This is a genomic window from Stutzerimonas kunmingensis (assembly GCF_900114065.1).
In the GTDB taxonomy this organism is placed as follows: domain Bacteria; phylum Pseudomonadota; class Gammaproteobacteria; order Pseudomonadales; family Pseudomonadaceae; genus Stutzerimonas; species Stutzerimonas kunmingensis.
In genome coordinates, this window is record NZ_FORS01000009.1 from 56,864 (window position 1) to 113,538 (window position 56,675).

The 56,675-nt window shown below is 64.9% G+C and carries 49 protein-coding genes and 1 pseudogene (2 of these 50 running past the window's edge); 17 read left to right on the forward strand and 33 right to left on the reverse strand.

From position 1 onward, the window contains the following. A protein-coding gene (locus BM275_RS18370) for an acyltransferase family protein (protein ID WP_046618235.1) crosses the window boundary here: on the forward strand, positions 1 to 406 show its end. 665 nt of this gene lie to the left of the window's left edge; the window shows 406 of its 1,071 coding nt (coding positions 666–1,071); its start codon lies off the left edge, out of view; it ends in the stop codon at positions 404 to 406. A 92-nt stretch (positions 407 to 498) separates the two neighbouring features. On the opposite strand, the gene BM275_RS18375 is transcribed toward BM275_RS18370, so the two are convergent. From BM275_RS18375 to prlC, 3 genes are read right to left on the reverse strand one after another with little or no spacing between them, the layout of a single operon-like run. Continuing rightward, the gene (locus BM275_RS18375) at positions 499 to 1,278 is read right to left on the reverse strand and encodes a DUF1835 domain-containing protein (protein ID WP_090522799.1); all 780 of its coding nucleotides are present in this window, start codon (positions 1,276 to 1,278) and stop codon (positions 499 to 501) included. Positions 1,279 to 1,283: 5 nt separating this feature from the next. Beyond that, positions 1,284 to 1,562, reverse strand: coding sequence for a YheV family putative zinc ribbon protein (locus tag BM275_RS18380; RefSeq protein ID WP_023445743.1), 279 nt, complete (start codon positions 1,560 to 1,562; stop codon positions 1,284 to 1,286). Continuing rightward, complete coding sequence (gene prlC / locus BM275_RS18385; protein WP_090522801.1) at positions 1,559 to 3,610, reverse strand: oligopeptidase A; 2,052 nt, start codon at positions 3,608 to 3,610, stop codon at positions 1,559 to 1,561. The genes BM275_RS18380 and prlC overlap by 4 nt, the downstream gene beginning before the upstream one ends. 257 nt (positions 3,611 to 3,867) lie before the next feature. On the opposite strand from prlC, the gene BM275_RS18390 reads away from it, so the two are divergent. Continuing rightward, positions 3,868 to 4,404: a gamma carbonic anhydrase family protein gene (locus BM275_RS18390; RefSeq protein ID WP_090522804.1), complete on the forward strand. Its 537-nt coding sequence runs from the start codon at positions 3,868 to 3,870 to the stop codon at positions 4,402 to 4,404. A gap of 6 nt (positions 4,405 to 4,410) precedes the next feature. Here the strand turns inward: BM275_RS18390 and BM275_RS18395 are convergent. Then, positions 4,411 to 4,836: pseudogene (locus tag BM275_RS18395) on the reverse strand (VOC family protein). A gap of 96 nt (positions 4,837 to 4,932) precedes the next feature. Between BM275_RS18395 and BM275_RS18400 the strand changes: the two are divergent. Continuing rightward, on the forward strand, positions 4,933 to 5,916 hold the full coding sequence (locus BM275_RS18400; RefSeq protein WP_090522806.1) for a zinc-dependent alcohol dehydrogenase family protein: 984 nt from the start codon (positions 4,933 to 4,935) through the stop codon (positions 5,914 to 5,916). Positions 5,917 to 6,089: 173 nt separating this feature from the next. Here the strand turns inward: BM275_RS18400 and BM275_RS18405 are convergent, their stop codons facing one another. The 3 genes from BM275_RS18405 to BM275_RS18415 form a co-directional block, all read right to left on the reverse strand. Further along, positions 6,090 to 6,860 (reverse strand): MetQ/NlpA family ABC transporter substrate-binding protein, encoded by a 771-nt coding sequence (locus BM275_RS18405; RefSeq protein ID WP_090522807.1) that lies wholly within the window; start codon positions 6,858 to 6,860, stop codon positions 6,090 to 6,092. Positions 6,861 to 7,115: 255 nt separating this feature from the next. After that, a complete protein-coding gene (locus tag BM275_RS18410) occupies positions 7,116 to 7,793 on the reverse strand; it encodes a methionine ABC transporter permease (protein WP_014822197.1) in 678 nt (225 codons plus the stop codon). Then, complete coding sequence (locus tag BM275_RS18415) at positions 7,793 to 8,800, reverse strand: methionine ABC transporter ATP-binding protein (protein ID WP_090522809.1); 1,008 nt, start codon at positions 8,798 to 8,800, stop codon at positions 7,793 to 7,795. The genes BM275_RS18410 and BM275_RS18415 overlap by 1 nt, the downstream gene beginning before the upstream one ends. A 264-nt stretch (positions 8,801 to 9,064) precedes the next feature. Between BM275_RS18415 and katE the strand changes: the two genes are divergently transcribed. Both katE and BM275_RS18425 read left to right on the forward strand, forming a co-directional pair. Continuing rightward, positions 9,065 to 11,200 (forward strand): catalase HPII, encoded by a 2,136-nt coding sequence (katE, locus tag BM275_RS18420; RefSeq protein WP_090522811.1) that lies wholly within the window; start codon positions 9,065 to 9,067, stop codon positions 11,198 to 11,200. 201 nt (positions 11,201 to 11,401) lie between these two features. Beyond that, positions 11,402 to 12,889, forward strand: coding sequence for a DASS family sodium-coupled anion symporter (locus BM275_RS18425; protein ID WP_090522813.1), 1,488 nt, complete (start codon positions 11,402 to 11,404; stop codon positions 12,887 to 12,889). Between the two features lie 42 nt (positions 12,890 to 12,931). On the opposite strand, the gene BM275_RS18430 is transcribed toward BM275_RS18425, so the two are convergent. The 4 genes from BM275_RS18430 to zur are packed head-to-tail and all read right to left on the reverse strand — an operon-like array spanning position 12,932 to position 15,491. Then, positions 12,932 to 13,444 carry a YgjP-like metallopeptidase domain-containing protein gene (locus BM275_RS18430; protein WP_090522815.1) on the reverse strand — a complete coding sequence of 171 codons (513 nt, stop codon included), beginning with the start codon at positions 13,442 to 13,444 and terminating at the stop codon, positions 12,932 to 12,934. Then, the gene (gene znuB / locus BM275_RS18435) at positions 13,441 to 14,226 is read right to left on the reverse strand and encodes a zinc ABC transporter permease subunit ZnuB (protein ID WP_014822193.1); all 786 of its coding nucleotides are present in this window, start codon (positions 14,224 to 14,226) and stop codon (positions 13,441 to 13,443) included. Before znuB ends, BM275_RS18430 begins: the two co-directional genes overlap by 4 nt. A 12-nt stretch (positions 14,227 to 14,238) precedes the next feature. Then, entirely contained in the window at positions 14,239 to 15,009 is a 771-nt protein-coding gene (gene znuC, locus BM275_RS18440; RefSeq protein WP_014822192.1) for a zinc ABC transporter ATP-binding protein ZnuC, read from the reverse strand. Then, the gene (zur, locus tag BM275_RS18445) at positions 15,006 to 15,491 is read right to left on the reverse strand and encodes a zinc uptake transcriptional repressor Zur (protein ID WP_014822191.1); all 486 of its coding nucleotides are present in this window, start codon (positions 15,489 to 15,491) and stop codon (positions 15,006 to 15,008) included. The genes znuC and zur overlap by 4 nt, the downstream gene beginning before the upstream one ends. Positions 15,492 to 15,555: 64 nt before the next feature. On the opposite strand from zur, the gene BM275_RS18450 reads away from it, so the two are divergent. After that, positions 15,556 to 16,617, forward strand: coding sequence for a zinc ABC transporter substrate-binding protein (locus BM275_RS18450; RefSeq protein WP_090522817.1), 1,062 nt, complete (start codon positions 15,556 to 15,558; stop codon positions 16,615 to 16,617). 133 nt (positions 16,618 to 16,750) lie between these two features. On the opposite strand, the gene aptA is transcribed toward BM275_RS18450, so the two are convergent. Then, entirely contained in the window at positions 16,751 to 18,076 is a 1,326-nt protein-coding gene (gene aptA, locus BM275_RS18455; protein ID WP_090522819.1) for an omega-aminotransferase AptA, read from the reverse strand. A gap of 191 nt (positions 18,077 to 18,267) precedes the next feature. Between aptA and BM275_RS18460 the strand changes: the two genes are divergently transcribed. Next, on the forward strand, positions 18,268 to 19,761 hold the full coding sequence (locus tag BM275_RS18460) for an aldehyde dehydrogenase (protein ID WP_090522821.1): 1,494 nt from the start codon (positions 18,268 to 18,270) through the stop codon (positions 19,759 to 19,761). 100 nt (positions 19,762 to 19,861) lie between these two features. Here the strand turns inward: BM275_RS18460 and BM275_RS18465 are convergent, their stop codons facing one another. The 10 genes from BM275_RS18465 to BM275_RS18510 form a co-directional block, all read right to left on the reverse strand. Further along, positions 19,862 to 21,265 carry a glycosyltransferase family 2 protein gene (locus tag BM275_RS18465; RefSeq protein ID WP_090522822.1) on the reverse strand — a complete coding sequence of 468 codons (1,404 nt, stop codon included), beginning with the start codon at positions 21,263 to 21,265 and terminating at the stop codon, positions 19,862 to 19,864. Continuing rightward, on the reverse strand, positions 21,262 to 22,386 hold the full coding sequence (locus BM275_RS18470; protein WP_090522824.1) for a HEAT repeat domain-containing protein: 1,125 nt from the start codon (positions 22,384 to 22,386) through the stop codon (positions 21,262 to 21,264). Before BM275_RS18470 ends, BM275_RS18465 begins: the two co-directional genes overlap by 4 nt. Then, positions 22,376 to 23,512, reverse strand: a complete 1,137-nt coding sequence (locus tag BM275_RS18475; RefSeq protein WP_090522826.1) for a YaiO family outer membrane beta-barrel protein — start codon at positions 23,510 to 23,512, stop codon at positions 22,376 to 22,378. The genes BM275_RS18470 and BM275_RS18475 overlap by 11 nt, the downstream gene beginning before the upstream one ends. After that, complete coding sequence (locus BM275_RS18480) at positions 23,509 to 23,898, reverse strand: response regulator transcription factor (protein WP_044314236.1); 390 nt, start codon at positions 23,896 to 23,898, stop codon at positions 23,509 to 23,511. Before BM275_RS18480 ends, BM275_RS18475 begins: the two co-directional genes overlap by 4 nt. Continuing rightward, entirely contained in the window at positions 23,895 to 26,771 is a 2,877-nt protein-coding gene (locus tag BM275_RS18485) for a CHASE3 domain-containing protein (RefSeq protein WP_090522828.1), read from the reverse strand. The genes BM275_RS18480 and BM275_RS18485 overlap by 4 nt, the downstream gene beginning before the upstream one ends. A gap of 132 nt (positions 26,772 to 26,903) precedes the next feature. Beyond that, a complete protein-coding gene (locus tag BM275_RS18490) occupies positions 26,904 to 28,541 on the reverse strand; it encodes a diguanylate cyclase (protein ID WP_090522830.1) in 1,638 nt (545 codons plus the stop codon). After that, positions 28,534 to 28,920 (reverse strand): response regulator, encoded by a 387-nt coding sequence (locus BM275_RS18495; protein WP_090522832.1) that lies wholly within the window; start codon positions 28,918 to 28,920, stop codon positions 28,534 to 28,536. Before BM275_RS18495 ends, BM275_RS18490 begins: the two co-directional genes overlap by 8 nt. After that, positions 28,920 to 31,331 (reverse strand): PAS domain S-box protein, encoded by a 2,412-nt coding sequence (locus BM275_RS18500; RefSeq protein ID WP_090522834.1) that lies wholly within the window; start codon positions 31,329 to 31,331, stop codon positions 28,920 to 28,922. Before BM275_RS18500 ends, BM275_RS18495 begins: the two co-directional genes overlap by 1 nt. A gap of 76 nt (positions 31,332 to 31,407) precedes the next feature. Then, on the reverse strand, positions 31,408 to 31,794 hold the full coding sequence (locus BM275_RS18505; protein WP_014822179.1) for a response regulator: 387 nt from the start codon (positions 31,792 to 31,794) through the stop codon (positions 31,408 to 31,410). Positions 31,795 to 31,840: 46 nt separating this feature from the next. After that, on the reverse strand, positions 31,841 to 34,804 hold the full coding sequence (locus tag BM275_RS18510; RefSeq protein WP_090522836.1) for a PAS domain S-box protein: 2,964 nt from the start codon (positions 34,802 to 34,804) through the stop codon (positions 31,841 to 31,843). Positions 34,805 to 35,120: 316 nt separating this feature from the next. On the opposite strand from BM275_RS18510, the gene desA reads away from it, so the two are divergent. Both desA and BM275_RS18520 read left to right on the forward strand, forming a co-directional pair. After that, complete coding sequence (desA, locus tag BM275_RS18515; protein WP_090522838.1) at positions 35,121 to 36,311, forward strand: delta-9 fatty acid desaturase DesA; 1,191 nt, start codon at positions 35,121 to 35,123, stop codon at positions 36,309 to 36,311. Between the two features lie 124 nt (positions 36,312 to 36,435). Then, positions 36,436 to 37,434: a GGDEF domain-containing protein gene (locus tag BM275_RS18520; protein WP_090522840.1), complete on the forward strand. Its 999-nt coding sequence runs from the start codon at positions 36,436 to 36,438 to the stop codon at positions 37,432 to 37,434. Between the two features lie 44 nt (positions 37,435 to 37,478). Here BM275_RS18520 and BM275_RS18525 read toward each other — a convergent pair whose 3' ends face one another. The 7 genes from BM275_RS18525 to BM275_RS18555 form a co-directional block, all read right to left on the reverse strand. Then, positions 37,479 to 37,859 (reverse strand): hypothetical protein, encoded by a 381-nt coding sequence (locus BM275_RS18525; protein WP_090522842.1) that lies wholly within the window; start codon positions 37,857 to 37,859, stop codon positions 37,479 to 37,481. 80 nt (positions 37,860 to 37,939) lie between these two features. Then, positions 37,940 to 38,536, reverse strand: coding sequence for a lytic murein transglycosylase (locus tag BM275_RS18530; protein ID WP_090522844.1), 597 nt, complete (start codon positions 38,534 to 38,536; stop codon positions 37,940 to 37,942). 115 nt (positions 38,537 to 38,651) lie between these two features. Continuing rightward, positions 38,652 to 39,329 carry a hypothetical protein gene (locus BM275_RS18535; RefSeq protein ID WP_090522845.1) on the reverse strand — a complete coding sequence of 226 codons (678 nt, stop codon included), beginning with the start codon at positions 39,327 to 39,329 and terminating at the stop codon, positions 38,652 to 38,654. Positions 39,330 to 39,378: 49 nt separating this feature from the next. Beyond that, positions 39,379 to 40,494 (reverse strand): agmatine deiminase, encoded by a 1,116-nt coding sequence (gene aguA, locus BM275_RS18540; protein ID WP_090522847.1) that lies wholly within the window; start codon positions 40,492 to 40,494, stop codon positions 39,379 to 39,381. A gap of 65 nt (positions 40,495 to 40,559) precedes the next feature. After that, positions 40,560 to 41,441: an N-carbamoylputrescine amidase gene (gene aguB, locus BM275_RS18545; protein ID WP_090522849.1), complete on the reverse strand. Its 882-nt coding sequence runs from the start codon at positions 41,439 to 41,441 to the stop codon at positions 40,560 to 40,562. 132 nt (positions 41,442 to 41,573) lie between these two features. After that, positions 41,574 to 42,224 (reverse strand): TetR/AcrR family transcriptional regulator, encoded by a 651-nt coding sequence (locus BM275_RS18550; protein ID WP_090522851.1) that lies wholly within the window; start codon positions 42,222 to 42,224, stop codon positions 41,574 to 41,576. A gap of 74 nt (positions 42,225 to 42,298) precedes the next feature. Beyond that, the gene (locus BM275_RS18555; RefSeq protein ID WP_014822170.1) at positions 42,299 to 43,672 is read right to left on the reverse strand and encodes a glutamine synthetase family protein; all 1,374 of its coding nucleotides are present in this window, start codon (positions 43,670 to 43,672) and stop codon (positions 42,299 to 42,301) included. Positions 43,673 to 43,912: 240 nt separating this feature from the next. Between BM275_RS18555 and BM275_RS18560 the strand changes: the two genes are divergently transcribed. The 8 genes from BM275_RS18560 to BM275_RS18595 all read left to right on the forward strand — a co-directional run bounded on the left by BM275_RS18560 (position 43,913) and on the right by BM275_RS18595 (position 53,208). Beyond that, positions 43,913 to 44,659 (forward strand): gamma-glutamyl-gamma-aminobutyrate hydrolase family protein, encoded by a 747-nt coding sequence (locus tag BM275_RS18560; RefSeq protein ID WP_023445768.1) that lies wholly within the window; start codon positions 43,913 to 43,915, stop codon positions 44,657 to 44,659. A gap of 42 nt (positions 44,660 to 44,701) precedes the next feature. After that, entirely contained in the window at positions 44,702 to 46,060 is a 1,359-nt protein-coding gene (locus BM275_RS18565; protein ID WP_044314247.1) for a glutamine synthetase family protein, read from the forward strand. Between the two features lie 86 nt (positions 46,061 to 46,146). Continuing rightward, positions 46,147 to 47,505 (forward strand): aspartate aminotransferase family protein, encoded by a 1,359-nt coding sequence (locus BM275_RS18570; protein ID WP_090522853.1) that lies wholly within the window; start codon positions 46,147 to 46,149, stop codon positions 47,503 to 47,505. A gap of 218 nt (positions 47,506 to 47,723) precedes the next feature. Further along, on the forward strand, positions 47,724 to 48,821 hold the full coding sequence (locus tag BM275_RS18575) for a polyamine ABC transporter substrate-binding protein (RefSeq protein WP_090522854.1): 1,098 nt from the start codon (positions 47,724 to 47,726) through the stop codon (positions 48,819 to 48,821). Positions 48,822 to 49,028: 207 nt separating this feature from the next. Next, positions 49,029 to 50,114, forward strand: coding sequence for a polyamine ABC transporter substrate-binding protein (locus BM275_RS18580; protein WP_090522856.1), 1,086 nt, complete (start codon positions 49,029 to 49,031; stop codon positions 50,112 to 50,114). A 150-nt stretch (positions 50,115 to 50,264) separates the two neighbouring features. After that, on the forward strand, positions 50,265 to 51,416 hold the full coding sequence (gene potA, locus BM275_RS18585) for a polyamine ABC transporter ATP-binding protein (protein WP_023445773.1): 1,152 nt from the start codon (positions 50,265 to 50,267) through the stop codon (positions 51,414 to 51,416). Next, a complete protein-coding gene (locus BM275_RS18590; protein ID WP_090522858.1) occupies positions 51,413 to 52,309 on the forward strand; it encodes an ABC transporter permease subunit in 897 nt (298 codons plus the stop codon). Before potA ends, BM275_RS18590 begins: the two co-directional genes overlap by 4 nt. After that, on the forward strand, positions 52,306 to 53,208 hold the full coding sequence (locus BM275_RS18595) for an ABC transporter permease subunit (protein WP_014822162.1): 903 nt from the start codon (positions 52,306 to 52,308) through the stop codon (positions 53,206 to 53,208). The genes BM275_RS18590 and BM275_RS18595 overlap by 4 nt, the downstream gene beginning before the upstream one ends. Positions 53,209 to 53,409: 201 nt before the next feature. Here the strand turns inward: BM275_RS18595 and BM275_RS18600 are convergent, their stop codons facing one another. The 4 genes in view from BM275_RS18600 to BM275_RS18615 are tightly spaced (each overlapping or abutting the next) and all read right to left on the reverse strand, a layout consistent with a single transcriptional unit that may run on beyond the window. Beyond that, entirely contained in the window at positions 53,410 to 54,666 is a 1,257-nt protein-coding gene (locus BM275_RS18600) for an NnrS family protein (RefSeq protein WP_090522860.1), read from the reverse strand. Further along, positions 54,660 to 55,484, reverse strand: coding sequence for an ABC transporter ATP-binding protein (locus BM275_RS18605; protein WP_090522862.1), 825 nt, complete (start codon positions 55,482 to 55,484; stop codon positions 54,660 to 54,662). The genes BM275_RS18600 and BM275_RS18605 overlap by 7 nt, the downstream gene beginning before the upstream one ends. Then, on the reverse strand, positions 55,481 to 56,272 hold the full coding sequence (locus BM275_RS18610; protein ID WP_090522864.1) for an ABC transporter permease: 792 nt from the start codon (positions 56,270 to 56,272) through the stop codon (positions 55,481 to 55,483). Before BM275_RS18610 ends, BM275_RS18605 begins: the two co-directional genes overlap by 4 nt. Further along, on the reverse strand, positions 56,269 to 56,675 hold the end of the coding sequence (locus BM275_RS18615) for an ABC transporter substrate-binding protein (protein WP_090522866.1). It continues 586 nt past the right edge of the window; 407 of the gene's 993 nt are visible here — the last part of the coding sequence; the start codon falls outside the window, past its right edge; its stop codon occupies positions 56,269 to 56,271. Before BM275_RS18615 ends, BM275_RS18610 begins: the two co-directional genes overlap by 4 nt.

A 56,675-nucleotide genomic window follows, 5' to 3' on the forward strand; every position in this document is an offset into this window, starting at 1 on the left:
CCTCTATCGCGACGACATCCCCTGGCGCGGCTGGATCGCGGCGCTGTTGTTCGCCGCGCTGGTGGCAACCTTCCGTACCGACATCGGCCCGCTGGTGTACTTCATCGCACTGCCGTATCTGGTGCTCTATCTGGCCTACGCGCCGCTGCCGCTGATCTCGCGTTTCGGCAAGTACGGCGATTTTTCCTATGGCCTGTACATCTACGCCTTCCCGTTCCAGCAGCTGACGGTCTACCTGTTCGGTCCGCAGGTCGGCGTGCTCGGCCTGACGCTGATCGCCTTCGTGCCGACGCTGATCCTCGCTGCGCTGTCCTGGCACCTGATCGAAGCGCCGGCAATGAAGCTCAAGCGCCTGTTTGCTTCGCCACCGCAGCCGGGGCGAGCGACGCCGAAGGTCGAAGGCTGATTTGGACTGGTACAAAAAAGGAACCCGCCACTTGGCGGGTTCTTTGTTTGAGAGGTTGGGCGCGCCGAGTCTTGGCCGCGAAGTGAAGTCTTTCACCTCATGACTCGGCGCACCTGCAGATCACGGTAACCGGCTGTTGGATCGCCCTGTACCTCCAGACGCCCTGCGGCAGCCAGTACGCGGGCGCGCCAGTAGAGGAAGAAATCCGTGGGAAAGAAGCCGTCGCAATGGCCCATGACCTCGGCCATCGCACGCGCCAGCGGAGCGAATTCGTCCGGGCTGGCAGCGACCAGCGCCGCGTCGATCAGCCGATAGTCTTCGCCCCGAAACGCCCCCTCGAACCAGCGGCGAATGTCATGCGAGCTGGCGCACTGCTCGTGCCAGACCGCAGCGAGTTCAGCCTGGCGAGACGCGGGAACCGCCTGTGGGCTGTATAGCGCCGCCAGTGCCTCGGGCGAATGCATGGACACCGCCTTGCGCTGGCCGGCGCGGCTGTCTCCGGTGCCGCAAGCGACTTCGTGCAACCCGCAGCTGGAGCCCTGCAGCAGCGCGGCGATGCGAGCCAGCAGCAGCTGTTCGGATGCGCTGTCGCCGTGCCAGACCGTTACGGCTGCAGCCTGTTTGGCTAGGTTGGCTAGCCAGAGTGCATCAGCCGCCAGCTCATCGGCGAACACCGGGCGTGGCGCCACCTCCGAGGGCCAGACCTGCTCCCAGAATGCGGCGCGAGCAGCGCAAGGCGCACGATCCACGTCATTCAGCGGGCCGACAGCCAGGTCGTCGCGCAACACTCGCACCTGTGCCTCGGGCTCGAGCCTGGCCAGCAGCGCACGTACGCTGTCGCCGGCCAGGTCGCCGCAGGTCAGGTGCAGCACAGTGGCTACTCGGGCTTCTTCAACTTCGGATTAGGGAAAAACTGCACCGACTGCACCTGCGGGTTGGCCGGCTTGGGCTGGACCTTGTTGACTCGCGTGCCCAGCTCCATCGGTACGGACTGGCCCTGGGCATTGAGGGTGTCGGCGTAGCCGCAGTCGATGCATTCGCGGTGCGGCACACCGTCGACGTCCCACATCTTGATGCAGTCCGTGCCGCTGCATGCGGGGCACACGGCCCCGGCGATGAAGCGCTTGGTGGTGACACGGGTTACTTCGTCGTTCATGCCGCGGCCTCCGCTACCAGCCCGAGGTGGCGCAGCAGGGCGTCGATGGACGGCTCGCGGCCTCGGAAATCGACGAACAGTACCATCGGCTCCTGGGAGCCGCCACGGGCCAGGATCGCCTCGCGGAAGGCGCGCCCGGTCTCGGAGTTGAACACACCTTCTTCCTCGAAGCGCGAGAAGGCATCGGACGACAGCACCTCGGCCCACTTGTAGCTGTAGTAACCGGCCGCATAACCACCGGAAAAGATGTGCGCGAAGCTGTTGGGGAAGCGGTTGTAGGCCGGTGGGCGCATCACCGAGACCTCGTCGCGGATGTGCTCGAGTACCTGCAGCACGCTGCGACCGTCGCCATGGGTGGCGTGGAGTTCGAAGTCGAACAGGGAGAATTCAAGCTGGCGCGCCATCATCATGCCGGACTGGAAGTTCTTCGCCGCCAGCATCATGTCCAGTTTGTCCTGCGGCAGGCGCTCGCCGGTCTGGTAGTGGCCGGAGATGTGCGCCAGGCCTTCGGGGTCCCAGCACCAGTTCTCCATGAACTGGCTCGGCAGCTCCACGGCATCCCAGGCCACGCCATTGATGCCCGAGGCGCCGGCGTGCTCGACCTGGGTCAGCAGGTGGTGCAGGCCATGGCCGAACTCGTGGAATAGCGTGGTGACTTCATCGTGGGTCAAGAGCGCAGGGCGCTCGCCCACCGGCGGGGTGAAGTTGCAAACCAGGTTGGCTACCGGCGTCTGCAGCGTGCCAGCGGCGGTACGGCGCTTGTCGCGGGCGCCATCCATCCAGGCGCCGCCGCGCTTGTTCGGCCGCGCATAGAGGTCAAAGAAGAAGCGCCCGACGTGCTGGCCGTTCTCGGTGATCTCGAACAGACGCACTTCGGGATGCCAGCCGTCGAAGCCTTCCAGCTCGTGAATCTCGATGCCGTACAGGCGCTGGACGATACAGAACAGCCCGGACAGCACCTTGTCGATCGGGAAGTAGGCGCGCAGCTCTTCCTGGTTCAGGCTGTAGCGCTGCTGGCGCAGTTTCTCGGCGTAGTAGCCGAGGTCCCAGCTCTGCAGGTCGTCCAGGCCCTGTTCGGCGGCGAAGGCGCGCAGTTCGGCCAGGTCCCGCTCGGCGAACGGCTTGCTGCGCACCGCCAGGTCGCGCAGGAAGCTCAGCACCTGTTCGGTGGATTCGGCCATCTTGGTCGCCAGCGACAGCTCGGCGAAGTTGCCGTAGCCGAGCAGGCCGGCCAGCTCGTGGCGCAGCTCGAGGATCTCGGCCATCACCGGACCGTTGTCGAACTGTCCGGCGTTCGGGCCCTGGTCCGAGGCGCGGGTGCAGTAGGCGGTGTAGACCTCCTCGCGCAGGTCGCGGTTGTCGGCGTAGGTCATCACCGCGTAGTAGCTGGGGAATTCCAGGGTGATCAGCCAGCCGTCGAGGCCCTTGGCCTTAGCCGCCTCGGCCATCTGCGCCTTGGCCGAGTCGGTGATGCCGGCCAGCAGGCTTTCGTCGGTGATGTGGCGGGTCCAAGCCTGGGTCGCGTCCAGCAGCTGGTTGGAAAACTTGCTGCCGAGCTCGGCGAGCTTCATCTGGATGGCACCGAAGCGCTGCTGCTCCACCGGTGGCAGGTCGATACCGGACAGGCGGAAGTCGCGCAGCGAATGCGCGAGGATGGTCTTTTGCGCCACTTCGAAGCCAGCCGCCGCGGGGTTTGCAGCCAGTGCCTGGTAGGCCTCGAACAGGTCGCGGTTCTGTCCGAGTTCGGTGTAGTAGGCCGACAGCTTGGGCAGGCAGGCCTCATAGGCGGTGCGCAATTCCGGGCTGTTGCACACGGAATTGAGATGACCGACCGGCCCCCAGGCCCGCGCGAGGCGATCGTTCAGCTCGTCGAGGCCGACCACCAGGGTCTGCCAGTCGAGGCTCTCGGCCGGGCGGCTGAGCAGTTCCTGGATCGCCACGCGGTTGTCACCGAGGATGGTGTCGATGGCCGGCTCGACGTGCTCCGGGCGAATCTCGGAGTAGGGCGGCAGGTCGAATTCTTGCAGCAGGGGATTGTTCGCGCTCACGGGGACACCTTGTGACGAAGAGGATTGCAGGCCGCTCACTGGAGCGAGGCTGGACAGGCCAGCGCGCAGGCAGATGTCCTAGATGGACGCGCTGCCGCGCTTTTTCAACGCCGGGCGACGAAACGCGCCGCCGGGCAAGCAGCCGGTAGTTAACTCTGACCACGCCAGGCGGCATGCTGCTCAGGCCTGGTTTAACGCGGCAATGCCGGCCATCTTAATTACAATCGGCCCTCCCCGCAGCCAAAGAGGTTTCTATCGTGGCGATACGCAGCTACCACAACAGCACTCCACAACTGGGCGAGCGCGTGTTCGTCGACGACTCCGCGGTGGTCATCGGCGATGTCGAGATCGGCGCCGACAGCTCGGTCTGGCCGCTCACGGTGATTCGCGGCGACATGCACCGCATCCGCATCGGCGCACGCTCGAGCATCCAGGACGGCAGCGTGCTGCACATCACCCACGCCGGGCCGTACAACCCGGATGGCTTTCCGCTGACCATCGGCGACGAAGTCACCGTCGGCCACAAGGTCACCCTGCACGGCTGCACCCTGGGCAATCGCATCCTGGTCGGTATGGGCTCGATCGTGATGGACGGCGCGGTGGTCGAGGATGAAGTGATTATCGGCGCCGGCAGCCTGGTGCCGCCGGGCAAGACGTTGGAAAGCGGCTATCTCTACGTTGGCAGCCCGGTAAAGCAGGCCCGTCCGCTGACCGAAAAGGAGCGCAGCTTCTTCAGTTACACCGCCGGCAACTACGTGAAGCTCAAGGATCAGCACATCGCTGAGCGCGGCTGATCCTGCTCACTTGGCGAACAGCTGACTCATGTCCTTGAATGCCTTGAACTCCAGCGCATTGCCGCAGGGGTCGAGCAGGAACATCGTTGCCTGTTCGCCGACCTGGCCCTGGAAGCGCACGTAGGGCTCGATGACGAAGCGCGTGCCGCGCGCCTTCAGCCGCTCGGCCAGTGCCTCCCATTGTTCCCAGCCAAGCACCACGCCGAAATGCGGCACCGGCACGTCGTGGCCGTCCACCGGGTTGCTATGCGCCGCCTCCTGATGCGGCATCTTCGGTGCTTCGTGGATCACCAGCTGGTGGCCGAAGAAATCGAAATCCAACTAGTGTTCGCTGCTGCGGCCCTCGGCGCAGCCGAACGCCTCGCAGTAGAAGGTGCGGGCGGCGGCCAGATCGTGGACGGGAATGGCGAGGTGGAAGGGCGAAAGCGTCATAGATGGCACTCCTGAGCATGGGACGCTTCGAGTCTAGAGCCTTTTTCCACCGATCGGCCTACGCTCAGCAGAACAGAGACGAAAGGAGAGCCGTCGATGCGCGCCATGTTGCTGGAACAGATTGGCCAACCGTTGCAGCTGCGCGAAGTGCCCGAGCCGCAAGCGGGGCCAGGGGAGCTGCGGGTCAAGGTACTGGCTTGCGGCGTCTGTCGCACCGACCTGCACGTGGTGGACGGCGAGTTGCCGGAGGCGCCGCTGCCGATCATCCCGGGTCACGAGATTGTCGGCCGCGTCGATGCGCTGGGCGAAGGCGTCAGCGGTTTCGAGCTAGGCCAGCGGGTCGGCATTCCCTGGCTCGGGCATACCTGCGGCACCTGCAGCTATTGCCAGCACGCCGAGGAAAACCTCTGCGATGCGCCGCAGTTCACCGGCTACACGCGGCCGGGCGGTTATGCCGAATACGTGGTGGCCGACGCGCGCTTCGCCTTTGCCCTCGGCGAGGAGGGCGATGCCGTGGCACTGGCGCCGCTGCTCTGCGCTGGGCTGATCGGCTGGCGTTCGCTGGTCAAGGCCGGTGATGGCAAACGTCTCGGGCTGTACGGTTTCGGCGCCGCGGCACATATCGTCATGCAGGTGGCGCGTTGGCAGGGGCGCGACGTGTATGCCTTCAGCCGCCCGGGCGATGTGGCCGCGCAGGATTTCGCTCGTTCGCTGGGTGCGGTTTGGGCCGGGGATTCAGGGGAGCTGCCACCGGTGCCGCTGGATGCGGCGATCATCTATGCACCGGCCGGTGAGCTGGTGCCGGCGGCGCTGCGAGCCGTGCGCAAGGGCGGCCGGGTGGTCTGTGCCGGCATCCACATGAGCGACATTCCGAGCTTCCCCTACGACATCCTCTGGCAGGAGCGCGAGCTGGTTTCGGTGGCCAACCTGACCCGTCAGGACGGCCTGGACTTCTTCCCGGTCGCCGCGCAGGTCGGCATTCATACCGAAACCCATGCCTATCCGCTGGAACAGGCCAACCAGGCGCTGGACGATCTGCGCCATGGACGCTTCCAGGGCGCGGCAGTGCTGGTGCCCTGACGGGGCGGCGTGATGAAACGGTGGAAAATCGCTGCGCGAGTGTTCCACCCTACGAGGCATCGGCATGAGTTCTCGTAGGGTGGAAAACGGTGCAGCCTTTTCAACCGGATGGCCGAGCCCTCAAACGAAAAACCCCGCCGAGGCGGGGTTTGTTCAGGACTACGCGGTCACGGTCAGAAGGCCGGAACCACGGCACCCTTGTACTTCTCCTCGATGAACTTGCGCACTTCCTCGCTGTGCAGCGCGGCGGCCAGCTTCTGCATAGCGTCGCTGTCCTTGTTGTCCGGACGGGCAACAAGGATGTTCACGTAGGGCGAGTCGCTGCCTTCGATGACCAGGGCGTCCTGGGTCGGGTTCAGCTTGGCTTCCAGCGCGTAGTTGGTGTTGATCAGCGCCAGGTCGACCTGGGTCAGCACGCGCGGCAGGGTCGCGGCTTCCAGTTCACGGATCTTGATGTTCTTCGGATTCTCGGCGATGTCCTTCGGCGTGGCGGTGATGCCGGCACCATCCTTCAGCGTGATCACGCCGGCCTTGGCCAGCAGCAGCAGGGCGCGGCCGCCGTTGGTGGCGTCGTTGGGAATGACCACGGTGGCGCCACTGGGCAGTTCGTCCAGCGACTTGACCTTGCTCGAGTAGGCGCCGAAGGGCTCGATATGTACACCGGCAACGCTGACCAGCTCGGTGCCCTTGCCCTTGTTGAACTCATCCAGGTACGGCTGGTGCTGGAAGAAGTTGGCGTCCAGGCGCTTCTCGGCGACCTGGATGTTCGGCTGCACGTAGTCGGTGAACACCTTCACGTTCAGCTCGACGCCTTGCTCGGCCAGCTGCGGCTTGACGAACTCCAGCAGCTCGGCGTGCGGCACGGCGGTGGCGGCGACGTTCAGGGTTTCGGCCTGCGCGGAAAACGCGGCAACGGCGGCCAGGGCGACAATCAGTTTCTTCATCGTTCGGTTCCTTCAGAGGTAGATCGGGGTGCGAATTTCGCTCGCCCTAGCAAGCCGTCGAAAAACTAGCTGCGTTGGCAATACTGCGTTAAAAACAGGCTCGGAGTGCTCATTTAGAGTACTAAACTCCGCGTCCTCGCCTGTTTTGACTCGTTACACTCACCCTTCGGGCCAGCCTTCGGCTGTTACTCCCGCTGGTCGTTGCGCCTTGTCTTGCCTGCCTCGCCTACGTTTTTTCAACGGCCTGCTGATGGTTCATTTGCGCGAAAAGTGCGTCACCAGCCTGTCGCCGACGCTTTGCAGCACCTGCACCAGCACCAGCAGCAGGACCACGGTGACGACCATCACGTCGGTCTGGAAACGCTGGTAGCCGAAGCGGATGGCCAGGTCACCGAGGCCGCCGGCCCCCACCACACCGGCCATCGCGGTGTAGGACACCAGGGTGATGGCGGTGACGGTAATGGCGGCGATGATGCCCGGACGCGCTTCCGGCAGCAATGCGCTGAAGATGATCTGCCGCGTCGTGGCACCCATGGCCTGTGTCGCCTCAATGATGCCGCGGTCCACCTCGCGCAGCGCGGTCTCCACCAAGCGCGCGAAGAACGGCGCAGCGCCCACCACCAGCGGCGGGATGGCACCGGCCACGCCCAGCGAGGTGCCGGTGATCAGCACGGTGAAGGGGATCATCACGATCAGCAGGATGATGAACGGCAGCGAGCGCAGCACGTTGACCACGAATGACAGCGCGGCATACAGCGGGGCATTTTCGAACAGCTGACGCGGGCCGCAGAGAAACAGCAGCACGCCCAGCGGCAGGCCAAGCAGGATGGTGAACAGCAGCGAGCCGCCGAGCATCAGCAGGGTGTCCAGCGTCGCCAGCCAGATCTCGTACCAGTCGACATTCCCCAACAAGGAGCTGAAAAGGGCTTCCATCAGCGCAATACCTCCACGTGCACGTCAGCGGCCTGCAGTTGTGCCATTGCCGCTGCCATGTCACCGCCGATCAGCGCCAGCGTGAGCTGGCCGTAGGGGGTGTCCTTGATGCGATCGATGCGCCCGGACAGGATGCTGTAGTCGACCCCGGTTTCACGGGCGACCGTGCCCAGCAGCGGCTTGTAGGTGGCGTCGCCCTGGAAGGTCAGGCGCAGGATGCGGCCCGGCACATGAGCGAAATCGTCGTGCAGCTCGCTTTCATCCATCGCCTCGTCTTCCAGCACGAAGCGCTGGGTAGTCGGGTGCTTGGGATGCAGGAACACTTCGGTGACCGGCCCCTGTTCGACGATGGCACCGGCATCCATCACCGCGACGCGGTCGCAGACGCGGCGGATCACGTCCATCTCGTGGGTGATCAGCACGATGGTCAGCTTCAGTTCGCGATTGATCTCGGCCAGCAGCTGCAGCACCGATGCGGTCGTCTGCGGGTCGAGGGCGCTGGTGGCTTCGTCGCAGAGCAGGATGCTCGGCTCGGTGGCCAGCGCACGGGCAATACCGACGCGCTGCTTCTGACCACCGGAGAGCTGCGCCGGGTACTTGCGCGCGTGGTCCTTGAGGCCGACACGGTCGAGCAGGGCGGCGACGCGGGCGTCGATCTCACTGCGCGAGCGAATGCCGGCCAGGCGCAGCGGCATGGCGACGTTGTCGGCCACGGTCTTGGACATCAGCAGGTTGAAGTGCTGGAAGATCATCCCGACGCGCTGGCGGAAGCGCCGCAGGCCGTCGGCATCGAGCGCGGTGACATCTTCGCCGTTGACCAGGATGCGCCCGCCGGAGGGTTCCTCGAGGCGGTTGATCAGACGCAGCAGCGTGCTCTTGCCGGCGCCAGAATGGCCGATCAGGCCGAAGACTTCACCGGAGGCAATCTCCAGCTGCGTCGGCTGCAGGGCAGGGACGTCTCTGCCGCCGGTCCGATAGGTTTTGTGGACTTGATGGAATTCGATCACGGGCGAACCTTGTGGGTGCGGCGTTCGTTGCCGGGATATTCGGCGAAAGCCGGGCATTCTACCCGTTTGCCGGTCGGGTCGCTCGAATGTGCCCATTCGATTGACTGAATATATCGCTGCCATAGGCAATGCAAATCGTCGCAGCCGGCAACCTTGCAGCCGTTGCCGGGGTCACTAACCGGTACGCCGTGAATTGATCACGCATCTGGCCAGCCCCCGGCCCGATCGTTCGCGGTTCAGCTAACCGGCTAACCGAGGCCCATCATGACGCACAAGACCCCCAAACAGAGCGAGCTCGCCGGCACCGATACCGTCGACCGCGCCAATCACAACGCCAAGCTCGATCAGCTGGAAGAGTTTCGCAGCGACGCCACCGGCGAGGCGCTGCGCACCAACCAGGGCGTGAAGATCGCCGACAACCAGAACACCCTTAAGGCCGGCGATCGTGGGCCCTCGCTGCTCGAAGACTTCATCATGCGCGAGAAGCTCACTCACTTTGACCACGAGCGCATCCCCGAGCGCATCGTGCATGCGCGTGGTTCGGCGGCGCACGGTGTGTTCGTCAGCTACGCCGACCACAGCTGGCTGACCAAGGCCTCGTTTCTCGCCGCCGAAGGCAAGGAAACCCCGGTCTTCACGCGCTTCTCCACCGTGCAGGGCTCGCGCGGCTCGGCAGACACCGTGCGCGACGTGCGCGGCTTCGCCACCAAGTTCTACACCGACGAGGGCAACTTCGATCTGGTCGGCAACAACATGCCGGTGTTCTTCATTCAGGACGCGATCAAGTTTCCGGACTTCGTGCATGCGGTGAAACCCGAGCCGCACAACGAGATCCCGCAGGCGCAGTCGGCCCACGACAGCTTCTGGGATTTCGTCTCGCTGACGCCGGAGTCGGCACACATGGTGCTCTGGACCATGTCCGACCGCGCCCTGCCGCGCAGCTTCCGGGCGATGGAAGGCTTTGGCGTGCACACCTTCCGCCTGATCAACGCCGAGGGCGTCAGCCGCTTCGTCAAGTTTCACTGGAAGCCGGTCGCGGGCGCCTTCTCGCTGGTCTGGGACGAGACGCTGAAGATTGCCGGCAAGGACCCGGACTTCAACCGCCGCGACATGTGGGAGTCCATCGAGATGGGCGACTACTTCGAGTGGGAGCTGGGCGTGCAGGTGGTGGAAGAGGCCGACGAGCACAAGTTCGATTTCGACCTGCTCGACCCGACCAAGATCATTCCCGAGGAGCTGGTGCCGGTGCAGAAGCTCGGCAAGATGACCCTCAACCGCAACCCGGACAACTTCTTCGCCGAAACCGAGCAGGCCGCCTTCCACATCGGTCACATCGTTCCGGGCATCGACTTCACCAATGACCCGCTGCTGCAGGGCCGGTTGTTCTCCTACACCGACACCCAGCTGCTGCGTCTCGGTGGGCCAAACTTCCACGAGATCCCGATCAACCGTCCGCTGTGCCCGTTCCACAACAATCAGCGCGACGCCTTCCATCGTCAGACGATCCACAAGGGCCGCGCCAATTACGAGCCCAACTCGATCGACAGCGGCTGGCCCAAGGAAACCCCGCCGGCGGCCCAGGGCGGCGGCTTCGAGAGCTATCCGGAGCGGGTCGAGGGCCACAAGATCCGCAATCGCAGCGAATCCTTCGGCGACCACTTCTCCCAGGCCACGCTGTTCTGGAACAGCATGAGCGCGCCGGAGAAGGAGCACATCATCGGCGCCTACACCTTCGAGCTGGGCAAGGTGGAGCGGGTGTTCATCCGCGAACGCCAGGTCAACGAGATCCTCGCCAATATCGACCTGGAGCTGGCCCGCCGTGTCGCCGAAAACCTGGGTCTGCCGGCGCCGAGCGCACCGACCGTGACGCCGAAGACGCCAACCCCGCAGGATTCGCCGGCGCTGAGCCTGATGAACCATGCACCGGGCAACATCAAGTCGCGCAAGGTGGCCATCCTGGTAGCCAACGGCGTCGATGGTGCGGCGATCGATGCGTTCAAGGCCAAGCTGGCCGCGGAGGGCGCGCTGGCCAAGATCATCGGTCCGTCACTGGCGCCGGTGAAAACGGCGGACGGCAAGATGCTGCCGGTCGATGCCGCGATGGACGGCATGCCATCGGTGATGTTCGACGCCGTGTTCGTCCCCGGCGGCGCCGATGCGGCTGCGGCAATGGCCAAGTCTGGCGAGGCCAAGCATTACGTGCTGGAAGCCTACAAGCACCTCAAACCCATCGTGATGCTTGGCGCCGCGCGGCCGCTGCTGGCATCGCTCGGCCTGCAGCCCGACACCGGCTTGCTCGAAGGTGACGATGTGGACGGGGTGTTTGGCAACTTTGCCCAGGCACTCGGTCAACATCGGGTCTGGGCCCGCGAGGGTGCGGCGGAGGCAATTCCCGCCTGAGGTTTGCGCAAGGTTCGGCGCGGGCGCCAGCCCGCTCGAAACGTGCTGCGAGCCATCGACCACAGAACGCCGGCGCATGCCGGCGTTCTGCTTTTTTTACTTGGTTAACTCGCCGCAAAGGCCCGCAATAGACACAGGTCATGGTCTCGCTGATCTGGCTTGCCCATGCTGAAGGCGTCTGTCAGCGGATGGAGCCATACCATGAGCGATACCCCTAACGTAGCCCTTCGCCAAGGTCTGCTTGGCATCCCGATCGGTCTGTTGGTGGCCGTACTGGCGCTCATTGGCGTGCTGCTGATGCCACTGCCTGCCGACCTGCCCGTGGCCGGCCAGCGAGTGCTGGCGATCCTGGTGTTCGCGGTGGTGGTGTGGATCACCGAGGCGGTGTCCTACGAGGTCAGCGCGATCATGATCACCGCGCTGTTGGCGTTCCTCGTTGGCACGGCGCCTACGCTGGAAAACCCCGAGGTGGTCTACGGCACCTCGAAGGCGATAGGCATGGGGCTTTCCGGTTTCGCCAACCCCGCCTTGGCTCTGGTCGCGGGCGCGCTGTTCATCGCCGCAGCGATGACGCTTACCGGGCTCGACCGGCGCATTGCCTTGATGACCCTCTCCAGGGTCGGCACCAGTTCGCGGCATATCCTCGGCGGCACGCTGGTGGTCATCGTCCTGCTCAGCCTGGTGGTACCCAGCGCCACGGCGCGCGCCGCCTGCGTGGTGCCGATCATGCTTGGCATCATCACCGCATTCGGGATCGACAAGCGTTCGAACTTCGCCGCCGGCATGATGATCATCGTCGCCCAAGGCACCAGCATCTGGAACATCGGCATCCAGACCGCAGCGGCGCAGAACCTGCTGCTGGTGGGCTTCATGGACAAGCTGCTGGGTGAACGAGTCAGCTGGATCGACTGGCTCATCGCCGGCGCACCCTGGGCCGTGATGATGTCCTTCGTCCTGCTGTTCATCGTGCTCAAGCTGCTGCCGCCGGAAACCGAGCGGATAGCCGGTGGCAAGGAAGCCGTGGCACGCTCGCTCGCCGAACTTGGGCCGATGACATCGGCGCAGAAGCGCCTGCTCGCCGTGTCCATCGGGTTGCTGCTGTGCTGGGCCACCGAGGGCAAGCTGCACAGTTTCGACACCACCAGCACCACCTACGCGGGACTGGTGATCCTGATGCTGCCGCGCATCGGCGTGATGAACTGGAAGGAGGTTCAGACGCGAGTGCCTTGGGGCACGGTGATCGTCTTCGGCGTCGGGATCAGCCTCGGCACGGTATTGCTCACGACCCAGGCCGGACAGTGGCTCGGCGCGCAGGTGGTGGCCCACACCGGGCTTGGCGTGGTGGGGCCGCTGGGCATCTTCGCCATTCTCGGCGCCTTTCTCATCGTGATCCATCTGGGCTTTGCCAGTGCCACGGCGCTGACCTCGGCCATGCTGCCGATCCTGATCTCGGTGTTGCTGAGCCTGCCAGGGGATTTCAGCCGGCTGGGGATGACCATGCTGCTTGGCTTTGTCGTCAGCTATGGCTTCATCCTGCCGATCAACGCGCCGCAGAACATGGTTTGCCTGGGCACCGAGACCTTCAGCGCCCGGCAATTCGCCAAGGTCGGCGTGCTGGTAACGCTGATCGGCTATCTGAGTATGTTGCTGTTCGCGATGACCTGGTGGCGCTGGCTGGGTTGGGTCTGAGCAGCCCTACATTTCGGATCGACGCCTGGCAGCACTGATGCGCTAGGCGTTCTTGCCCGGTAGCGCCTCCAGCTCGCGCCAGTGCAGGAACAGGCGCAGATCGAACTCGATCTGCCCGTAGCCGGGCAGCATGTGTTCGCACAGCTTGTAGAAGGCGCGGTTGTGCTCGCTTTCGCGCAGGTGGGCGAGCTCATGCACCACGATCATCTTGAGGAATTCCGGCGCTGCCTCGCGAAACAGTGCGGCGACGCGGATCTCCTTTTTCGCCTTGAGCTTGCCACCCTGCACCCGTGACACCGCGGTATGCAGGCCCAGCGCGCGATGGGTCAGGTCCAGGCGATTGTCATAGAGCACCTTGTCGATCGGCGGCGCGCTTTTCAGGTGGTCCTGCTTGAGCTGCTGCACGTAACCATACAGCGCCTTGTCGCTCTGCACCTGATGGCGGCCGTGGTAGCGCCGCGCGAGGTAATCGCCCAGGCGATCCTCGGCGATCAGCTGGCGTACCTGAGCCAGCAGCGGCTCGGGGTAGCCGCGCAGGTACTTCAGGTCACTCATGCGCGCTTCGGCCAGGCGAAGCTGAGCAGGAACAGCGCGGCGGCGCTGACCACGATGGACGGGCCGGCCGGAGTGTCTTCGAACCAGGACAGCGTTAGCCCCAGGCACACCGCGACGATGCCCAACACGCTGGCGCCAAAGGCCATCTGCTCCGGGGTACGTGCATGGCGCTGCGCCGCGGCGGCGGGAATGATCAACAGCGAGGTGATCAGCAGCACGCCGACGATCTTCATCGCCACGGCGATCACCACGGCGATCAGCAGCATCAGCGCCAGGCGGATACCGGCCACCGGCAGGCCTTCGACCTTGGCCAGCTCCTCGTGCACGGTGATCGCCAAGAGTGGCCGCCACAGCGGAATCAGCATCAGCAGCACCAGGGCGCTGCCGCCGATGATCCAGGCCAGGTCGCTCGGCCCCACGGCGAGCAGATCGCCGAACAGATAGCCCATCAGGTCGATGCGCACGTCATCCATGAAGCTCAGCGATACCAGGCCGAGCGACAGCGTGCTGTGGGCGAGGATGCCGAGCAGCGTGTCCGAGGCCAGCGGCTGGCGCTGCTGCAGGGTGACCAGCAAGAGCGCGAGCAGCACGCAGCCGACCGTCACCGCCAGGGTCAGGTTGACGTCGAGCATCAGCCCGAGGGCGACGCCGAACAGCGCGGCGTGGGACAGGGTGTCGCCGAAATAGGCCATGCGCCGCCAGACGACGAAGGAGCCGAGCGGGCCGGCGACCAGCGCCAGGGCGAGGCCGGCGAGCAGGGCGTTGAGAAGGAAATCGGGCATCGGAGGCTCTGTCTAGTGCTTGCAGTTCGGGCCGTGGACGTGGGGTTTGCCGGTCACCACGCTGCCGTGCAGGTCGTGGCTGTGGTCGTGCTGGTGGTGATAGATCGCCAGACTGCGCGCGTCCTGGCCGAACAGCTCGACGAAGGCCGGGTCGCTGCTGACCTGTTCCGGATGCCCCGAACAGCAAACGTGGCGATTGAGGCAGACCACCTGGTCGGTGGCGCTCATCACCAGATGCAGGTCGTGAGAAACCATCAAAACGCCGCAGCCGTAGCGGTCGCGCAACACGCCGATCAACCGGTACAGCTCGGCCTGGCCGGCGACGTCGACGCCCTGCACCGGTTCGTCCAGCACCAGCAGCTCCGGCTCGCGCAGCAGCGCGCGGGCGAGCAGCACACGCTGCATTTCGCCGCCGGAAATCTTTTGCAGCGGGCTGTCGATGACGTGTTCCGCACCGACTTCACCCAGCGCCGCCAGTGCGCGGGCACGATCGACGCCAGGTACCAGGCGCAGAAAGCGCAGCACCGACAAGGGCAGGGTGGCATCTACGTGCAGCTTCTGTGGCATGTAGCCGACGCGCAGCTTCGGCTTGCGCCAGACCTGCCCGCGATCAGGTTTCAGCAAGCCCAGCACGGCGCGGACCAGGGTGGTCTTGCCGGCCCCGTTGGGGCCGATCAGGGTGACGATCTCGCCGCGATGCACCTGCAGTTGCGCGCCTTCCAGCACGTTCTGGTTGGCGAAGCGCACGTGGATGTCATCCAGCCGCAGCAGCACCTCGCTCATGCGGCTTCCCGGCAGTTCGAGCAGAGGCCGACCACTTCCACGGTCTGCCCCTCGACGGCGAAGCCGACGCTGCCGGCGGCGCTGTCGATGGCCTCGGCGATGGCGCGTTGCTCGAGTTCGATGGCGGTGTGGCAGTGCCGGCAGATGAGGAACTGGCCCTGGTGCGGATGCTCCGGGTGGTTACAGCCGATGAAGGCGTTGAGCGACGCGATGCGATGCACCAGGCCGTTCTCCAGCAGGAAATCCAGCGCGCGGTAGACGGTGGGCGGCGCGGCGCGGCGGCCATCCTGCTCGCTCAGTACGGCAAGGATGTCGTAGGCGCCGAGCGGCCTGTGGCTTTGCCAGACCAGCTCCAGCACACGCTTGCGCAGGGCGGTCAGGCGCACGCCCTGGCGCGCGCAAAGGCTGTCGGCTTCGGCCAGCGCGTGGCTGACGCAATGGTCATGGTCGTGGGGCGTACAGGCCAGCGGGGTTTTGGACATGAGCGGCGACGTGTTGGGGTAGAGACGTTATTATGTACCAATTCCCTCCGTACGAGTGACGCCCGTGAATCGTCTTTTTTCCCTTCCCTTGCTCGCGGCGCTGGTTGCTGGCGCCGCGTCCGCCCACGCCGAAGTCCGCGTGCTGACCAGCATCAAGCCGCTGCAGCTGATCGCCGCGGCGGTTCAGGATGGCGTCGGTGAGCCTGACGTTCTGCTGCCGGCGAGCGCTTCGGCGCATCATTACTCGCTGCGACCGTCCGACGTACGGCGTATCCGCGATGCGCAGCTGTTCTACTGGATCGGCCCGGATCTGGAGAGCTTCCTGCCGCGCGCACTGAGCGCTCGCGAAGGCACGACCGTGGCGGTGCAGGACCTGCCAAAGCTGACCCTGCGTCGGTTTGGTGATGCGCACGCGCACGACGAGACTGAACATCACGATCACGACGATCACGACGATCACGACGATCACGACGATCACGACGATCACGACGATCACGACGATCACGACGATCACGACGGCCATGACCATGATGCTCATGAGCATGACGAGGCCGCGCATGGCGAGACCGCCCATGCCGACGAGCACGACCACGACCATCGCCCGGGCACGCTCGATGCGCACCTGTGGCTGCTGCCGGCCAACGCCCTGATCATCGCAGAGCGCATGGCCGCTGACCTGGCCGCCGCCGACCCGGCCAACGCACAGCGTTACCAGGCCAACTCGGCGGCCTTCGCCCAGCGCATCGAGGCGCTCGACGCCCGCCTCAAGCAGCGCTTCAGCAAGGTGCAGAACAAGCCGTTCTTCGTCTTCCACGAGGCCTACGACTACTTCGAGTCGGCCTACGGCCTGCGTCATGCCGGCGTGTTCAGTGCCGGTGGCGAGTCGCAACCCGGCGCGCGGCATGTGGCGGCGATGCGCGAGCGGTTGCAGCAGGCCGGGCCGAGCTGCGTGTTCAGCGAACCGCCGGCGCGTCCGCGCCTGGTCGAGACGCTGACCGCCGGCTTGCCGGTGAAGATGGCGGAACTGGACGTGCTGGGCGTCGGCCTGGCGACGGATGCGCAGGGTTACGAGAAGCTGCTGGAAGGTCTCGGTGTCACCCTGGCCGACTGCCTGGAATCGCTCTGAGACCGCGCCGCAATGGCATTGGTGGGCTGAAGCCCACCCTACCGAACGTCCACCGGCCCCCTGTAGGGTGGGCTTCAGCCCACCGGTTTTCCCTGCAAATACGGCGAGAATGGCTCGTCAGGCCGGATAAGCCTCAGCCGGCCTTACGTATACCGTCGGCGAGCAACTCCATCATCTGGTCGATCTCGGCCTTCTCGACGATCAACGCCGGCGACAGCGCAATGGTGTCGCCGCTGGCGCGTACCAGCAGGCCCTTCTCGAAACACTCGCGGAACACTTCGTAACCGCGCTTGCCGACGCCATCGGCATAGGCGGCGAACTGGATGCCGGCCACCAGTCCGACGGTGCGGATGTCGATCACGTTGGGCAGGTCCCTGAGGCTGAACAGTGCTTCCTGCCAGTAGGGCTCCAGGTCGATGGCCTTCTGGAACAGGTTCTCCTGCTGATAGATCTGCTGGGTCGCCAGTGCCGCTGCGCAGGCCACCGGATGCCCGGAGTAGGTGTAGCCGTGGAAGAACTCGATGACGCTTTCCGGTCCCTTCATGAACGCATCGAACAGGTGGTCGGCGACCAGCACCGCGCCCATGGGAATCGCGCCGTTGGTCAGGCCCTTGGCGCAGGTGAGGATGTCCGGCGTCACGCCCCAGCGCTGGGCGGCGAAGGCTTCGCCGACACGGCCGAAGCCGGTGATGACCTCATCGAAGATGAGCAGGATGCCGTGCTTGGCGGTGATCTCGCGCAGACGCTGCAGATAGCCCACCGGCGGCAGGATGACCCCGGCCGAGCCGGACATCGGCTCGACGATCACCGCGGCGATGTTCTCCGCGCCATGCAGCACCACCAGCCGTTCCAGTTCATCGGCGCGCTCCACGCCATGCTGCGGCAGGCCGCGGCTGAAGGCGTTGCGTTGCAGATCCAGGGTGTGCGGCAGGTGATCGACACCCGGCAGCATCGGGCCGAAGGCGCGGCGGTTGTTGGCCATGCCGCCCACCGACATGCCGCCGAAACCGACGCCGTGATAGGCCAGCTCGCGGCCGATCAGCCGCGTACGCGAGCCCTGACCGATGGCGCGCTGATAGGCGAGGGCGATCTTCAGCGCGGTATCCGCCGACTCCGATCCGGAGTTGGTGAAGAACACCCGGTTCAGCCCTTCGGGGCTGATGGCGGCGAGTTTCTCGGCCAGCTCGAAAGGTAGCGGATGGCCCATCTGAAAGGTCGGCGCGAAGTCCATCTTGGCGATCTGCCTGCTCACGGCTTCGCTGATCTCGCGTCGGCCATGGCCGGCATTGCAGCACCAGAGCCCGGCCGTGCCGTCGAGTACCTGGCGGCCGTCGCTCGCCGTGTAATACATGCCCTCGGCGCTCTCCAGTAGGCGTGGCGCGGCCTTGAACTGGCGGTTGGCGGTAAAGGGCATCCAGAAGTGATCGGGCGAGGCGTTGGGATGGAAATCCTGTGACATGGGGCTGGCTCCGGGTGGCGAGCGGCTATGCTGCGACGGCGAGCCGCAGGGTTTTCATCGAGTCTATGTTTAATAAAACGAACAAAACAAGGCGATAGGCCGGCCGTTCGTAAAAAATATTGATAGGGTCCGCGCCGCTGGTTTAGGGTGCCTTTTCCACAGCCCGAAGACCTGACTAGAGAGGATGCACCATGCCCACCCTGACCCTCGCCGACTGGCAACAGCGTGCCCGCGACCTGCACATCGAAGGTCGCGCCTTTATCCAGGGTGAGTATTGCGCCGCGGCGGACGGCGGCCAGTTCGACTGCATCAGTCCGGTGGACGGGCGGGTGCTGGCGCAGGTCGCCAGCTGCGACCAGGCCGACGCCGAGCGCGCGGTGGCCAGTGCCCGTGCCACATTCGATGCCGGCAGCTGGTCGCGCCTGGCACCGGCCAAGCGCAAGGCGGTGCTGATCCGCTTCGCCGATCTGCTGGAAGCCCACCGCGAGGAGCTGGCGCTGCTGGAGACCCTCGACATGGGCAAGCCGATCGGCGACTCGCTGGCGGTGGACATCCCCGGCGCCGCGCGGGCGCTGCGCTGGAGCGGCGAGGCGATCGACAAGATCTACGACGAAGTGGCGGCCACGCCCCACGACCAGCTCGGCCTGGTCACCCGCGAGCCGGTCGGTGTGGTGGCGGCCATCGTGCCGTGGAATTTCCCGCTGATGATGGCCTGCTGGAAGCTCGGCCCGGCGCTGGCCACAGGCAATTCGGTGGTGCTCAAGCCGTCCGAGAAGTCGCCGCTGACCGCCATCCGCATCGCCCAGCTGGCGATCGACGCCGGCATTCCGGCCGGCGTGCTCAATGTCCTGCCAGGCTACGGCCACACCGTCGGCAAGGCGCTGGCGCTGCACATGGACGTCGACACGCTGGTCTTTACCGGCTCCACGCGGGTGGCCAAGCAGCTGATGATCTATGCCGGCGAATCGAACATGAAGCGCGTCTGGCTGGAGGCCGGAGGCAAGAGCCCGAACATCGTCTTCGCCGACGCGCCGGATCTCGAAGCAGCAGCTCAGGCTGCGGCCGGCGCCATCGCCTTCAACCAGGGCGAGGTCTGCACCGCCGGCTCGCGGCTGCTGGTGGAGCGTTCGATCAGGGAGCGCTTCCTGCCCATGGTGGTCGAGGCCCTCAAGGGCTGGAAACCGGGCAATCCGCTGGATCCGGCGACCAACGTCGGCGCGCTGGTGGATACCCAGCAGCTCAACACCGTGCTTGGCTACATCGGCGCCGGGCGCCAGGCCGGCGCGCAGGTGCTGATCGGCGGCCAGCGGACGCTTGAGGAGACTGGCGGACTGTATGTCGAGCCGACCATCTTTGATGGCGTCGACAATGCGATGAAGATCGCCCAGGAGGAAATCTTCGGCCCGGTGCTGTCGGTAATCACCTTCGAAAGCGCCGAGGAAGCGATCGCGATCGCCAACGACACGCCCTACGGCCTCGCCGCCGCCGTGTGGACCTCCGACCTGTCCAAGGCGCACCGCACCGCACGGGCGCTGCGTGCTGGCAGTGTGTGGGTCAACCAGTACGACGGCGGCGACATGACCGCGCCGTTCGGCGGCTTCAAGCAGTCCGGCAACGGTCGTGACAAGTCGCTGCATGCCTTCGACAAGTACACCGAGCTCAAGGCGACCTGGATTCAGCTCTGACGGCATCCGTAGGTGGATGTCGCCTTTTACATCCACCTTGTTGCACAGCCATGGTGGATATATGAAGCGTGATCCACCCTACGGTTTTTTGAGCGTTCAGCTAGCTTTGCCCCCACTGCCCGCTGCGGCGCATCGCGCCCCAGTGGTGCTTGCGACGCGAGAACCATTGCCAAAGCCCACGACAGCGCCAGACGGTATTCAGCTGGCGGTAGCCGAAGTTCTCCAGCACGGCCATCAGAAACAGCTGCAGCATGTCGCGCCGGCGGCTGTAGACGCGGAAGGACATGGTCTCCAGCAGCAGGCCATTGACCGACAGCAGGATGCCCATGCCGATCGCCACCAGCAGGAAGGCCGCCAGCGCCGCGTAGGACACCGCGCCGAAGGCGAACCCCGCCAGCATGAAGCCGTAGCCGACCAGTTCGATCAGCGGGCCGATCCATTCGAACAGCGCCATGAACGGCCAGGCCAGCCAGCCCGGCGTGCCGCCACGCAGGCTGAAGGCCAGCCGGGCATGCCGACTCAGGCTTTCGGCCAGGCCGCGTTGCCAGCGGCTGCGCTGGCGGCCCAGGGTGCCGAGGTCTTCCGGGCATTCGGTCCAGCAGATCGGATCGGGCAGGTAGCGGATGCGGTAGGGGATGCGCTTCTCGCGGTGATAACGGTGCAGCCGCACCACCAGCTCCATGTCCTCGCCAACGGTATCGGTGCGATAGCCGCCGACCGCCATCACCCGTTCGCGGTCGAACAGGCCAAAGGCGCCGGAGATGATCAGCACGGCGTTGAGCGGCGACCAGCCGAGACGGCCGAAGAGAAACGCACGCAGGTATTCGACGATCTGGAAGCGCGCCAGCCAGTTGCGTGGCAATCCGGCCTGGATAAGAAAGCCGCCGCGCACCTGCGAGCCATTGGCGATACGCACGGTGCCGCCGGCGGCGATGGTGCGCTCGTCTTCGAGGAAGGGCTGCACCACGCGCAACAGGCTGTCGCGCTGCAGGATCGAGTCGGCGTCGACGCCGCAGAACAGTCCGTGGCGTGCCGCGTTGATACCGGCATTCAGCGCATCGGCCTTGCCGCCGTTGGCCTTGTCCACCACCCGCAGATTGGCGTAGCGCCGCGAACGATAGATGGCCTGCACCGGTTGGTGGGCCACGGCCTGGCGCAGCGGCTCGGGGTGCGGCACCAGGTCGAATTCCTCGATCAGCACGGCGAGGGTGTTGTCCTTCGAACCGTCGTTGATCACCACGATCTCGAACTCGGGATACTGCAGCTGCAGCATCGAGCGCACCGAGGTGCGGATGGTCGCTTCCTCGTTGAACGCCGGCATCAGTACCGACACCGGCGGCTCCACACCCAGGTAGGGCGCCAATTCGCCGGTTTCCGCCCGTTGCCGGATGTAGCCCATGAGGCTTGCCATCGACAGCATGTTGAGCAGCAGGTACATGCCGTTGAGCAGCAGGAAATAAAGGATGAATGCGACCTGCAACCACCACAGCCAGGTATCGGTCACCGGCGCACCTCCGCGATAGCGCGGCGCAGGGCGTCCCTGCCGTAACGATCACGAACCTGTTCAAGCATATGCTGTAGCCCCTCCAGCGTTGCGCCCGGCATCGCCGCCAGGCTGTCGGCCGCCGCCTGGCGCACCCACCAGCTGCTGTCCGATAGCAGCGGCAGGAACAGTTCGCTGTCTTCGCGGCGTGCCTGTTTGTGCAATGCCTGCAGCGCCGCCAGACGCACGCTGTCCTGTTCATGCTGCAGGGCGCGTAGCAGGCGGTGGCGGTCGCGCGGGTCGCCGAGTTCGCACAGGCAGCGCAGCGCTACCTGCAGATATTCTGCCGGTGCGCCTTCGTCCAGCCGGGCACGGGCCCAAGGCGCGGCGTGGCGGGGATCGCCCTGCACGAGCAGGGGAACCAGACGCTCGCGACGCGGATCCTCCGAGGAGGACAGCACGATCAGCAGCGGCGTGGTCACGGCCTGTTCGCCAGCCTGCTGGCAGAGACTGATCAGCCGCGGCAGCGCCCAGTCGGGGCGATTCACCGCCGCCGGCAGGATCAGCGCCATGGCTTTGCTGGCGTCCATCGCCACCAGGGTCTGGGCGGCGGAGAGGGCGACGATGGAGTTGCGGCTCAGCAGTAGCGGTTGCACCGCCTGCCAGTGCGCCGGGTCAGCCAGGTGCCGCAGGCAGGTCAGGCCGATCAGCTTGCTGCGCACTCTCCCGCGCAGCAGGATCAAGGCCTGGCGGTCCATGCCCAGGGCGATCAGCGCGCGGTTCATGCGCTCGCGTGCGGCCCCGCGCAACTGCAGCTGGGTGCGGTTCCACTGCAGCAGGAACCACAGCTGTCGCCGCCGTGGCAATGGCGCATGGCTGGGCGGGAGTTCGTCGCTCAAGCTGCAGAGGGCGAAGAAGGGCCGCCACTGTTCGTTGAACTGCTGCCGGCGTACGGTGCGCCGGCGTGATACCTCACCGAGCAGCAGCACCTGCAGCAGCACCAGCACCGTCAGTGCGCCGAGGCCGAAAGCGCAGTACAGAGCCAGTTGCAGCATGCGGTCTTCCGGCCAGAGCTGCGCCCAGGCGTTCGCCGGTGCTTCGCACAGCCAGCGGGGGCAGCGCGCCAGCCATTCAGAAAGCATGACGCAGGCCGAGCTGCAGCCATTGACGGTCGTAGTAGCTGCCCTGCTGGTGATGGCCGATTTCCCAGCTCAGCGCCCAGCGGCTGTCGAACCAGTGGCGACCCTGCAGGCTGATGGCGCGCACGTCGCTGGTGATCAGCTGCTGTTCCTCCACCGCCTCTTCCTCGCCCACGGTCAGGCGCAGGCCGGCGTAGCTCAGGCCCTGGTAGTAGTAGTCCAGCGCCAGGTCATGACCGATCGGCGTTCCGGCATTGGCGACATCGGTGACGTTCAGCGTGTAGCCGGCGCGCCAGGCGTTCCAGTAGCGTTCGGCGCTCAGCGCCAGGCGGTCGACCCGGGTGGTCTCGTACTCGGTGCGGCGGACACTGACGGCGCCGAGGTAGCCATCGGGCAACCGCCGCTGCAGGCGCAGATCGGCATGCCACTCGGGAAGGAAATAGGGCGACGGCTGGTAGCCGACCTCCGGTTGCAGGGTCCAGTTCTCGTCCAGCGCAATGACGGCGCCGGCTTCGACGCCTTCGTCCCACTCGCCGAAGCGTTGTTCGCGTGTCAGCGCGCCATACCAGCCGAGACTCTCCGGTTTCGTCGAGGCGTAGTCCAGGCGCTGGCTGCGCCAGTTGTCAAAGCCGCTGTCGAGCCAGTCCTGGCGAGCAGAGATTTCCAGTTCGTGGCGTCGCCTGGTCGCGGCGTCGACCACCGGCACGGGTGCCGCTGCGGTGCTGGGCACGGTCAGCGCAGCACGGGCCTGCTGGATCACCTGCTGCACCTCGGCATAGTCCGGGGCGAGCTGGGCGGCGCGCTCGAGCGATTGCAGCGCACGTTGCGGATGACCGGCCCAGAGTAGCGCCTGGCCCTCGCCGAGCAGATAGTCGGCGTTGTCCGGCTGTTGCTGCAGCAGGCGGCGATAGATCGGCAGCGCCTGTTCAGGGCGGCCTTGCCAGCTCAATACACGGGCGAGCAGGAACTGCGCCGCGGTGTCCTCCGGCTGCCCAGCCAGATGCGCACGAAGTGTGGCTTCGGCCGCGTCCAGTTGTTGCGCCTGGACCTGCCGCTCGGCGGTGGTGACGTCCGCCAGCGCCGCACCGCAAGGCAGCGCCAGAGCAAGCAGCATTACCGCTCGCTTCATCGGCGGCCCCTCAGCAGACGGCGGATGCGCGCCAGCAGTTCTTCCGGCTGGAACGGCTTGGTCACGTAGTCGTCGGCGCCGAGTTCCAGCGCTCGGACGATGTCCACTTCACGGGCCTTGGCCGTCAGCATCAGCACCGGCACGCTGTCCCAGCCGGGCTGGGCCCGCAGCCGTTCGATGAGTTCCAGGCCATCATGGTAGGGCAGCATGATGTCCATCAGCGTCAGGTCCGGCGGCTCGCCCTGGGCGAAGTACTCCAGTGCCTGCCGCCCATCGGCGGCGTGGTCGACCACGAAGCCGTGACGTTCGAGCATGTAGCGGATGAGAAAGGCGATGTCTTCTTCGTCTTCCACCATGAGAATGCGTTTGCTGGCGGATTCGCTCATGAGTGAGCCTCGTCGGTTTCGTGTGTGTGCCCCGGCGGCCAGTGTTGCAGCAGGTGCTGGATCAGCCTGGCCAGCTCATCGCCGTCGTGACGGGATTTCACCAGTTGGCGCAGCGCCAGGCGGTCGTCCTGAATCGGGGTGTCGAGCGCGGAAAAGATGATCACCGGTGGCGGCGGGACGCTCTGCGCGAGCTGGTCGAACAGCTCGGTACCCTGACCGTCCGGCAGCATCAGGTCGATGATGGCCAGGTCGAAGGTCTGTGCCGCGATCAGCTCGCGCGCTTCGTGCAGCGTCGCGGCGCCAGAAAGGTCGACGTCGAGCACGGCAATCTGCCTGGCCAGCAGCACCCGCAGGTCGTCGTCGTCCTCGACGTGCAGGATGCGCGGCCGGTGTCCACTCAGCTGCAGGCAGGCGCGGATGACGTCCATCACCCGCGAGGGGTCGATCGGCTTGTGCAGCCAGTCGATCACCCCCACTGCGCCGCCGCGCAGCGTGTCGTCGTCGTCATCGCGGCGCTGCGGCTGCAGGCTGACGATCAGCACCGGCAGGTTGCGGTAGTTGTGCTGGCTGCGCAGGCTCTGCAGGAAGGCCGCGCTGTTTTCGTCATCCAGCGCCGGGCTGAGGGTCAGTGCCTCAATGTCGAACTGCTGCAACAGTCGGCGTGCCTCGGCTGCGGTGCCGCTGATCAAGGTCGCGTAGCCATGCTGCTGCAGCGCCGCGGCCAGCTGCTCGGCCGCATGGGTGTCCGGCTCGAGGATGAGGATCAACGCAGCATTGTCAGGCTGGGCTGCTCTGGCCGGCGGCGTAGTGGGTCGCTGCAGCGGCGTCGCGGATCGCACCTCCAGCGGCAGCTGCAGCCAGAAGCGCGAGCCGTGACCTTCCTGGGAGTCGAAACCGATCTGTCCGTGCATCTGCTGCACCAGCGAGCGGGTGATCGCCAGTCCCAGCCCGGTGCCGCCGCGCTGGCGGGCGTCGGAGGAATCGGCCTGGGCGAAGCGCTCGAAGATGCGCCCACGGAAAGCCTCCGGAATCCCCGGCCCCTGATCCTGTACGCCGAGTTCCAGCACGTTGTCATGGTGACGTAGATCGACCGTCACGCTGCCGCCGGCGGGGGAATGCTTGATCGCGTTGGACAGCAGGTTGGCCATCACCTGGGCGAAGCGGTCGGGGTCGACCATGGCTTCGCTCGACAGCGACTCATCGGCGCCCACCAGCGTGAGATTGACGTCGTAGTCGCGGGCGTACGGCTGGATATCCGACAGCGCCTGCTGCACCAGCGCGCGCACGTCATGGTGGCCGAAGTTGAAGGCCAGGCGTCCGGCTTCGAGTTTTTCGATGTCGAGGATGGCGTTGATCAGGCGCACCAGGCGTTCGCTGTTCTTGTGAGCGATATCCAGCAGCGGGCGGGCGTCGTCGCCGATATGTCCGGCAATGCCTCCGATCAGCATACCGAGGGCGCCGCGGATGGCGGTCAGCGGCGTGCGCAGCTCGTGGCTGACGGTGGAGATGAATTCGGTCTTCATCTGCTCCATGCGTCGGCGCAGGGAGATGTCCACCGCCACCGTGACCACATGACAGGTACGTGTCGAGATCCGCAGCGGGCGCTTGACCACCTGGAACCAGTGCTCCGCGCCATGGGCATCGGTCAGCGCGACCTCGGTGCTGCGCAGATCGCCGCTGCCTCCCGCCAGTTCGGCCAGCTCTTCGTCACCCAGCAGCAGCGGTTGCAGCCGCACGGCAGACGGCACCTCGTCGGGGCGGCGCTGCTCGATGTCCTGCGGGCGCACGTCCAGCAGGGCCGCGAGCGCCGAATTGCAGAGCAGGAAACGGCCCTGGGCGTCGCGAACGAAGATCAGGTTCTCGTCGGTGTCGACCACGCGGCGGAGAAAGACCTGCTGGTCATGCAGGCTGTCGCGGTTGCGCTGCAGTTCGCTGACGTCGCGCGCGATGGCCAGATGATCGCCCAGCCCGGTGGGCGTCAGACGAACCTCGAAGGTGCGCTGGGTCTGCAGCTCGCACCAGGTCTTCTGGCGCAGTGCGCCCTCGTCGGTCTGATTGAGCAGCTCGATGAGCAAGGGTTCGATCGCTTCCGGCGGCGGTGCGCGGCGCGGGGTGCCTCGCGAAATGCTCGACACCTGCTGCTGCTCATCGACCGCGTAGAGATGGTCCGGGATGGCCTGCAGCAGCGCCCCGAGGCGTGCCTCGCCGGCCTGGGCGCTGCGGGCGAGCTGCTGGCGAATCTGCAGATTCCGCTGCAAGGCCCAGAAGGCCGCCAGAAACAGCCCGATCACCACCAGCGTGCCGATCAGTGCCAGTTGCTGCGCGCGCTCGGTGGTGCGTGCTACGGCTGCGCTGGCGGCGGCCAGGTGGCTGCGCTCGTGCTGCTCGACGGCGTTGAGCAGTGCGCGCAGGCGGTCCATCAGCAGGTGCCCGCCGGCCTCGCGCAGACGCTCCACGGCAGCCTGCAGCCCGGCCTCGCGGCGGGTCTGCATGTTGCCGGCGGCTACTTCGAGGCGGTCGGCGATGGTCGCATCGAGGGTCCGGAACCAGCGTCGGTCGGGATAATCACGTCCTTCGACCTGGCGCTGCAGGCTGCGTCGGTTGCCTTCCAGCTGTCTGAGGCCACGTTCGTAGGGTTCGAGATAGGTGGGGTCGCCGGTGAGGATGAAACCGCGCGAACCGGTTTCGATGTCCTGTAACGAAGAAAAGATAGCCTGGACCGAGGTGATGATTTCCAGGCTGTGGCTGACCGAGCGATTGGTCTGCAACAGCGCTTCCTGCGTGCGCTTGCCTTGCCAGCCAAGCGCGACGAGCAACAGAAACGCAGCGAGAAAGGCGATTGAGTGCCAACCGATCGCGAGTCTTGCGGGCAAACCGGACTCCTTCCGACGGGGACGACTGCACAGAATCCCCAGTTGCCTCGCTACCGCGTGGTCACCGGGATGAATTCAGTATAGTCAGACCTGCCCGGACCACTGCGGTTCGCCGCCGAAAGGGCCGGGCGCTCAGCGCTGGGCGATCTGCACCTGGTTGCGGCCATTGTGCTTGGCCACATACAGCGCCTGGTCGGCACGCTCGAGCAGCAGGCCAGCGGGGCTGTGACCGTCGGTTTCGCAAATGCCGGCGCTGAAGGTCACGCAGAACTCCTGGTCGCCGGCATTGAAGCTCAGCGCGGCGAAGCGCACGCGGATTTCGTCGAAGATGCGCCGCGCCTGCAGGGCCGAGCATTCGGGCAATACGGCGACGAACTCCTCGCCGCCATAGCGGCCGAGGCTGTCGATACGCCGCAGGCGCTGGCGCAGCAGGTTGGCCAGGGCGCGGATCACGTTGTCACCGGCGGCGTGCCCGTAGGTGTCATTGACCTGCTTGAAATGATCGAGATCGAGCATCACCACGCTGGCCGGTTTGCCGGTACGGGTGGTGCGCTGCACTTCCAGCGCCAGCTGCTCCTTGATATCGGCGTGCTTGAGCAGGCCGGTAAGGCTGTCGCGGGCCAGCGCGGTGCTCAGCGAGCGCGCACGCTGGGCATGGGAGTACACCGCGGCGACCAGCGCCGTGTCGCTGATCGGCTTGGTGATGAAGTCGTCGCCGGCCTTGAGCAGCGCTGCCATCTGCCGGTGGGTATCGGTCTCGGCAGAAAGGTAGATGATGGTCACCCGCAGCCATTCGTCATGCAGACGGATCATCTGCGCCAGCTCCGGGCCGGAGCAGTCCGGCATGTTGATGTCCAGCAACAGCACCTCGGGATTGAAGCTGCGCATGGTGTCCAGCACGCGGGTCGGTTCGGTGAGGATCTGCACCTGCATCTGCGCGTTGCGCAGCACCAGGCTGTAGCGTGCCGCCAGTTCGGCGTCGTCATCGACGATCAGCACGCGGAACGGCTCGCCCTGCTGTCGATCGAGGCAGCGCTCCAGGCTGTTTTCCAGCTGGGTGATGTCCAGCGGACGGACGAAGAAGCCCTGGGCCCCGGCGCGTACCGCAGCCAGCTGGCTGGCGAAATCGGCACGATCATGGATGATCAGCAGCGGCAGTGGTTGCTCGAGGCCTTGCTGCAGGGCGGCCAGCGCTTCGAAATCGCCTTCCTGTTCGACGCTGACGATCAGCGCGTCGGGCAGTTCATCGGCCACGGCCTCCTGCAGCGCGGCGAAACTGAGCCATTGGCTGACCAGATAGCCGAAGTTGCGCAGGGTCACCGCCATGCTGGCGCCCGCGACCGGATCGGCCTTCATCAGGTAGATGCGACAGCCGGGCGCCGGCTCCTCGTGGTGCTCGGGCAGTTCCGCCGCGCCGTCGCGTTCCTGGCCGGGGGTTTCGCTGGCCAACTGCAGCACCGCGCGGGCGAAGGCTTCGGCCGCGCGGCTGCCGGGTTTGGCCGAATCCAGCCAGCGATCGGCGCGCTGCTCCAGCTGCCTGGCGCGCTCCCCGAGCTTGGCGAAGCCGAAGGTGCCGGCGGCACCGGCCAGCCGATGCAGGCGCTCGCGGATGCTCAGCATCACCAGCCGGCGGCTGGCGGTGGCACGGGTCTGCTGCAGGTCCTGGGCGAGCGCGGCGAGGTCGGTCAGGTCGGCCTGCAGGCGCTCGCCGAACTGCTGTTCCAGCTGCGCCAGCTGCTCCTGCAGCGCCAGGCGGGTGCGATCATCCATGCTCGGCCTCCCAGATCTGCCGCAACTGGGTGGCAAGTTGCAGCGGGTCGAAGGGCTTGCCCAGCACCTGGCGCACACCGAGCTGGCGTAGCTCCTGCAGCCGTTCGGGCTGCAAGTGGCCGGTGAGAAACACCACGGGCGTCTGCTGTAGGTCGATCAGATGGGAGAGCTGGCGAACCAGCTCGATGCCGTCCATCTGCGGCAGCATCACATCGAGCAGGATCAGATCAGGGGCGAAGGCCTGCACCTGATCGAGCGCGGCCTGACCGGACTGGCAGCTGAGCACCTCGAAGCCGCCGAGCTTTTCCAGGGCGATACGCGTCACCACCTGGATGGACGGTACGTCTTCGACGTGCAGGATGCGCTTGAGCTGTTTCATCACGGTCTCTCCTTGGCCTGGCCTTGTGCGGGTAGTTCGAACCAGAAGCAGGCGCCACGGCCGGGCTCGGATTCGAAGCCGATCTGCCCGCCCATGTGCTCGATCAGCTCCTTGCTGATCGCCAGGCCCAGCCCGGTGCCGCCTTGCTGGCGGCTGTCGGACGAGTCGGCCTGGGCGAACTTCTGGAATACCCGCGCATGAAATTCGTCGGAAATGCCCGGGCCCTGGTCTCGGACGCTGACCCGGACCCGGCCGTCACTGAATTGGGCTGACAGTTCGACTTGCTCACCGGCCGGGGAGAACTTCGCTGCGTTGGAAAGTAGATTGCTCAATACTTGCTGCACACGCATGGCATCGACCGTCACGCTCACCGCCGGGCAGGCGCCGAGGTGCAGCTGCACGCCATGCCGCTCGGCGTAGCTGCCGTTACTACGCAGGGCCAGTTCCAGCAGGGGCGGCAGCGGTTGCTCGAGCATGTCGAAGCGCATCTTGCCGGCGTGCAGTTTTTCCATATCCAGCAGATCGTCGATCAGCGCGCCCAGGCGCTGGCTGTTCTGTTGGGCGATATCCAGCAACTCGAGCATCGATTCAGGTACTTCGCCCATGACGTTCGAACAGATCAGCGCCAGGGCGCCGGTGATGGAGGTCAGCGGCGTGCGCAGCTCGTGGCTGACGGTAGAGATGAACTCGCGCTGCAGGCGTTCGATGCGCTTGCGTTCGGTGATGTCGTGCATGACGACGACCGCGCCCAAGGGATGGCCGTCGGAACTGAACAGCGGATCGGCGTTGGAGAGCACATATCGTGGCGCGCCCTGACTCAGCAGGACCATTTCATGGTTGATGACATGCTCGCCATGTAGCGCACGGCGCAGCGGAATCTCTTCGGGCTGCAACGGCGTCATGCCGTCGGCGCGAAACAGTTGATAGCGCGTCGCCCACTGCTCCGGCGAGCCCGACTCGGCGTCAGCCCCATGCCACTGTTTAGCTTTCTCGTTGAACAGGGTCAGATTGCCCTCGGCGTCGCAGGCGATCACCGCTTCGCTCAGCGCTTCGAGCAGGCGCCGATTCATTTCCTGCTGCTTGTCCAGCTCCAGCTGTTCGGCCTTGCGCGCGGTGATATCGGTGACGAAACCATGCCAGAGCACCGAGCCATCGACCTGTTGCAGCGGCGTGGCCCGCGCCTCGACCCAGATCAGCCCCTTGCGCGGGTGCTCGACGCGGTGCTCGCTGTGCCAGGGCGTGAGTTCGTTTGCCGCCTTGCGGATGCTGATCAGCAGCGCGCTGCGGTCGGGCCCGTGGACCCGGCAGACGATCGGCGCGAAGCTGCTGGCCAGCTGCGCCGGGCTGAGCCCGTAGATCTGCTCGACCCCTTCACTGACATAGGGAAAGCACGCCGGCCCATCGGCGCGCCAATGGAACTGGAAGAGCATGCCCGGGACCTGCGCGGCGATCTGCTGCAGGCGCAGTTGCAGCTGCTCCTGATAGGCCAGGTCGTAGGCGTTGACCAGGTAGCCGCGCAGGTGCTCCTGCTCGTCATGGATCGCGGTCACGCCCAGCAGCACCGGCACCTCGTTGCCGTTCTGGTGGCGCAGGCGCCATTCGGACATGTCGCGCCGCCCGCGGTGAAGCGGCGCGGTCAGCACCGAGAAATCGGCCTCGAGCGGTATCTGCAACTCGCTGGAGAGCAGCAGCGCCCGGCGCTGCAGTGCCTCCGGGCAGAACAGCGCAGCGGTCAGCGGATGGCCGACCAGCGCCTGTTCGCTGTAGCCGAGCAGGCGCTCGGCGGTCGGGTTGACGCTGGTGACGACGCCGTCAGGTCGGGTCACCAGTACCGCGCTGGAGGCACTGTCGAGGATGGCCTGTTGCAGCGCCGCCTGCTCGGCGTGGCGGTGCGCCAGCAGATGCTGTTCGAACAGGCGGATCACCTGGCGTCCGAGGCGCTCCAGGGTCTCGCGCTGTTGAGCGCTGAGCCGCCGCGGCTGGCGGTCGATCACGCACAGGGTGCCGAGGTTGTAGCCATCCGGCGAGGTCAGCGGCGTGCCGGCATAGAAGCGGATATGCGGATCGCCGAGCACCAGCGGGTTGTTGCAAAAACGCGGGTCCTGCAGCGTATCCGGTACCTCGAAGATCTCGTCGCCGGCGATGGTGTAGGTGCAGAAGGAGATCTCCCGCGAGGTCTCGCTGACGCCGAGGCCGACCCGGCTCTTGAACCACTGACGGCGGTCGTCGACCAGCGAGATCAGCGCGATGGGCGTGTCGCACATCTGCGCGGCAAGCGCGGTGAAGTCATCGAAGGCGCTGTCCTCGGGGGTGTCGAGGATTTCGTAGCGCAACAACGCTGCCAGGCGTGACAGCTCGCGCGGCTGGACGGTGGATGGCATCGGCGTCGTGCTGTGTTGCGGTGACTCCATCGTCGGCGCCTTGCTGGTTCGGTGAGGGGCGTCCGGGTCGGGTAGCGTGACACGACCGGGGCTTAAGCAGTTCTGCCTAGTATCGGCCACTCAGCCAGATGCTGCGAATCTGCTCGGCCAGCTGCATCGGGTCGAACGGCTTGACGATCACGTCGCGCGCGCCCAGCTTGCGCAGGTGCTCGATCTCGCTCGGCTGCACCTTGGCGGTCATGAATGTTACCGGAATCCGTTCCAGGTCGATGCGCTCGCGCAGCCTGAGCAGCGTCTGCGGGCCGTCCATGCCCGGCATCATCACGTCCAGCAGGATGAAGTCGGGGGCGAAGGCTTCGACTTCCTCCAGCGCCTGTGCGCCAGAGGAGCAGGACAGCACCTCGTATCCGCCAACGGCCTCCAGGGCCAGTTTGGTCACCGCCTGAATCGACGGATCGTCTTCAACGTGCAGGATGCGCCTTAGCTCGGCCATTGTGCCTCCGGGGGTCGTTAGCGTGCGCGTCCGCTTAACGGAAGCATCAGGCTTGATCTTGCGCCAGCGGCGCGACTGGTAATTCGCACCAGAAACAGGCGCCTTCGCCGGGTTCGGAATCGAAACCGATCCGGCCGTGCATGTGTTCGATCAGTTCCTTGCTGATGGCCAGGCCCAGGCCGGTGCCTTCCTTCTGGCGGCTGTTGGAGGAATCGGCCTGGGAGAATTTCTGGAATATCCGTGTGTGGAATTCAGGGGCAATACCCGGTCCCTGATCCCGTACCGAGATTCGCACCCAGTCATCGCGTCGCGCGCTGCCGAGCGTAACGGTGCCACCCTGCGGCGAGAATTTGACCGCATTGGAGATGAGATTGGCCAGTACCTGCTGCAACCGGTCGTCGTCTGCCATCAGCTGCACGTCCGGCGCTGGCAGTAGCTCCAGCGTGACGCCATGCTTGCTGGCGTAGCCCTGATTGGCGGCAATTGCCTGTTCCAGCTGCGCCGGCAGCGCATGCGCGCGCAGGTCGAGGGTCATCTTGCCGGCGACCAGCTTGTCCATGTCCAGCAGGTCGTCCACCAGGCGCCCCAGGCGCAGGCTGTTCTGGTGGGCGATGCTGATCATCTGGCGCATGTTTGGCGAGGGTTCGCCCAGGGCACCGCCGACGATCAGGCCGAGGGCGCCGGAGATCGATGTCAGTGGCGTACGCAGCTCGTGGCTGACGATGGACACCAGCTCGCTCTTCATCCGCTCGATGCGCTTGCGCTCGGTGATGTCGCGCACCAGGCCGATGAATCGGCGCTCGCCGTGGTGGTTGATCTGCGACACGCGCAACTCGATGGTGAAGGTTTCGCCGGTACGCCGCAGGGCAGTGAGTTCGCGGTTTTGTTCCAGCGCGCGAGGAATGCCGCGTCTTTCGTAGGTCTCCAGATAGCCATCGTGGGCGGAGCGGTCCGGCTCGGGCATGAGCATCGACAGGTTGCGGCCGATGACCTCCGCGGCGCTGTAGCCGAAGATCTGTTCGGCGGCATGGTTGAAGGTTTCGATGATGCCTCGGGCGTCGATGATGATGATGGCGTCGATCACGTTGTCGATCAGCATGCTCAGGTAGCGCTCGCGCTCCTGCATCTCTTCCTTGGCCAGCGCCTGATCTGTGACGTCCCAGATGAAACCGTCGCACCAGCCGACCGGGTCGTCACGGTCGTGCAGGACGCGGGCTTTTTCCCGCACGTAGACGGTCCGGCCTTCGGCATTGGTGAGGCGGTAGACGCCCTCGAAGGTGTCCTGCTCGGCGTGCTGCCGGGCCAGCTCCAGATCCTCGGGATGAATCAGGCTGGCGTAGCTGCGCACACGGTCGCCGACGAAATCGCTGGCCGGGTAGCCGGTCAGGCGTTCGATGCCGTCGCTCAGGTAACTCATGCGCCGGCGGCCGTCGTTGCGGCAGCGGTAGACCACGCCCGGCAGGTTGCTGACCATGGCGCGGAAGCGGCTCTCGCTCTTCTGCAGCGCGCGGGTGGCTTCCATCAGTTCGGTGATCTCAGTCACGAAGCCGTGCCAGAGCACGGTGCCGTCAGGACGTCGCTCGGCGGTGGCACGTCCCTCGGCCCAGAGCAAACCGCGTTGCGGATGCTGGATGCGGAACTCCACCGAGCCGGTTGTCGACCCAGCAGCCACACGCAGCAGTGCGGCTTTCAGTCGTGGCAGATCCTGCGGGTGAACGTGCACCAGGGCCTGGGAAGCATCTTCCAGTAGCCGCTGCGGGTCGATGCCGTACAGGTCACGTGCGCCCTCGCTGGCATAGAGGAAGGCATAACGGCCGTTGGCGAAGCGCTTGAGCTGAAACACCACGCCGGGCAACAGGCTGGCGATCTTCTGTGCGCGGTCGAGCAGGCGCTGGCGGCGTCGGCCCTGCTGTTGCTGGCTGAACTGATGCTGCAGCTGCGCGCCGATGCGCCGTTGCAGCAGTACCGCCAGGGTCAGCAGCAGCGCCTCGGCGATCAGCCAGGCCAGACTCCATTTGATCAGCAGCCGGCGCTCGGCCTGTTGGTGCTCCTGCTGCATCGCGGTGATGTCGCGCCAGACCAGCGCCGCTGCCAGCAGCGGCGCCGATGGCTGGGCCCGACGGTCGCTGTGCAGGGGAATCTGATTGAGCATGTAGGTGCGGCCGTCGGCACTCAGCAGGCGCAAGGCCAGGCCGCTCTCCGGCTCGGGCAACATGCCCTGCTGCGCCCAGTGCAGAATCTGCGTCGCCGAATGCTCGATCAGCAGCCAGTCGCCGTCGCTGCGCAGTTGCACGCCACTGGGGGATTCCACGTCCGCCGCCTGCAGTGCCTGACGATTGACCACCAGCGCCAGCCCGGCAGCCAGCTGATCGCCCAGCTCGGGCATTTCCGGCAGCACGTTGTAGCCGACTTCCAGGGCGCCGATGATCTCGCCGGACTCGCTGTCGGTGGCACGCAGAGGAACGATGGCGCGACTGCTGGCGCCGAGCGCATTGACCTCCATGCCGTACTGCATGCTGCCTTCGCTCATCGCGCGGCGCAGCATCGGGCGCTGCGCCGCCATTGCGTCACCGAAGCGCTCCGGTTGCTGCATGCGCAGCAGGGCGACCCCGGCGTCGCTCCAGAAGATCTGCAACTGCAGCGCGCCGTGGCGTTGCATGGCGCTCCAGGCCGGGCTCAACGCGGCGCGCAGACGCTGGCGTGCCAGTTCGATACGCGCGTCGTCCATGGCCCGGCCATCGCGCAGCACCGTATCGATCTGGCGCACCTGGCGCAGCACTTCGGCATTGCCGGCCAGCGCCGTGGCGACCATGTCGGCCTGCCGCCGCTGATTGAGCTGTGCGCTCTGCAGCGCCAGGCTCTGCAGTTCGCCGTGGGTGTCGATTTCCAAGTGCCAGGCGGCATCGCGCGCGCGGTAGTCATTGAATGCCAGGCTACCGAACAGCAGCACGAGTAGCAGGCTGCCGAGCGTGAAGATCCAGTGGGGTGTGGTGATGCCGGCGTTCGTCATCGGCGGGCCGGCCAGAGGCGCGAGGTGCTGCGCTCGACGTACGACGTTTGCATGAGCCGCAACTTTCCAGGGCAAAAAAGAAACAATGATAGCTCTATGCCAGTACGGCCGATAGCGTCTTCGGGAATGCACATCAGCATGGCGCTACGTGCCCAAAGCGTAGCGATTGCAGCCGAATCTGGCTAAAAAATCACCAGCTTTTAGACGGTCGGTCGGGCCGTTTCCTAGACTCGCCGATGCCTGGTGTTAGGCTGAAGGCAGGTGGACGCCAGCGGAGGTCGCTGGCGCACCGTTCTGCAAGAGGCACCCCGTTATCATGTGGCACACCGGTTTACTCGACCTGTCGGTCTGGCAACTCATCGCGACCACGCTGCTGCTGAGTCACGTCACCATCGTCAGCGTCACGGTCTACCTGCACCGTTACTCGGCGCACCGCTCGCTGGAGCTGAATCCGGCGCTCAAGCATTTCTTCCGCTTCTGGCTGTGGCTGACCACGGCGATGAACACCCGCGAGTGGACTGCCATCCATCGCAAGCACCACGCCAAATGCGAGACCCCCGACGACCCGCACAGCCCGGTACACAAGGGGCTGACTACGGTCGTGCGCAAGGGCGCCGAGCTGTACATGGAGGAGGCGAAGAACGAGGAAACCCTGCGTATCTATGGCAAGAACTGCCCGGACGACTGGATCGAGCGCAACCTCTATTCGCGTTTTCCCAATACCGGCATCGTGCTGATGCTGCTGATCGACCTGGCGCTGTTCGGCGCGCTCGGCCTCACCGTGTGGGCCGTGCAGATGATCTGGATTCCGTTCTGGGCCGCCGGTGTGGTCAACGGTCTCGGTCACGCGATCGGCTATCGCAACTTCGAATGCCGTGATGCGGCGACCAACCTCGTGCCCTGGGGCATCCTCATCGGTGGCGAAGAGCTGCACAACAACCACCATACCTATCCGAACTCGGCCAAGCTGTCGGTGCGCAAATGGGAGTTCGACATGGGCTGGGCCTGGATTCGCCTGTTCAGCCTGTTGCGGCTGGCAAAGGTCAACCGTACCGCGCCGATCGCCCACCGCATCGAGGGCAAGCAGCAGCTGGACATGGACAGCGCCATGGCGATCCTCAACAACCGTTTCCAGATCATGGCGCAGTACCGAAAGCTGGTCATCGTGCCGCTGGTGCGCCAGGAGCTGGGCCGCGCCGACGCCACGCTGCGTCATCAACTGCGCCGGGCCAAGCGTCTGCTGGCGCGGGAGCCGAGTCTGCTGCAGCAGGAGCAGCAGGCGCACATCGACGACATGCTGGCGCAGAGCCAGTCGCTCAAGGTGATCTACGAGAAGCGTCTGGCGCTGCAGCAGATCTGGACGCGAACCAGCTCGAACGGCCACGAAATGCTGGCGGCGATCAAACAGTGGGTGCACGAAGCGGAAGCCAGCGGCATCCAGTCGCTGCGCGAATTCGCCGAGCATCTGCGCACCTATTCCCTGCGCCCGTCGGTCGCCATCGCCTGACCTTCCATCGGCTCAAGCACAAGGCCTGCAGCCGGCCGGAACTTTGCCTCTGGCCGGCTCTCTGAACAGCATTCTCAACATGCAGTACCGTCGCAATCGCGACGGTCGTTTCAGGAAGAAGGCTATGCGGCTGGCGAGTAATCAGGGTGATTCGGGTATGGGCATGCTACCGGGCGGCGATGCGCAGACATTGCTGGCACTGATGCATGCGCGCGCGGAGGCTGCCCGCCTGGGCGAGCGCGAGCAACTGTTCAGCACCCTGCTGGGCGGCGTCAACGCCGTGCTCTGGGCGTTCGACTGGCAGGCGCAGCGGATGATCTACGTCAGCCCGGCCTACGAGCGCATCTTCGGTCGCTCACCGGCCCTGCTGCTGGCCGATTACGGCGAGTGGCGCAATGCGATCTATCCGGATGACGTCGAGTTCGCGCAGAAGAGCATGCTCGCCGTGCTCGACGAGGGCGCGGTGGAAACCCGCGAGTACCGCATCATCCGTGGCGACGGGCAGTTGCGCTGGTTGAGCGACAAGTGTTTCCTCGGCCGCCGCGCCGATCGTGGCCAGGGCCCGATCATCGTGGGTATCGCCGAAGACATCACCGAGAAGAAGCAGCTCGAAGGCGAACTGCAGCGCCTGGCCACTACCGATGTGCTGACCCAGAGCAGCAACCGCCGGCACTTCTTCGAATGCGCTCGTGCCGAGTTCGAGCGGGCGCGGCAGTTTGCTTCCTCGCTGGCGTTTCTGCTGCTGGATATCGATGACTTCAAGCGTATCAACGACACCCACGGCCACCAGATGGGCGATCAGGTGCTGCAGAAGGTGGCCCGCTGCGGCGCCGCCGTGCTGCGCCAGAGCGACCTGTTCGGGCGCATCGGCGGTGAGGAATTCGCCGCGGTGTTGCCAGGCTGTCAGCCGGATCTGGCTGAACAGATCGCCGAACGCCTGCAGCGCGAGATCGAACGGGTGGTGTTTACCGCCGACAACGGCGAGCGTTTCCGCGTCACCGCCAGCCTGGGCCTGACCTACTTGAAAGCCAGCGATCCCGAGCTGAGCAGCGTGTTCGCCCGCGCCGACGCGGCGATGTATACCGCCAAGCGCCTGGGCAAGAACCAGGTGATCGTCGGCTAATTGCGCCGGGCTGGCCGGGCTGGCTTGCCCGGCGCGCTCTGTCGTCACTGGCCAAGCTGCTGCCCGAAGCTCTCCATCTGCTGCTTGAACTCGGTGCATTTGGCCTGACGCTTGGACGCGGGGACATCCTTCCACTTTGCCTCGCTCTCCTTGACGCCGTCGGCAAAGGCCGTATCGAAAGCTGCCGGGTCCATCCCGGCGCGGGTCGCCTGGGTTTTTTGCTGCTCCCTATGCTCGGCAAGTTTCTCGTCGGTGTAGTCGTCGCAGACTTTAGCTGTCACATGCATGGCGCCACCAAACTTGGCCAGCTGCGCGTGCATGTTGGTCATCATCTGTTGATTCGGCTCCTGCGCCTGAGTGGTCGAGCTGATCAGCGTGAGCGCTGCGGCGAGCGCCAGGGATGGCAGGTGGATGGCTGAAGACATGATTGCTCCTATGATCAGTACTTGTTTATTCGGTGCGTGGCGAGGCCTCAGTGGTTTCGGCCTGATGGTTGTGATTCGACTCAGCGAAGCATTCGGTGAATGGCAATGGCTGCCTCGATCGCCTGGTCGTTGGTGATGTACTCCATGCTCTCCACTTTCTGCAGGGCGATACCGGCAGCCGTAGCGGTGACGGTGACCCGGCCGACGACCACCTGAGGGCCGATGATCCCCAGCTGAGCGCTGGGGTCCATACGCTTGCTGACATCTACCACGAAGCCGCCGATGTCCTCGGCGCGGGCGTCGTCATGGACCATGCCCAGTTTGCGAAGCATCTGTTCGTCCGAGGGTGTTTCGTCGATAGAAATGGCGATGGAAAGGCCGCCGCCTTTGACGTGCTGGGAGATATCGCCGCTCTGCATTTCCCGAGAAAGCCAGGAGCAGCTGATGCCATAGACGGTCACGTTGTCGTAACGGCCATCGTCCTGATCCACTAGGGCCAGACCATCCAGAAGCGGGGTGAGTCGCGCCGCGATCCGTTCACACTTGGGCAGCTGTTCCAGCGTCGGAACGGCGTTAGCGGCCTTGGGAATGGATGCTGAGCCCTCTTCTTCGCTGCAGCCACTGGCTGCGAGAGCGAGCGACAGCAGCACGAACTGGACTGAAAGGGGGATCGACAAGAGGTGTTTCCTGACGGGCGCTTGGATGTGTGACCGCACCAACGGTCAAGCGAACCCCAAATGTAGACCAGATCGACAGGGCTTCAAGTCAGCGGGGGCCTGCCGGGCTCTGGCATCAGCGCGACTTGCGGTATACGTCGTCGAAACGCACGTTGAGCCCGCCGCAGTGGCTGTTATCGGTCACCACCAGATTGCCGGCGACATGCTGCAGGGTCACCTGGCAGTCGTACTCGTCATCGCCTTCGCTGATCTTCAGCAGGTCGTCGGAGGGACGACCATGGCCGGAGAATGCCCCGACATGAACGATTGGCTCTCCGTAGCTGTTGAGGCCTCCTTGCCACATGGCCTCGCCTTCAACGGCGAAGGGCCCGTCGGGGGAGGGCTGGGTAATGAGGATGCTGTTGCTACCCGCGATGGGGTGCCAGCGGCCGATCCAGTCGCCGGCCGTGGGTACCGGCGTAGCCTGGTCGGTACGGACGTGGTGCGCGGGCAGCCAGCCGACGAACTCGCGCTTGCTGGAGAAATACCAGGCGCAGGCCCAGCCATCCGTCTCCTTGCCGACCAGCAGCTTGTCACCATTCACCAGATAGGCGCGTCGGATGCAGGATTCCTGCTCCGGGCAGCCAACCGCGTCATCGCGAAAATGCACGGGTTGATCTGCATTGGCTACAACCTCCGCATACCTTACCGCGCCGGCGAAGGCCGGAAAGAAGCCATTGCGACAGGAATACGGCTCGGTAGCCTGCGCTGATGGCGCCAGTAGCATGCATAGCAGGATGGCTCTGATTCGCACGGTGCGCGGTCTCCTCATTACAGCCATGTTGACCCGCCCAGGGGATCAACTACATGGCTGATCGGTTCAGCGGTGCCGGCTGCTGCTGGGTGATGCAGTGGATGTTGCCGCCGCCGAGGAGAATCTCGCGGCCGGGCACCATGACGACCTGATGCTCCGGAAATACCCGCGCCAGGATGCGCTCGGCCTCGGCGTCCAGCGGGCCGCCGAAGGCCGGGGCGATGATGCCGCCGTTGACGATGAGGAAGTTCACGTAGCTGCCGGCCAGGCGTATCGACGGGTCGCGCGGCTGGCTGCCGTCCAGCGCGAGCACCCCGGCGCATTCTTCGGCAGTCGCATGCAGCGGGCCGGGAATCGGCATCTTGTGCACCGTCAGCGTGCGGCCCTTGGCGTCGCGAACGCTCTGCAGCACGGCCATGGCCGCCTGACAGCGCTCGAAGTTGGGGTCGTTCGCATCGTCGGTCCAGGCCAGCAGTACTTCGCCCGGGCGCACGAAGCAGCAGAAGTTGTCGACGTGGCCGTCGGTTTCATCGTTGAACAGGCCGTGCGGCAGCCAGATGATGCTGTCGACCGCCAGCAGTTCCCGCAGCACGCTCTCGATCTGCTCGCGGGACAGATGCGGGTTGCGATTGCGATTGAGCAGGCATTCCTCGGTGGTGATCAGCGTGCCCTCGCCGTCGACGTGGATCGAGCCGCCCTCGAGCACGAAACCCTCGGTGCGGTAGCGGTCGCAGTATTCGAGTTCGAGGATCTTACGCGCCACTTCGTCGTCGCGCTGCCAGTCGGCATAGAGGCCGCCGTCTTCACCGCCCCAGGCATTGAACGTCCAGTCGACGCCGCGCAGGCCGCCTTGGTCGTCGATGACGAAGGTCGGCCCGGTATCGCGCACCCAGGCGTCGTCGGTGCTCAGTTCCACCACGCGGATGCGCGGATCGTCCAGTGCCGCGCGGGCTGCGAGGTACTGCTCGGCGCTGGCGCAGACGGTAACCGGCTCGAAGTGTGCAATGGCCTTGGCGACACCGGTGAACGCGGCCTGCGCGGGCGCGCCGTTGTCACGCCAGTTGTCCGGGCGTTGCGGCCAGACCATCCAGGTCTGGCTGTGCGGTGCCCATTCGGCGGGCATGAAGTAGCCATCGGTACGCGGCGTGGTGGTCAGGGTGGTCATCTGCATCTCTCATGACGCGGGAAAGGACAGGCTTTTCCCGTGGTTCGTAGCGGCGGGCGCGCGGCTCACTCTGAAGGCTGCGAGCCGTCCAGGGTCCGGATCGAGCCGTAGAGATTCGGCCGGCGATCGCGGAACACGCCCCAGGCGCTGCGGATGTTTTCGAGCTGGTCGAGATCGAACTGGTGCACCAGCACGCCCTCGCTGGTTTCGTCCATTTCCTCGACCTTGGCCCCGAACTGGTCGGCGATGAACGACGAGCCGTAGAAGGTGATGTCGTAGCCGTCCTGCTCTTCGCGGCCGATGCGGTTGCTGGCGATCAGCGGCATCAGGTTGGCGCCGGCATGGCCCTGCTGCACGCGCTGCCAGTGGTCGCGCGAGGTGATGTTCGGGTCGTGCGGCTCGCTGCCGATGGCGGTCGGGTAGAACAGCAGTTCTGCGCCCATCAGCGCCATGCTGCGCGCGGTTTCGGGGAACCACTGATCCCAGCAGATGGCCACGCCGATCTTGGCGTAGCGGGTGTTCCACACCTTGAAGCCGGTGTCGCCCGGGTTGAAGTAGTACTTCTCGTGGTAGCCGGGGCCATCCGGAATGTGGCTTTTACGGTAGACGCCGAGCAGCTTGCCGTCGGCATCGATGATGGCGATGGAATTGAAGCGGGCGCGGCCGGCCAGCTCGAAGAAGCTGATCGGCAGCACCACCTGCAGTTCGGCGGCGACCTTCTGGAAATGCTGGATGGCCGGGTTTTCCTCGACCGGCGTCGCCAGCTGCAGGTACTCGGCGTTGGGCTTCTGGCAGAAGTAGGGCGTCTCGAACAGCTCCTGAATGAGGATGATCTGCGCGCCCTTGGCGGCGGCCTCGCGCACCAGCTTGTCGGCATTGGCGATGTTGGCCTGGCTATCCCAGGAACAGGCCATCTGGGTGGCGGCAACGGTAACGACTCGGGACATGAAAACCTCGCGGCTGCAGTTGAAAGGGCGACGGCTATCGAAAGCGCAAATTTATTCGATAGTTATCTGGATTGATAGGGGGATGGACGCCGATGGTAAAAAAATGGCTGACCATTTATCGATATTTATCGGTCAGTGGTTCGGTGTTTTCCGCTTCGGCAGGCATGGCGGCAGATACAGGCCGAGATAGGCATCGAATACACGCAGGCCTTCCTCGGCCATGCGTGGCGTCAGGCTGCCGTACAGCTGTATGGATCGAGCATAGACGCGGTCGCCGAGTTCCACGGCCAACGCAAAGACATCGATGTCCTGCGGTAGAGGCGGCAGGGCGAAATGTCGCTCGAACACGGCCTGCATCGCCTGCCCGAGTTCCAGGTCCAGACGCTGATCGGTCTGCGTCACCTCGCCGAGGCCGTGCTGCACGAGGATCAGCTGGCGGGCGGCGCTGTCCTGTTCGTAGACATCGAGCATTCGCTGTTCGATCAGCCGCGACAGGTCGCGCCAGCTGCTCAGGCTCTGGTGATCGATGGGCTGCTCGAGGCTGTCCCTGAACCTCGCGTGCACATCGGCCGTGAGCGCCGCGAGCAATGCTGGCACGCCGGAGAAGAAGTGGTAGACGGAAGAGGGCGGAATGCCGGCGCGCTCCGCCACCGCGTACACCGATAGCGTCGCGGCGCCCTGCTCGGCGAGCAGTTCACGGGCGCTGGAGAGAATCTGGCGGATGCGCGCCTGGCTGCTGGCGCGCGGGCGGCGACTGGGCGTCGCGGGGCTGGGCTTGGTCATCGGCCTATTTGAAGCCAGCACGGCGGCGGATGCAAACCGCCGTGGCGGTCGCCCCGCTGCGCGCGGATCTGCGGTTAGACAGTGTGCAGATACCAGTTGTACTCGAGGTCCGAGATCGAGTGTTCGAACTCGGCCAGTTCGCTCTCCTTGCAGGCGACGAAGATGTCGATGTAGTCCGGGCTGATGTAGCGCGCCATGATCTCGCTGTCGTCCAGCTCGCGCAGGGCGTCGCGCAGGTTGGTCGGCAGGCTCTGCTCGACCTGCTCGTAGGAGTTGCCCTCGATGGGGTCGTCCGGCTCGATCTTGTTGGTCAGGCCGTGATGCACCCCGGCGAGGATGCCGGCGAGCAGCAGGTAGGGGTTGGCGTCGGCGCCGGCGACCCGATGTTCCACACGCACGGCGTCGGGGCTGTCGGTCGGCACGCGCAGCGCCACGGTGCGGTTGTCCATGCCCCAGCACGGCGCATTGGGCACGTAGAACTGGGCGCCGAAACGGCGATAGGAATTTACGTTGGGGCAGAGGAAGGCCATCGAGGCCGCCATGGTCTGCTGCAGGCCGCCGATGGCGTGACGCAGCGGTTCGCTGTCCAGCGGATTCTCGGTGGCGAATATGTTGTTGCCATTCTTGTCGAGCAGCGAGATATGCACGTGCAGCCCGTTGCCGGCCTGGCCCGGATAGGGCTTGGCCATGAAGGTGGTGTCCATCTCGTGGTCGTAGGCGATGTTTTTGATCAGGCGCTTGAGCAGTACCGCGTAATCGCACGCCTTGATCGGATCGGCGACGTGATGCAGGTTGACCTCGAACTGCGCCGGGGCGCTTTCCTTGACGATGGCGTCGGCCGGAATGCCCTGTTCCTTGGCGCCTTCGAGAATGTCCTGCAGGCAATCGACGTACTCGTCGAGATCGTCGATCAGATAGACCTGGGTCGAGTGTGGGCGCTTGCCGGAGATCGGCGAGCGCGGTGGCTGCGGCCGGCCGTTGATGTTCTCCTGATCGATCAGATAGAACTCGAGCTCGAAGGCGGCACAGATGGTCAGGCCCAGCTCGTCGAACTTGCTCACCACCTGGCGCAAGACCTCGCGCGGGTCGGCGAAGAAGGGGTCGCCGTCGCGCTCGTGCATGGTCATCAGCAGCTGCGCAGTGGGACGCTTCTGCCAGGGTTCCTTGCACAGCGTGTTGGGGATCGGGAAACAGGTGCGGTCGGAGTCGCCGATATCCATGCCCAGGCCGGTGCTTTCAACGGTGATTCCGTTGATGTCGAGGGCGAACAGCGAAGCGGGGAGGTTGATGCCCTTTTCGTAGACCTTGTGCAGGCTGGCGCGCTCGATGCGCTTGCCGCGCACGACTCCATTCATGTCGGTGATCAGCAGATCGACGTACTGAACCTCCGGATGTTCCTTGAGAAATGCGTTAGCTTCGTTGAGCTGAACGGCACGCGGCGGGGCCATGATGAATTACCTTAATTGTTAAAAATTTCAATCATCAGATGCTTGTCTGGGAGTCAATCGAAAAGCCTGTTCACTGTCAATAGTAGCCCGCCAGCGCCCCATGAGTGCCCACAATGGGCCTTTTTTGGGGCATCTCCGGTGCGCTGAATCCATCGCACGCCGGGCTAATACTCGGGCTATTGTCTATAAAAATGAACAAGACTACTCTCCGGTATGCCCCATTCGAACGACGAGTATCCCATGCCTCGCAAGCCCCTGATCGGCGTTTCGGCCTGTACCAAGCAGATCGGACATCACGGCTTCCACATCGCCGGTGACAAGTACCTGCGTGCCGCGGCGATTGCCGGCGTGCCGCTGGTGATTCCGGCGCTGGATGAGCTGATCGATCCGGCAACGCTGCTGGAAACCTTCGATGGCCTGCTGTTCACCGGCTCGCCGTCGAACGTCGAGCCACATCACTATGGCGGCCCGGCGAGCGAGACGGGCACCCATCATGATCCGCTGCGCGACCGTCTCACCCTGCCGCTGATTCGCGCGGCTGTCGAGGCGGGCATCCCGGTGTTCGGCATCTGCCGTGGGTTTCAGGAAATGAACGTAGCCTTTGGCGGCAGCCTGCACCAGAAGGTTCACGAAGCCGGCCCCTATCAGGACCACCGCGAACGTCCGGACGATCCATTGGAGGTGCAGTACGGACTCAGCCATCCGCTGCACGTGCAGCCGGGCGGGCTACTCGAGCGGCTGGGCCTGCCGGCGCAGATCCAGGTCAACTCGGTGCATGGCCAGGGCGTCGAGCGGCTTGGAGCCGGTCTGCGCATCGAGGCGCTGGCGCCGGACGGACTGATCGAGGCGTTCTCCGTCGAGCAGGCGCGCAGCTTCGCCCTCGGCGTGCAGTGGCACCCAGAGTGGAAGGTTCACGAGCATCCGCATTATCTGACGCTGTTCCGCGGCTTCGCCGAAGCCTGCGAGGCGCGCGCCCGACAACGCTGACGGCCGACCCAGGCGGCCCTCCCCAGCAACCCCGAGGTCAACATGAGTATCCAACTCGACCAGCTCACCGGCTGGCTGAAAGAACACAAGATCACCGAAGTGGAATGCCTGATCAGCGACCTGACCGGGATCGCCCGCGGCAAGATTTCACCAACCAACAAGTTCCTCGGCGAGAAAGGCATGCGCCTGCCGGAAAGCGTGTTGCTGCAGACCGTGACCGGCGATTACGTCGAGGACGATATCTACTACGAGCTGCTCGACCCGGCCGATATCGACATGTTCTGCCGCCCTGACCCGAACGCCGTATTTCTCGTGCCCTGGGCCATCGAGCCCACCGCCCAGGTGATCCACGACACCTACGACAAGATGGGCAATCCCATCGAACTGTCGCCGCGCAACATCTTGAAGCGCGTGTTGAAGATGTACGCCGACCGTGGCTGGCAGCCCATCGTCGCGCCGGAGATGGAGTTCTACCTGACCAAGCGCTGTGAGGACCCGGACCTGCCGTTCCAGCCGCCGATCGGCCGCTCAGGCCGCCAGGAAACCGGCCGCCAGTCGTTCTCCATCGACGCCGCCAACGAGTTCGATCCGCTGTTCGAGGACATGTACGACTGGTGCGAAGCGCAGGGCCTGGATCTGGACACCCTGATCCACGAGGAAGGCACCGCGCAGATGGAGATCAACTTCCGTCACGGCGAAGCACTGCACCTGGCCGACCAGATCCTGGTGTTCAAGCGCACCATGCGCGAGGCGGCGCTCAAGCACAACGTTGCCGCCACCTTCATGGCCAAGCCGATGACCGGCGAGCCAGGCAGCGCGATGCACCTGCACCAGAGCGTCATCGACCTCAAGACCGGGCGCAATATCTTCTCCAGTGAAGACGGCTCCATGAGCCAGCTGTTCCTGCACCACGTCGGCGGCCTGCAGAAGTACATCCCCGAGCTGCTGCCGATGTTCGCGCCGAACGTCAATTCGTTCCGCCGCTTCCTGCCCGACACCTCGGCGCCGGTGAACGTCGAGTGGGGTGAGGAGAACCGCACCGTGGGCCTGCGCGTGCCGGACTCCGACCCGCAGAACCGCCGCGTCGAGAACCGCCTCGCGGGCGCCGACGCCAACCCTTACCTGGCCATCGCCGCGAGCCTGCTGTGCGGCTACATCGGCATGGTCGAGCAGCTGCCACCGAGCCAGCCGGTCAAGGGCCGTGGCTATGAACGGCGCAACCTGCGCCTGCCGCTGACCCTGGAAGCAGCGCTGGAGCGGATGGAAACCTGTCGTGAGCTGGAGAAATACCTGAGCCCGAAATTCATCACCGGCTACGTCGCGGTTAAACGCGCCGAGCAGGAGAACTACCACCGCGTGATCAGCTCATGGGAGCGGGAATTCCTGATGCTGTCGGTGTAGGGCCGCTTCCGCCGGAGCCGGTCGTAGGGTGGATGACGCTTTTCTCGTCCACCGAACATGCACGAACTTTTATCGAGAGGTGACTGATGAGCGATTCGCAAACCCTGCACTGGCAAGCGCTGAGCCGCGACCATCATCTGCCGCCGTTCACCGATTACAAGGCGCTGAACGCCAAAGGCACGCGCATCATCACCAAGGCGTCAGGCGTCTATCTGTGGGACAGCGAAGGCCACAAGATCCTCGACGCCATGGCCGGGCTCTGGTGTGTCAACCTGGGCTATGGCCGCGAGGAGCTGGTCGAGGCCGCGACCAGGCAGATGCGCGAGCTGCCGTACTACAACCTGTTCTTCCAGACCGCCCACCCGCCGGCCGTGGCGCTGGCCAAGGCGATTGCCGACATCGCGCCGGCCGGGATGAACCACGTGTTCTTCACCGGCTCCGGCTCGGAGGCCAACGACACCGTGCTGCGCATGGTGCGCCATTACTGGGCGATCAAGGGCCAGCCGGCGAAGAAGGTGGTCATCGGCCGCTGGAATGGCTATCACGGCTCGACCATCGCCGGCGCCAGCCTCGGTGGCATGAAGGCCATGCATGAGCAGGGCGACGGTCCGATCCCGGGCATCGAGCATATCGACCAGCCCTACTGGTTCGGCGAGGGCGGCGACATGGGCCCGGAAGAGTTCGGCGTGCGCATCGCCGACCAGCTGGAGCAGAAGATCCTCGAGGTCGGCGAGGACAAGGTCGCCGCCTTCATCGCCGAACCGATCCAGGGCGCCGGCGGCGTGATCATCCCGCCCGAGAGCTACTGGCCGCGGGTCAAGGAAATCCTCGCGCGCTACGACATCCTCTTCATCGCCGACGAGGTCATCTGCGGCTTCGGCCGTACCGGTGAGTGGTTCGGTAGCGACTACTACGGCCTCGAGCCGGACCTGATGCCGATCGCCAAGGGCCTGACCTCAGGCTACATCCCCATGGGCGGCGTGGTGGTGCGCGACGAAGTGGTGCACACGCTCAACGAGGGCGGCGAGTTCTACCACGGCTTCACCTACTCGGGGCATCCGGTGGCCGCCGCGGTGGCGCTGGAGAACATCCGCATCCTGCGCGAGGAGAAGATCGTCGAGCGGGTGAAGACGAAGACGGCACCCTATTTGCAGTCGCGTTGGCAGGAACTGCTCGAGCATCCGCTGGTAGGCGAGGCGCGTGGCGTCGGCCTGCTCGGCGCGCTCGAGTTGGTGAAGAACAAGAAGACCCGCGAACGTTTTGCCGATCCCGGTGTGGGCATGCTCTGTCGCGAGCACTGCTTCCGCAACGGCCTGGTGATGCGTGCGGTTGGCGACACCATGATCATCTCGCCGCCGCTGGTGATCAGCGAAGAGCAGATCGACGAGCTGGTCGGCAAGGTGCGGTTGTGCCTCGACGCCACGGCCAAGGATGCGCTGGGTTGAGCCGTGCGGCGGCCCGCGCCAGCTGAGCTAAGGTTGTCGTTTGCACCGCTGTGCGTTCGGCTTGTTGAAAAGAGGGTCCTGACCTTGCCAGACTGCGCGCGTGCTGGAGGCCAGACCTGCCGAGGGGTGTGTCGATGCCGCCACACCGCCAGGCCGCCGCGTTGTTCATGGCCTGTTCCACTGCCCCGACATTAATGATGACAACAGGAGCTGCACGGATGAATCCCTTCGCCAAGACACTACTTGCCATGACGCTGGCCGGCACCGTTGCCGGGGCTGCGCAGGCCCAGGAAAAGGTTCTGCACGTCTACAACTGGTCCGACTACATCGCCGAAGACACCCTGGAGAACTTCACCAAGGAAACCGGCATCAAGGTCGTCTACGACGTCTTCGACAGCAACGAAGTGCTGGAAGCCAAGCTGCTGGCCGGCAGCTCCGGTTATGACGTGGTGGTGCCGTCCAACCCCTTCCTGGCCAAGCAGATCAAGGCCGGCGTGTTCCAGAAACTGGACAAGTCCAAGCTGCCGAACTGGGAAAACCTCGACAAGGACCTGCTCAAGGCGCTGGATCCGAGCGATCCGGGCAACCAGTATTCCGTTCCCTACATGTGGGGCACCATTGGCATCGGCTACAACGTCGACAAGGTCAAGGCCGTGTTGGGTGACAACGCGCCGGTGGATTCCTGGGACCTGGTGTTCAAGCCGGAAAACATCGAGAAGCTGAAGTCCTGCGGCGTTTCCTTCCTCGATTCGCCGACCGAAATCCTGCCCGCCGCCCTGCATTACCTGGGCTACGCCCCGGACAGCGGCAAGGCCGACGAGCTGAAGAAGGCCGAAGAGCTGTTCATGCAGATCCGTCCGCATGTGGCCTACTTCCACTCTTCCAAGTACATCTCCGACCTGGCCAATGGCGAGTCCTGCGTGGCGATCGGCTATTCGGGTGACATCTATCAGGCCAAGGCGCGCGCCGAGGAAGCCGGCAACGGCGTCAACGTCGGCTACAAGATTCCCAAGGAAGGTGCCGGCAGCTTCTTCGACATGCTGGCCGTACCGGCTGACGCCAAGAACGTCGAGAGCGCCCACGTCTTCATCAACTACCTGATGAAGCCTGAAGTCATGGCGTCGATCACCGACTACGTGCAGTTCCCCAACGGCAACGCCGCGGCCACCCCGCTGGTGGACGAAGCGATTCGCACCGACCCGGGCATCTACCCGAGCCAGGACGTGCTGAAGAAGCTGTACACCTTCCCCGACCTCGATCCGAAAACCCAGCGCGCCATGACCCGCAGCTGGACCAAGATCAAGTCGGGTCGCTGATCCGACCGATCCGTTGCCGGGCCGCATGGAGCATGCGTACCGGCACCGAAGCCTGGTTGAGCGCAGCTCGTCGCGTAGCCACGTTCCCTGTCTTTTGTGATGCACCGACATTTGCATCAAATCTGTTGATTTTCAGAGGTTTTTCCAATAAACAGCCCGCCTTTCCCGCCGGGATCACGCGCGGCCTGTAACAAGAGGACTCATCCCATGCGCTCGACACTCAAGTCGTTGATCGTCGCCGCCGCCGTAGCCGGTGCGGCCACCGCCCAGGCCGCCTCCGTGCATATCTACAACTGGTCGGATTACATCGGCGAAACGACGCTGGAGGAGTTCGAGAAGGAGACTGGCATCAAGCCCGTCTACGATGTCTTCGATTCCAACGAAACCCTTGAAGGCAAGCTGCTGGCCGGCCGTAGCGGCTACGACGTGGTGGTGCCTTCCAACCATTTTCTCGGCAAGCAGATTCGCGCCGGTGCCTTCCAGCCGCTGGACAAGAGCAAGCTGCCGAACTGGGAAAACATCGATCCGGCACTGCTCAAGCAGCTGCAGAAGAATGATCCCGACAATGCCCATGCGGCGCCCTATCTGTGGGGCACCAACGGCATCGGCTACAACGTCGAGAAGGTCAAGGCCGCACTGGGCGTCGACACGATCGACTCGTGGGCGGTGATCTTCGAACCGGAGAACGCCGAGAAGCTGGCCAGTTGCGGCATCGCCTTCCTCGATTCGGCCGATGAGATGATCCCGGCCATGCTCAATTACCTGGGGCTCGACCCCAACAGCGAGAACGCGGCGGACTATCAGAAGGCCGAGGAGAAGCTCCTGGCCGTGCGGCCGCATGTACGTTATTTCCACTCGTCCAAGTACATTTCCGATCTGGCCAATGGCAATATCTGCGTCGCCGCCGGGTTCTCCGGTGATGTGTTCCAGGCCGCCGCCCGCGCCGAGGAAGCCGGCAAGGGTGTCGAGATCGCCTATGCCATTCCCAAGGAGGGCGCGAACCTCTGGTTCGACATGCTCGCCATCCCCGCGGATGCCAGCAATGTCGAAGAAGCCCATGCCTTCATCAACTACCTGCTGCGCCCCGAGGTGATTGCCGCGGTGAGCGACTACGTCGGTTACGCCAACCCCAATCTCAACGCGGGCGAGCTGATGGACCAGGAAGTGCGTGGCGATGCGTCGGTGTATCCGCCGCAGGAAGTGCTCGACCGGCTGTACGTCTCCGCTGAGCTACCGCCGAAGATTCAACGTCTTTCGACGCGCTCCTGGACCAAGGTGAAATCCGGCAAGTGAACTCCATGGCCTGTTCCCGTTTAGTCTGCGGCATTGCCGGGACGAATCGGAACCGGCCGATCGGGAGCATGTCAGGCGACGCGCTCTCTGCAACGACCATTAGATCCCCGGCCCAGGCCGGCCAACCTTTTTCATTTCGGGAGTTCGCGCATGGCCGTTGCCTCCAGCGCCTACAAGAAAGCCCTCAGTGGCGAAAGCAAGAACAAGCAGGTGCTGCTGAAGATCGACCGCGTCACCAAGAAGTTCGACGAAACGGTGGCGGTCGATGATGTCTCGCTGAGCATCCATCAGGGCGAAATCTTCGCCCTGCTCGGTGGCTCGGGTTCGGGCAAGTCGACCTTGCTGCGCATGCTCGCCGGCTTCGAGCGGCCCACCGAGGGGCGCATCTTCCTCGATGGCCAGGACATCACCGATATGCCGCCCTACGAGCGGCCGATCAACATGATGTTCCAGTCCTACGCGCTGTTCCCGCACATGACGGTGGAGCAGAACATCGCCTTCGGCCTGAAGCAGGATGGCCTGCCGAAACAGGAAGTCGAGGCGCGGGTGAAGGAGATGCTCGGCCTGGTGCAGATGACCCAGTACGCCAAACGCAAGCCGCATCAGCTGTCGGGCGGGCAGCGCCAGCGTGTCGCCCTGGCGCGTTCGCTGGCCAAGCGGCCGAAGCTGCTGCTGCTCGATGAGCCCATGGGCGCGCTGGACAAGAAGCTGCGCTCGCAGATGCAGCTCGAGCTGGTGCAGATCATCGAGCGCGTCGGCGTGACCTGCGTGATGGTTACCCATGACCAGGAAGAGGCCATGACCATGGCCGAACGCATCGCCATCATGCATCTGGGCTGGATCGCTCAGGTCGGCAGCCCGATGGACATCTACGAGACCCCGGCAAGCCGCCTGGTCTGCGAATTCATCGGCAACGTCAACCTGTTCGACGGCGAGCTGATCGAGGACATGGGCGACCACGCCGTCATCGCCAGCCCAGGCCTTGAGAACCCGATCTACGTCGGCCACGGCATCAGTACCCGCGCGCAGGACAAACAGATCACCTACGCGATCCGCCCCGAAAAGCTGCTGATCGGCACCGAACTGCCGGAATTGGAGCGCCCCGGCTACAACTGGGCCAAAGGCGTCGTGCATGACATCGCCTATCTTGGCGGCCACTCGGTGTACTACATCAAGCTGCCGTCCGGCGGTGTGCTGCAGGCCTTCATGGCCAACGCCGAACGTCACGTGAAGCTGCCGACCTGGGAGGAAGAGGTGTACGTGTACTGGTGGGATGACAGCGGCGTGGTGTTGCAGGCATGAAGCGCTCGCCCCTGAATACCGGGCGCCGACTGGTCATCAGCGTGCCCTTCCTGTGGCTGATGCTGTTCTTTCTGCTGCCCTTCGCCATCGTCCTGAAGATCAGCTTTGCCGAAGCGGATGTGGCCATTCCGCCGTACACCGACATCTTCGCCTACGTCGACCAGCAGCTGCAGGTGCTGATCAACCTGGGCAACTACATCTTCCTCAGCGAAGACGAACTGTATCTGGCGGCCTATCTGGGCTCGCTGAAGATTGCCTTCTTCAGCACGCTGCTCTGCCTGCTGATCGGCTATCCGATGGCCTACGCCATTGCCCGTGCGCGCAAGGATCTGCAGACGGTTCTGCTGCTGCTGATCATGATGCCGACCTGGACCGCCATCCTGATTCGCGTCTACGCCTGGATGGGCATCCTCAGCAGCAACGGCATCCTCAACGGACTGTTGCAGGGCCTCGGCCTGATCGACGCGCCGTTGCAGATACTCAATACCGACGCTGCGGTATACATCGGCGTGGTCTACTCCTACCTGCCGTTCATGATCCTGCCGCTCTACGCCAACCTGGTGAAGCACGACCCGAGCCTGCTCGAGGCTGCGTCCGACCTCGGCGCGCGCAACCTCTCCAGCTTCTGGAAGATCACCGTGCCGCTGTCGAAGAACGGCATCATCGCCGGCTGCATGCTGGTGTTCATTCCGGTGGTCGGCGAGTTCGTCATCCCAGAGCTGCTCGGCGGTCCGGAGACGCTGATGATCGGCAAGGTGCTCTGGCAGGAATTCTTCAACAACCGTGACTGGCCGGTGGCCTCGGCACTGGCGGTGGTGATGCTGGCGATCCTGCTGGTGCCGATCATCCTGTTCAATCGGAACCAGGCGAAAGAGCTGGAGGGCAAGCTATGAAACGCTGGAGCTTTTCCAACCTGATCCTGGTGCTCGGGCTGCTGTTCATCTACCTGCCGATGGTCATCCTGGTCATCTACTCGTTCAATGCCTCGCGGCTGGTGACGGTGTGGGGTGGCTGGTCGCTGAAATGGTACGCCGGCCTGCTGGACAACTCCCAGCTGATGGGCGCAGTGATGCGTTCGCTGGAAGTCGCCGCCTACACCGCGATTGCCGCGGTGGCGCTCGGCACCATGGCCGCCTTTGTGCTCACGCGTATCCCGGTGTTCCGCGGCCGCACGCTGTTCGGTGGCCTGGTCACCGCGCCGCTGGTGATGCCGGAAGTGATCACCGGTCTGTCCCTGCTGCTGCTGTTCGTGGCCATGGCACAACTGATCGGCTGGCCGGCGCAACGCGGGCTGGTGACGATCTGGATCGCCCACACCACGTTCTGCTCGGCCTACGTCGCGGTAGTGGTGATGGCGCGCCTGCGCGAGCTGGACCTGTCCATCGAGGAAGCGGCGATGGACCTCGGAGCGCGGCCGTGGAAGGTGTTCTTCCTGATCACCATGCCGATGATCGCGCCCTCGCTGGCGGCCGGCGGCATGCTCTCCTTTGCCCTTTCGCTGGACGATCTGGTGCTCGCCAGCTTCGTCTCCGGGCCGGGTTCGACCACGCTGCCGATGGAGATCTTCTCCGCCGTGCGCCTGGGCGTGAAACCGGAGATCAACGCGGTGGCGAGTCTGATCCTGCTCAGCGTGTCGCTGGCGACCTTTCTCGCCTGGTACCTCAGCCGCCGGGCCGAGAAGCGCCGTATTCGCGCGATGCAGCAGGCGATGGATGAAACCGCTGGCAATCCCACCTGGCGTCAGGTGATCGACAGCCGCAAGGTGCTGGTGCCGCCCTCGGCGCATACCTGATGATGGTTTGAGCAGCAAAACGAAAAGGGCGCATCGATGCGCCCTTTTCGTTTCAGATGGAGTGTCCCCTGCCGCAGAGCGGTAGGGTGAATAACGCGAAGCTTATGCACAGCCGCGCCTTCTCCGTCCCCGAGCCCGCATTCACGGCCCGGGTTGTCTGTTCGCCTGCAGCGAATACCGCGTCCAGTTGCAGATCACCGCTCAGGTCCGGCAGCCCGAACCCGTGCTGTGTTCATCCATCGGTTCTTCACATCCCGTACCACCGTCCGGGCGCGGGCGCAGCCAGATCGGTGCCAGGTAGCGCAATGCCAGGCCAAAGACTGTCAGCCAACCGAGCCCGGCGAGCATGTTCAGCAGCGGCACGGGAGCGCCCGGCAGCCCCGCACTGGCACGCAGCAGCGCGGCGAGCACCAGCAGGCAGGTTGCGATCGGCACCCAGCGCCGCTGATCCAGTGCATAGCCACTGTGGGTACGCCCGGCGATGCACAGCACCGCGAGAATCGAGACGCCCATGGCCCCGAGTGTCAGTAGATGGCGGCCGGCGCTGCTGGCAAAGCCGTCGGCTAGCAGCGAGACACCCAGTGTGCCATAGCCCAGCGCCATCAGCCAGTACACGCTGTAGAGCATCAGCGACCAGCGCTCCAGCAGCGCTCGGCCGATGTGCCAGTCGTTGAGCAGATTGAACATGGCGGCGGCTGTGGCCAGGGCCAGCCAGCCGTTCAGCGGGGCCGGCAGTGCCAGCCATTCGGCGAGAGTGAACAGGCTGATGCAGAAGATCGCCAGGTTGCGTCGTGGCGGACGCGCGCGGTAGTCGTCGTCCACTTCATGGCCGGCATCCCGGCGTGCCTGAATGGCATCGTTGAGGATGCGCATGGAGATTCGGCTCATGGCCACCACGATCAGCACCATTATCACGCCGATGCCAGCGTACAGCCAGCGCATCGGGTATCGGCCGCCGACGGCATCGAAATGAAAGCCCACGGTCACCAGCGCCAGCGCGCCGAGTCCGCCGAAGAAGCCGTACTGCCGGCGCAGCGGGTCGCCCAGCAGTCGCGGTGCGAGCAGCACAAGCAGGGCGATGGCGAAGGCACTGTTGAACACCGCCGCCGGCCACGGCCCCATAACGCCGGAAAGCCAGAAGCTCAGCCTGGCGGCTAGCCACAGCAGTAGAAAGCCGAAACCTACCTGCCGACCGAATGCCGCGGTGGCGGTAAATTCCGGCGCCGCGGTGAGAACGAAGCCGGCGACTGCCGCCAGGCCGAAGCCGAGCAGCATTTCGTGGGCATGCCAGACCATTGGTCCACCCGGCACGCCTGGCAGCGGTATCCCGAAACCGAGAAAACCCAGCCAAAGTGCAACACCCACCACAGCCAGCAGCACGGTGGCGAGAAACAGCGGACGGAAGGTGCACAGCAGCAGCGACCAGTTGGCGAGTCGCGGCGATATGGTTTTCAGCATCGTGAGCGTGCTCTGCTGGCGAGGGGTAAGGGTGCCGCCTCGCGAATGGCGACTTTGGCAGCGTTAGGCAAGGTCTGCGGCGCGCGGGTGGCCAGGCCGAAACTCTCTCTTACGGCCGGCAACTGCAGCAGCTCGGCGGTGTGCTGATAGATCCAGATATCGCTGCGCTGCACGGCTGGCAGATCCAGTTCCAGATGGCTGACGATGCGCCCTGGTGCCGCTGCCATGACCAGAATGCGGTCGGCCAAACGCACGGCTTCCATCAGGTCGTGGGTGATCATCAGCACGCCCATGCCGCGTGCGGCCTGTTCGGCCAGCAGCAGGGCATAAAGGTCTTCCTTGAGGCCGATATCCAGTGCGGCGAAGGGTTCGTCAAGCAGCAGCAGATCCGGTTGCAGCACCAGCGCCCGCGCCAGGGACACGCGGCTCTGCATGCCGCCGGAAAGCTGGTGCGGAAACTTACCGAGATCGCCTGCGGCCAGGCCCAGGCGCAGCGCGAGGGAACTGGCCTGCTGCAGGCGTTGCTGTCGCGGCATGCCGGCCGCCTTGAGCCCCAGGGCGATGTTGTCGAGCGTGGTCTTCCACGGCAGCAGCCGCGGTTGCTGGAACATGCTGGCGGGGTTGCCGAAACCGTTGTCGATGCGTCCTTCCTGTACGTCCAGCAGTCCGGCACAGAGGTGCAGGAGGGTGGTCTTGCCGCAGCCGGAGGGGCCGACCAGGGCGACCACTTCACCCGCCGCCAGGTTGAAGTCGATGCCGCTGAAGATTTCGTCGCGGCCGAAGGCGTGGGCCAGGCCGTGGATGTGCAATTGCGTCATGAAGACACCTCGCGCCAGCGCTCGAGTTCGCGCTTGATTGGTTCCAGCAGCAGGTACTCCACCGCCAGCAGCAGGCCGACCACCGCGGTGATCCAGGCCATGGTCGCGCTGGTATCCAGGTGCGAGCGAGACACCGCCAGCGCGGCGCCGACACCATCCTGGGTGGCCAGCAGTTCGGCCATCACCACGATCTTCCAGGCCATGGCGAGCGCGGTGATCCAGGCCGGAAACAGATAGGAGACGACGTGCGGCAGATAGACATCGAGCAACAGCATCCGCCGCGGCAGGCGAAATGCCAGGGCCAGGTCCTTGAGCTGGTTGTCCAGCGTGCGTGTGCCTTGCAACGCACCGACGAACACCAGCGGAAAGCTGGCGATAAACACGGTGAACACCGGGGTGCCGTCGCTGGCGCCGAACCAGAGCATCGCCAGTACCAGCCAGGCGATTGGCGGCATGCCCATGAGCACGGTGACCAGCGGCCGCGCCATCATCGAGGCGGTCATGGAGACACCGGCGGCGAGCCCGAGCACGCTGCCGACCACTACAGACAAGGCAAAGCCGAGCAGCGCCCGGCGACTGGTGGCCAGCAGCTCCGGCCAGGCGGCCCCTTCATCGATCAGCTGGAGCAGACGGGAAAAAGTTTCCAGCGGCGCCGGCAGCACCAGCGCGCCATAGTGACTGGCGACAGCCTCCCAGGCCGCCAGCAGCAGAAACAGGCTGGCCAGCGCGCCCCAGCCGCTCCACAGGTAGCCAGGCAGGCTGGTCAACCAGCTGCGCAGCAGGCTCATGGCTGATCGCTGACTGGCGAGTAGAAGTCGTCGGCCGGCAGCTTGCCGCCGATCAGCGCCGGATTCTTCTTCAGCAGCAACTCGAACAGATACTCGACTTCCACCCGTGCGTCGGCGGCGGGCACTGCGTCCATCTGCGCCACGGCCAACGAATCGCTCACTGCTTCGGCGCTGAGCATCGGCAGATGACTGGCGACCAGCTGGCCGCAGCGCTCGGCGTTGGCGCTGCACCATTGCAGCGAGTCGGCGTAGGCCTGGGCGATTCGCGCGGCGATTTGCGGCTGGTCTTTCACGCTGGCCATCAGCGCAATACCGGCCTGCGGTATACGCGCTTCGCGCTGTAGGAGGCGGCCCCATTCCTGTTGCAAATTGACGCTGCGATACAGGTCCGGCGCGATCAGTC

Excerpts from the sequence above, each read along its gene's own strand:
- BM275_RS18380 (WP_023445743.1), bottom strand. The coding sequence starts at position 1,562 with ATGAACGACGAAGTAACCCGTGTCACCACCAAGCGCTTCATCGCCGGG.
- BM275_RS18400 (WP_090522806.1), top strand. The coding sequence starts at position 4,933 with ATGCGCGCCATGTTGCTGGAACAGATTGGCCAACCGTTGCAGCTGCGC.
- BM275_RS18405 (WP_090522807.1), bottom strand. The coding sequence starts at position 6,860 with ATGAAGAAACTGATTGTCGCCCTGGCCGCCGTTGCCGCGTTTTCCGCG.
- BM275_RS18410 (WP_014822197.1), bottom strand. The coding sequence starts at position 7,793 with ATGGAAGCCCTTTTCAGCTCCTTGTTGGGGAATGTCGACTGGTACGAG.
- katE (WP_090522811.1), top strand. The coding sequence starts at position 9,065 with ATGACGCACAAGACCCCCAAACAGAGCGAGCTCGCCGGCACCGATACC.
- BM275_RS18425 (WP_090522813.1), top strand. The coding sequence starts at position 11,402 with ATGAGCGATACCCCTAACGTAGCCCTTCGCCAAGGTCTGCTTGGCATC.
- BM275_RS18430 (WP_090522815.1), bottom strand. The coding sequence starts at position 13,444 with ATGAGTGACCTGAAGTACCTGCGCGGCTACCCCGAGCCGCTGCTGGCT.
- znuB (WP_014822193.1), bottom strand. The coding sequence starts at position 14,226 with ATGCCCGATTTCCTTCTCAACGCCCTGCTCGCCGGCCTCGCCCTGGCG.
- znuC (WP_014822192.1), bottom strand. The coding sequence starts at position 15,009 with ATGAGCGAGGTGCTGCTGCGGCTGGATGACATCCACGTGCGCTTCGCC.
- zur (WP_014822191.1), bottom strand. The coding sequence starts at position 15,491 with ATGTCCAAAACCCCGCTGGCCTGTACGCCCCACGACCATGACCATTGC.
- aptA (WP_090522819.1), bottom strand. The coding sequence starts at position 18,076 with ATGTCACAGGATTTCCATCCCAACGCCTCGCCCGATCACTTCTGGATG.
- BM275_RS18460 (WP_090522821.1), top strand. The coding sequence starts at position 18,268 with ATGCCCACCCTGACCCTCGCCGACTGGCAACAGCGTGCCCGCGACCTG.
- BM275_RS18470 (WP_090522824.1), bottom strand. The coding sequence starts at position 22,386 with ATGCTTTCTGAATGGCTGGCGCGCTGCCCCCGCTGGCTGTGCGAAGCA.
- BM275_RS18475 (WP_090522826.1), bottom strand. The coding sequence starts at position 23,512 with ATGAAGCGAGCGGTAATGCTGCTTGCTCTGGCGCTGCCTTGCGGTGCG.
- BM275_RS18480 (WP_044314236.1), bottom strand. The coding sequence starts at position 23,898 with ATGAGCGAATCCGCCAGCAAACGCATTCTCATGGTGGAAGACGAAGAA.
- BM275_RS18490 (WP_090522830.1), bottom strand. The coding sequence starts at position 28,541 with ATGGATGATCGCACCCGCCTGGCGCTGCAGGAGCAGCTGGCGCAGCTG.
- BM275_RS18495 (WP_090522832.1), bottom strand. The coding sequence starts at position 28,920 with ATGAAACAGCTCAAGCGCATCCTGCACGTCGAAGACGTACCGTCCATC.
- BM275_RS18500 (WP_090522834.1), bottom strand. The coding sequence starts at position 31,331 with ATGGAGTCACCGCAACACAGCACGACGCCGATGCCATCCACCGTCCAG.
- BM275_RS18505 (WP_014822179.1), bottom strand. The coding sequence starts at position 31,794 with ATGGCCGAGCTAAGGCGCATCCTGCACGTTGAAGACGATCCGTCGATT.
- BM275_RS18510 (WP_090522836.1), bottom strand. The coding sequence starts at position 34,804 with ATGACGAACGCCGGCATCACCACACCCCACTGGATCTTCACGCTCGGC.
- desA (WP_090522838.1), top strand. The coding sequence starts at position 35,121 with ATGTGGCACACCGGTTTACTCGACCTGTCGGTCTGGCAACTCATCGCG.
- BM275_RS18520 (WP_090522840.1), top strand. The coding sequence starts at position 36,436 with ATGCGGCTGGCGAGTAATCAGGGTGATTCGGGTATGGGCATGCTACCG.
- BM275_RS18525 (WP_090522842.1), bottom strand. The coding sequence starts at position 37,859 with ATGTCTTCAGCCATCCACCTGCCATCCCTGGCGCTCGCCGCAGCGCTC.
- aguA (WP_090522847.1), bottom strand. The coding sequence starts at position 40,494 with ATGACCACCCTGACCACCACGCCGCGTACCGATGGCTACTTCATGCCC.
- aguB (WP_090522849.1), bottom strand. The coding sequence starts at position 41,441 with ATGTCCCGAGTCGTTACCGTTGCCGCCACCCAGATGGCCTGTTCCTGG.
- BM275_RS18550 (WP_090522851.1), bottom strand. The coding sequence starts at position 42,224 with ATGACCAAGCCCAGCCCCGCGACGCCCAGTCGCCGCCCGCGCGCCAGC.
- BM275_RS18555 (WP_014822170.1), bottom strand. The coding sequence starts at position 43,672 with ATGGCCCCGCCGCGTGCCGTTCAGCTCAACGAAGCTAACGCATTTCTC.
- BM275_RS18560 (WP_023445768.1), top strand. The coding sequence starts at position 43,913 with ATGCCTCGCAAGCCCCTGATCGGCGTTTCGGCCTGTACCAAGCAGATC.
- BM275_RS18565 (WP_044314247.1), top strand. The coding sequence starts at position 44,702 with ATGAGTATCCAACTCGACCAGCTCACCGGCTGGCTGAAAGAACACAAG.
- BM275_RS18570 (WP_090522853.1), top strand. The coding sequence starts at position 46,147 with ATGAGCGATTCGCAAACCCTGCACTGGCAAGCGCTGAGCCGCGACCAT.
- BM275_RS18575 (WP_090522854.1), top strand. The coding sequence starts at position 47,724 with ATGAATCCCTTCGCCAAGACACTACTTGCCATGACGCTGGCCGGCACC.
- BM275_RS18580 (WP_090522856.1), top strand. The coding sequence starts at position 49,029 with ATGCGCTCGACACTCAAGTCGTTGATCGTCGCCGCCGCCGTAGCCGGT.
- potA (WP_023445773.1), top strand. The coding sequence starts at position 50,265 with ATGGCCGTTGCCTCCAGCGCCTACAAGAAAGCCCTCAGTGGCGAAAGC.
- BM275_RS18590 (WP_090522858.1), top strand. The coding sequence starts at position 51,413 with ATGAAGCGCTCGCCCCTGAATACCGGGCGCCGACTGGTCATCAGCGTG.
- BM275_RS18595 (WP_014822162.1), top strand. The coding sequence starts at position 52,306 with ATGAAACGCTGGAGCTTTTCCAACCTGATCCTGGTGCTCGGGCTGCTG.
- BM275_RS18600 (WP_090522860.1), bottom strand. The coding sequence starts at position 54,666 with ATGCTGAAAACCATATCGCCGCGACTCGCCAACTGGTCGCTGCTGCTG.
- BM275_RS18605 (WP_090522862.1), bottom strand. The coding sequence starts at position 55,484 with ATGACGCAATTGCACATCCACGGCCTGGCCCACGCCTTCGGCCGCGAC.
- BM275_RS18610 (WP_090522864.1), bottom strand. The coding sequence starts at position 56,272 with ATGAGCCTGCTGCGCAGCTGGTTGACCAGCCTGCCTGGCTACCTGTGG.